Consider the following 56,193-nt stretch of genomic DNA (forward strand, 5'->3'; position numbering starts at 1 on the left):
GTGGACGAACCTCTGGTGTTCCGGTTGTCACGCCAGTGGCATTGCCGGGTAGCTATGTTCGGAATAGATAACCGCTGAAAGCATCTAAGCGGGAAACTAGCCTCAAGATGAGATCTCACTGGAACCTTGAGTTCCCTGAAGGGCCGTCGAAGACTACGACGTTGATAGGTTGGGTGTGTAAGCGCTGTGAGGCGTTGAGCTAACCAATACTAATTGCCCGTGAGGCTTGACCATATAACACCCAAGCAATTTGACTACTCTAACGAGCATCAGATTGCGGTGTGTGAAGACGAAAATGAACCGAAAGTTCGACGCTCACAAAACACCGAAAGCTGTCACATACCCAATTTGCTGAAGCGAGGCATAAGCCACGATTCAGTACCCGAATTTCTTGACGACCATAGAGCATTGGAACCACCTGATCCCATCCCGAACTCAGTAGTGAAACGATGCATCGCCGATGGTAGTGTGGGGTTTCCCCATGTGAGAGTAGGTCATCGTCAAGATTAAATTCCGAAACCCCATTTGCGAAAGCAGATGGGGTTTTGTTTTGGGCGGTCGAAAACGTTGGCACCGCAAATCCCCCGACAAATTTGCACAGTTATTTCTGAACCAGACCACTAGAATAGGCACCTAACCTTTTTTAGAGTCCGAGCCCTACTTATGCCCGATCCGGTTGATGCCCTTGAGGTATCAGATTTACCACTGGACGACCTGGTGGCATGCCATGAGTGCGACTTGCTGATGCGCAAACCAGTGCTCGCCCTCGGCGAAAAAGCCCAATGCCCGCGTTGCGGTTACGAGCTGTACGCTCACCGCCACAACGTCGTTGAGCGAAGCCTCGCCTTGGTGCTGGCGGCGTTGCTGTTGTACATTCCCGCGAACTTTTTGCCGATCATGCAGCTCAATCTACTTGGGCAGTCCTCTGAAGACACCGTGTGGAGTGGCGTCGTCGCTCTGTTTGATACCGGCATGCAAGGCGTCGCCGCTGTCGTCTTCTTGTGCAGCATGGGCATTCCCTTGCTCAAGCTACTTTGCCAATTGGCAGTCTTGCTTAGTATTCGCTGGAACATCGGCCGCAGTTATGGACTGTTGTTGTACCGCATTTACCATCATATGAAAGACTGGGGGATGTTGGAGGTCTATCTGATGGGCGTACTGGTAGCGATCGTTAAACTCGCCGACATGGCCGCCATCACTGTGGGCCTCGGTCTTGCCTGTTTTGTAAGCTTATTAATGGTTCAGGTGCTGCTTGAGGTGGTGATGTCGCCCCACCAGATCTGGCAGGCGTTGTCAGGGGAGGATGACCATGCGGGCGATTGATGCAGGCATTCTGATTTGTACCGAATGCCACGAGTTGAACAAACAAGATGCTGATAGCGACGAGCAACTCTGCACGCGCTGCGGTGCACTGATCCATGCGCGCCGCCCCAATAGCCTCACACGCACTTGGGCGTTGCTGATCACTGCGGCAATTTTGTACATCCCCGCTAATCTGCTTCCCATCATGACGATCAATTCCTTGGGGCAGGGGGATCCGAGTACCATCATGGCCGGCGTGATCCAACTGGTGCAGCACGGCATGTTCCCTATCGCTGCCGTGGTGTTTATCGCCAGTATCCTGGTGCCCACGTTCAAGCTGGTCGGCATAGGTCTGCTACTGTTCTCGGTGCAGCGTCACCAACCGCTCTCCGCGCGACAACGTATTGTGATGTACCGTTTTATCGAATTCATTGGCCGCTGGTCCATGCTGGATATCTTCGTGATCGCCATTCTGGTGGCGGTTGTAAACTTTGGGCGGCTTGCCAGTGTCGAGGCCAATCTCGGTGCTGCAGCGTTCGCCAGTGTGGTGATCTTGACGATGCTTGCCGCAGTAACTTTTGATCCCCGACTGATTTGGGATAACACGGAGTCGGACGACGACCATGAGTGATTTGCCTAAAGCTAAAACCCGCCCCGCCTCCAATTGGTCGGCTATTTGGGTACTGCCCCTGATTGCCCTCATCATCGGTGGATGGCTGGGATGGCGTGCCTATTCCCAACAGGGCATCGATATTCAGGTGCGCTTTGAAAGCGGCGAAGGCATCCAGGTCAACAAGACCGAAGTGGTCTACAAAGGCATGCCGGTGGGTAAGGTCAAGGCCCTGGCCTTGGACGACGAAGGCAACAATCGCGGGGTGATCGCCACCATCGAGATGAACAAGGACGTCGAACAATACCTCAAGACCAACACGCGCTTCTGGCTGGTCAAGCCGAGTGTCAGCCTCGCCGGTATCACCGGCCTGGAAACCCTGGTATCAGGTAACTACATCGCCGCCAGCCCAGGCGACGGTGAACCGACGCGCAAATTCAAGGCGCTCTCCGAAGAGCCGCCTTTATCCGACGCCAAACCGGGCCTGCATCTGACCGTCAAAGCCGACCGCCTTGGCTCGCTCAACCGTGGCAGTCCGGTGTTCTACAAACAGATCCAAGTTGGCCAAGTCAAAAGCTACCTGCTCTCTGAAGACCAGAGCACGGTCGAGATCAAGGTCTACATCGAACCGACCTATGCCAGCCTGGTGCGCAAACACACACGTTTCTGGAACGCCAGTGGCATCAGCATCGACGCCAACCTTTCCGGTGTAAAGGTGCGCAGCGAATCCCTTTCCAGCATCGTTGCTGGGGGCATCGCTTTCGCCACGCCGGAGAACCGCAAGGACAGCCCGCCGACTGATCCGAGCCTGCCCTTCCGTTTGTACGAAGATTTCGACGCCGCCGCAGCCGGCATCAGGGTCAAGGTCAAGCTCACCGACTTCGAAGGCCTTCAGGCGGGGCGCACCCCTGTCATGTACAAAGGCATCCAGGTCGGCAGCCTGAAAACCCTGAAGATCAACCCAGACCTTTCCAGTGCCAACGCGGAACTGACACTAGATCCCCTGGCCGAAGATTATCTGGTACAGGACACGCAATTCTGGGTCGTCAAGCCGTCTATTTCCCTGGCAGGAATCACTGGGCTTGAAGCCTTGGTCAAGGGTAACTACATCGCCATTCGCCCAGGAGATAAAGGGACCCCACCACAACGCGAGTACGTTGCCCGCGCCAAGGCACCGCCTTTGGACCTGCGTTCCCCTGGCCTGCACATGGTGCTGTTCACCGATAACCTCGGCTCCCTGGATGTCGGCAGCCCCATCCTCTACAAACAGGTCAAGGTCGGCTCGGTACAGAGCTACCAGTTCTCACGCAAGAACAAGCAATTGGTGATCGGCGTCCACATCGAGAAGGAATACGAAAACCTGGTCAACGGCTCGACGCGCTTTTGGAATGCCAGCGGCGTCACCCTGACCGGTGGCCTCACCGGTGGAATCCAGGTCAAGAGTGAATCCCTGGCCAGCCTGATGGCCGGTGGTATCGCCTTCGAAACCCCAGAGCAGAACGTGCCGCTGAAAAAACGCATCCCGCGTTTCCGTCTGTTTGCCGACCGTGAGGCCGCCAACCAGCACGGCACCCTGGTGACCATCAAGGTCGACCGCGCCGACGGTATGCGCCCTGGCACGCCTGTGCGTTTCAAAGGCCTGGACGTGGGCAAGATTGAAAGTGTCGATCTCAGCGCCGACATGCAGTCAGTACTGCTCAGCGCCCGTATCACCCAGGTGGCAGACCGCATTGCACGCGTTGGTAGCCAATTCTGGGTAGTCAAGCCTGAGCTGGGCCTGATGAAAACGTCCAACCTGGAAACCCTGGTCACCGGGCAATACATTGAAGTCCAACCCGCGACGAAAAATGCCGGCCCACAAAAGAGTTTCGTCGCGCTGGATCAACCGCCAGAAGCAGTGCATCAGGAAGCTGGCTTGAGCCTGACCCTCAGCGCCGCGCGCCGTGGTTCGCTGAAAGAAGGTGTACCGGTCACTTACCGTGAAGTCACCGTTGGCAAGGTGACCGGCTACGAATTGGGTCAGACCGCAGACCGCGTATTGATCCATATCCTGATCGAGCCTAAATATGCACCACTGGTGCGAGGCGGTAGCCGCTTCTGGAATACCAGTGGGTTTGGCCTCGACTTCGGTCTATTCAAAGGCGCTACTGTGCGTACTGAATCCCTGGAGACGTTGGTTGCCGGTGGCATCGCCTTCGCGACACCGGACGGCGAGCGCATGGGTAATGCCGCCAGGCCACAACAAACCTTCCCGCTGTTCGACAAGTTTGAAGATGAATGGCTGACCTGGGCGCCTAAAATCCCACTCGGCAAATAAACTGAGTTGCGGCTATCGCGGGCAAGCCCGGTTCCCACATTGGAATGCCTATCTCTGTGGGAGCCGGGCTTGCCCCCGATAGGGGCCTTAAAATCACTACACATTTCATGCGCAAAAAAAGGCCGCGATCTGGAAGATCGCGGCCTTTTGCATTTCAGCGAAACAAATCAGACCTCATCCAACTCCGGCTCATCCGCCTGCACATTCATCGTCGCTTTCACCACATCGTGGCGACGGATGTACTTCCAGTCCGCCTCATCGATATAGATCCCGTTCGGTCCGCTGCCACCTTCCAGGTCGATCGCCACCTGGGCTGACACCTGCGGCTTAACACTGGCCAGGATCGGCACAAAACCAAGCTGCAAGCTGGTCTCCAGCAAGGCTGCCTGGTTCTTCTCATCAATGTCCGCCGCCTCGTCGAGGTAGTACGGCAAGCGCACGCGTCCGGCCTGGTCGCGGTCCATCAAGTGCAGCAACAAGTACATGTTGGTCAGCGCCTTGATGGTCATGGTGGTGCCGTTGGACGCGGCACCATCGATGTCGGTATGGATCACCGGCTGGCCATGCACCTTGGTGATCTCGAACGCCAGTTCGAACAAGTCCTTAAGGCCCAACTGGTTATGGTTGGCAGCTACCAGGCGAGCCAGGTATTCCTTGGCTTCTTCGTTCTTGTTGTCCAGCTCGGCACTTTGGCTCAGATCGAACACCGACAGTGTCTCGCCTTCTTCATACTGGCCCGCACTGTGGATGATCTGGTCGATGTGCTTGAGCGCTTCCTTGTTCGGCGCCAGCACGATGCGGAAGCTTTGCAGGTTGGAGACCTGGCGTTTGTTGATCTCACGGTTGAACAACGCCAGTTGGTGTTCAAGGCTGTCATAGTCGCTACGGATATTGCGCAGGGTCCGCGCAATGTCGGTGACCGCCGCACGACGAGCCTTGCCCAGCGTCAGTGCTTCGTCGGTACGGTGCGCATAGGCGTTGATCAGCAGCTGCAGGCGACGCTCAACGTCATCCTCGCTGTCGAACTTGGCCACGCCCTTGAGGCGTACCTGGGCGTACAGCGCCTCGATCTGGCCATCGGCGCGCAACAGACCTTGCCAGCTGTCCTGATAGTCATTGAGCAGTGGCAGCAGATTGTCCATGGAGTCATCGACCGGGTCCATGAACGGCGTGCCGAACGGCAAGTCTGCCGGCAGCAACTGGCGACGGCGCAGCGCGTCATCCAGTGTGCGTTGCTTGGCTTCCATATCGCCGATCTGACGGCCCACCAGTTGCAGCTTGGCCGACAGTTGCTGAACGCGCTCGGTGAACGCATCGCTGGAGCGCTTCAGTTCATCCTGCGCCGCTTCCATCTGCGCCAGGTTTTCCAGCTTCTCGCCTTCTTCTGCGCTCAGGGTTTGCGCGCGGCGGAAATCTTCCAGGGCTTTTTGCGCATCCAGTACCTGCTGGTACAACGCTTCGGTCTGGGTTTTGCTCGCGGCGCGGTCAGAGGCTACGGCTTGTTGGGTTTTCAGTTGCTTGAGTTCTTTCTCCAGGCGTTCTTTCTGGTCGCGCAACGCCGCGCGGTCTGCCAAGGCTTGCAACGCCGGCGGTTCAATATGAGAGATGTCGATGGACAGCCCTGGCACTTCAAAGCGCTCGCCCTTGAAGCCATCGAGGATCTGCTCCAGGGATTTGACCCACTGGCCATCCTCGTCCAGGGTGATTCCGTGCTCGCCCAACGGCAGGCTGAACAACGAACTGTTGAACAGGCGCATCAGACGCTCGACGTCCTGCTGTGAGAATTCCTCCCGCAGCTTGGCGTAGCTGTTGTTGTCGGCGTGATCGAGCTGCTGCTTGACCGACTTCAGGCGCTTTTCCAGGTCGCGCAGACGCTCGTCCAGGTCTTCTGCGCTGAACTGTCGGGACTGCGCAAGGGCGCCCGCCAATTCATCGTGGGCATCCTTGGCCGCCAGCAACTGCTGCTCCAGCACTTTCACGTCATCCACCAGCGCAAAGCGATGCTTGAGCACCGACAGCTCGCCCAACCAACGCTGAATACCACTGATCTCACGCTCCAGGCGCATCAACTCCTGGGTGCCGCCGCGCTGGTCGTTCTGCAGCGCGTCCTGCTCATTACGGTAGTGCTCGGCCTGAATGGTCAGCTCTTCCTTGCGCGCACTGGCGTAGTCCGACCAGGTGCCAAGCAACGAATCGAGCAATGGCGACAGACGATGCAGTTTGCCGCGCAACACATCGCGCTGGCGAACGCCATTGGACAGGGCCTCGACTAATGGTCCTGCGGCCACCAGCGAGTTGTAATCCTGCTCCATGCGTCTTACATCGCGGAACGCTTCTTCGCACGCGGCGATGTAATCCACGCTGCCGGACCGCAGGCTATGTTCAAACGCATCGAGGAACAGCTGCTTGAGCTTGGCCGCGGTGATTTCGCGCATATGCAGCAGGTTGATAAACAGCGCGCGGAAGGTCTTCAGGCTTTGCTCACTGGTAGAGCGCAGGGGAATCAGCGTGAGGTCCAGCGGGATCGACGTGTGGCCGCCCACCAGCAAACGACGCAGTTCATCCGGCTTGAGTTCGTAGGCTTTCAGGCCTTCGCGCTCAAGGTTGGTGAACAGCTCTTTCTGACGCAGGCAGGTGTCGTTCTTCTGGTAGTGAGCCAAATCCAGCTTGCCTGCATAGGCAAAGAACTGGTGACCGAAACCACCGCCCGGACCGCGTCCGACCACGCCGATCACGTGCGGGCCGTGGGGCAGCGAGACTTCCACTAGGATGTAGCTGGTGTCGGTGGCAAAGTAGAAGCGCCGGGATTGTTCCAGGGTGTACTTGCCGAAACTCATGTCCGACATGCGCGCCAGGATCGGGAACTGCAAGGCGTTGATCGACGCGGATTTACCCAGGTTGTTCGCGCCATACACCGACAGCGGTTCTTCCAGCGGGAACAAACCCAGGCTGTAACCGGCAGTGTTCAATAGGGCGAAGCGGCGGATGCCGTAGCGTTCCTTACTCATGCGTCGGTCTCCTGTTCTTCGGCAATGGCGCGGGCCAGGGCGTCTTCTTCGCTTTCGTCCGCAAAGTCACTCAAGTCCAGCGGGTCATCGGTTTTCAGCAATTTCTCATCACTGTCTTCGTCGATGATCACCGGTGCCGGCAGCGGCAACACGCTGTGCACGCTGGCCGCGAGATCACGGTCTTGCTGCACCGACAGGCACACATCAAGGAAACGGTGCATGGGCGGCAGGAAGCGATAGATACCGTTGTCTTCGCTGGCAAAACCCAGCTGGGTCATGCGGCGCATGATTTTTTCTTCAAGTTCTTCCTGGGTTTGCACTTCGGCCTGGATAAACAGGTCGCGGTACTTCTCCAGCAGCGACGGCAGTTCATCACGGCCCAGGCTGCCACCATCAAGCACGGCAATCGGGTCGCGGCCCTGGTCGGCCAGGTGCTCGACGATGATGAAGGTAAACAAAGCCAGGCGCTGGGCGGTCTTGTTCACCTGCGCGGCGGCCACGGCGGTGTCCGGCACGAAGTAGTAGAAGCCACGGGTATCGCACACCAGTTCAAAGCCCAGGGCCTTGAACAGCGTGCGGTACTGGTCCTGGAAGTTCGACAGTTGCGCGTACAGCTCCGGGTCGCGGCGGCTGACGTGATAACCCTTGAACAGCTCGCGAAAGATCGGCGCCAGTTGGGACAGTTCGGATAGATCAAGATGCATGGGGTGTACTCGCAGAGTGCTCGGCGGCGTCGGATCCGGCCGGGAGCAGGGCGAAGGAGCGCAGGCTGACCTGGTGCTCGGTTGTGTGGTACTCGCGGCGTTCCAGGCGTTCGCGCTTGAAGCGTTTTTCGCGGGACAGGCGTGAGAACCAGTACAGCAATTCGTCGGTGGCGCCGTCCGGTTCCTGCTCCAGCAGCCAGGTCATCAGGTCCGGCATCGGCAGCGCGTCTTCGCAGCGCTCGAGCATCTCCTTGACCGTGCGCGGCGCGCGCTGGGCGTCGCCCTTGTGGGACTTGTGCGCCTTGGGGAACCGTGCCGGTTTCGGCTCGAAATTCGCCAGGGCATACACATACGCCTCGACCTGGCTGGCACTGCCGAGAAAGGTACTTTGCGGTCGGGTAAACATCGGCATCGCCGCTTGCGGCACCGCGTCCAGGCCCTTGCGGCGAATCGCCGACAACGCCAGCGCCGCGCCACGGGTCACGGCGTTGTGCCGGCGCGCTTCTTCACGCAGCGGCAGCAGCAGTTCCCTCGCATGACGTAGAGTCAGTTGGGCGCTGGTCTGCATTTCGAGGATGCGTGCGTGGGTACGCAGCAACATGTCATCGTCCACCAGGTGGCCGAGTCGTTGCTGCTCGGTGAGCATGCGCAGCAGCACATTTTCCACCTTGCGCACGCCTTGTTCGAAGGCGCCATCGGCGTTCACCAGTTGGATCATCGGTTCGACGTATTCGTCCCAGGTCGCCAGGACTTCGGCGTAACGCTGGCGCAACGGGATCTGCCGGTCGCTGGTCTTGGCCCGGTCGGCCACGGCGGCGAGGGCCTGTTCGTCATTGGCGAGCTTTTTCAGCACGTCCCGCACGCGCATGTCGAGCAGACGCAGTTGGCGGGCGAGGTCGTGGCCATCACGGATGTCGAAGGCGTCCTGGATATAGCCGGCCAGGCGCTCGAGGTGGCGCAGGTAGGCTTCGATTTCCAGGCACAGGCCAAGCCGGTGCTCCTTGCGAAGATAAGCCAGGAAGTCATGGATCTGTGCGTTGAGCTCGAAACGGTTCGGGCTCTTGGCGACAGGCACCAGGATGTCCAGGCGAATCCACACGTCCAACAGGCTGGTAATGTCCTGTGGTGTGCTGTCCAGTTGTTGGGCCGCCAATTGCGCGCGCAACTCGCCAAGGCTCAAGGTGCCTTGGTCGAAGTGTTCGCACAGTGGCTCAAGCAGGGCCCAGTGTTCGGCGAGGGCGCGCAAGACGCGCTTGGGTTCGATCATCGGAATGGCCGGCTGGTTGGCGATTAAAAGTCGCGATTGTACTGCATCGGACGCGGGATTTATCCACAGCCGGTCAGTGCGCAGTGGGCGATTGTTGCCGAACAGCGGTAGAATCCCCGCTCTTTAGTTATCCACAAGTGGCCGAGCTGTGCTTATCGAGTCCCGACGTCGCGCTTACTTGACCGCCATGCAGGTGGTCAACTGGCTGCCCCGCACCGAACTGCCGTTTGCCGCGCCCTCGCGGCCGGAGCTGTTGCAGGCGCTTGAGCCCTATGAGGCGTTCGAGTCGTCGGGCGAGGAGGCGGCCGCGCCGGTGGCGGTGGTCAAGCCTGCACCTGAAGCGCGCCCGGTCGTTGAGCGGGCGAAGGTGGAAGTACCGCGGCCGTCACCGGTGACCAAGGCAGCCAAGGTCGTGGAAGAGGTAGCCCCGGTGGTCAAGGCCCCGGTGGTGCCACCACCGCGTTTCGCCCTGCAATTGCTGCGGGCCGGACGCTGCCTGCTGCTGGTCGAGTTGCCTACCGGCGAACGCTTCCAGACCCGCGACCCCGCCTACATGCTGCTCAAGGACATGCTGCGCGCCGCCGGCTTGCCCGACAGCCCGCAAATCGTCGGGGACCCGGTGCGCTGGCCGCTGCTGGTGCGCGGCAACATGGACCAGGGTCCGGAAGCGGCTCGGGATTTTGTGCAAGGTTTTGTGTCGGCACGCCTGGAAGACGAACCCTGCGTGTGCCTGTGGCTGATCGGCCTGCCTGCGGTGCGCTTTGCCGGCGAAGCCAATGCCGAAGCCTGGTACCGCGAACTGCAGGTCGAAGGCCTGGGCTCGGTGTGGGCCCTGCCGGGCCTGGAATTATTAATGGAAGAGCCACAGCGTAAGGCTGATGTCTGGCAAGCCATGCGCCGGCTGATGGCGCGCTGGAAAACAACCGATGAGTGAGGCTTTATCCTTCCGCCCGATGACCGAGGCTGACCTCGACGCCGTGCTGAAAATCGAATACGCGGCGTTCAGCCACCCCTGGACCCGTGGGATCTTTCTCGACGGGCTGGGCAAATACCAGATCTGGTTGATGTTTGAAGGTGAACAGCAAGTAGGACATGGGGTGGTGCAGATCATCCTTGATGAGGCGCACCTGCTGAACATCACCGTCAAGCCGGAAAACCAGGGCCGAGGCCTTGGCCTGGCGCTGTTGGAACACCTGATGTCCCGCGCCTACGCCGCCAGTGCGCGTGAGTGCTTCCTGGAAGTGCGCGACAGCAATACCGGCGCGTTCCGCCTGTATGAGCGTTACGGCTTCAACGAAATAGGCCGCCGCCGCGACTATTACCCCGCCGTAGGTGGCCGCGAAGATGCGGTCGTCATGGCTTGCACGCTGGTCGACTAAACGACACGCTCTTGTAGGAGCCCGGCTTGCCGGCGATGGCGATCTTGAGAGCGCTATCGCCGGCACGCCGGGCTCCTACAGGTCGGGATTAATAGTCTGGGCGAAGGTGAATCAGGGTTTACCGTCTATCGGGTCGATATCCGCCAGTTCGGCCTCATCCAACCCAGCACCCCCGCCAATTTCATCTTCATCGACGATGCTCAGGTCGTAATCCGCCGGGTTATCCTCGCCTTCTTCCCGGGCATCACGCGCACCATCCTCACGGATCAACGTTTCCGGGCTTAAATCATCATCCGTCGGCTCGTGATCATCTGTGGACGCGCCGGTGAAACCTGCTTCACGCACCCGTTCGTCGGGCATTCGGTGTTCACGTTCGCGACGAGGGATCTCATCGCCGATCTCCGCCGTCGGTTCCTCTTCGTCAAAATCCAGTTCGCGCATCGAGCCCATGCGGTCCTCATTGTCATCTATGGGTTCAGGCTGCGTAGCGCCGTAGGGACGTCGTGATTCAGTCATGGCTAATCCTCATACTGTGGGGCTTATAGTGTGTGGACAGGCTGCGCGGCCCAAAGATTCAAGCTAATTCACGCTTGTTATTCACCGGCAGGGCGTGACCTGGACGTGGGGTTGTCAGTCACAAAACTGCGCATCATTCCTGAGGCTTTCCCTGATGAACGAACTACAAGACCTGCTTGATAACAACGAACGCTGGGCGGACGCGATCAAACAGGAAGATCCCGAATTCTTCGCCAAGCTCGCCCGCCAGCAAACCCCGGAATACCTGTGGATCGGCTGTTCCGACGCCCGCGTGCCGGCAAACGAGATCGTGGGCATGCTGCCGGGTGACCTGTTTGTGCACCGCAACGTGGCCAACGTGGTGCTGCACACCGACCTCAATTGCCTGTCGGTGATCCAGTACGCAGTGGACGTGCTCAAGGTCAAACACATCCTCGTTACCGGCCACTATGGCTGCGGTGGCGTGCGCGCCTCGATGCAGGACCGCCAATTCGGCCTGATCGACGGCTGGCTGCGCACCATTCGCGACCTCTATTACGAAAACCGTGACGTGCTGGCCCAGTTGCCGACCGAAGAAGAGCGCGTCGACCGTATGTGCGAGCTGAACGTTATCCAGCAAGTGGCCAACGTCGGCCACACCAGCATTGTGCAAAATGCCTGGCACCGTGGGCAGAGCCTGTCGATCCATGGCTGCATCTACGGCATCAAGGATGGGCGCTGGAAGAGCTTGAACACCACGATCAGTGGTTTCGAGCAGTTGCCGCCGCAGTATCGCCTGCGTCCGTTGGGTGACGCCTAAGGGCGTTTGCGCTCACGCCACTGGGCCATGAACGCCTGGCCCTCGGCGTTCAGCAGCTCGTCGTGACCGGTAATCCAGCCTCGGCAGTTCAGCTCTGCGCATTGGCATGCGAACTGCCGGAACAGCACGTCTTCGGTCATGGCGTAATCCATGGTCAGCAGCTCGCCTGGGTGGATTTCACACAGGGCCCAGACCTCCAGATAGTGCAGGTCGAGAAACACATTCGGTTTGCATGAATGTGAAAACAGGCCACTGAACCAACAGTCGTAGAGGTGGGTACGCGACGATAGCTGCAACGTGTGCAGGCGTCGCTCGCTCAGGGCGTAGCCGGAGACTTTGGCGATGCACACACGGCTGTCAAAGGCCGTGCGTGCCCTGATTCCGACCCCCACGCCTTCAATGTTCAGCACCACTTCGAATTTCTCGCTCGAAGGGTAGCCCTTACCGAGCGTGGGCTTGAACGGGTAGAGACAGTCGCTCACAGCAGCTTCAGCCTTATCCTTGGCCTGAGTTTTCATGACTCTCCTGGTTTAGGCTGCATCGACTTGCGGGTGGTGTCTGACTATCAGTCTTGCAGCTGATGGGCGCCGCTCAAGACTCGCTGAAGATGGGGCCGATTTCTACTGTCAATGTTGACAGTAGAAATCGGTCTTTTTGTACGAACTACAGCGCCGGGGCCGCAATGGTTGGGATGGGGGCGGCATTCTTGAGTTGTTTCAACTGCGTCTTGATGGCGGGCGTGGCGCATTTCGCGTTCGCATCCTCCGGGGACAAGTTGCGCACCGAGGTGTAGAACAATTCACAGGTCTGCTCCTTGCGTGTGACCTGCCACGTATTCATGCACGCCTTGAGCAACACGTTCGGATCACTCGCGGGTTTCTGACCCATTCCGGCCTGCCAGCAGGCGGCGCTCAGGTCTTGCCCCATCACCTTCAAGCCGGCCTCGTCGGCTTTCTGTTCATTACCGTCGTAGGTGTCGGGGCTTGCGGCATACCAGATGTAGCTTGGATGGTTGGCGCCCAGCACTGACACGCTCTTGCCTGCCGTCGGGCTGATCTGCGCCAGGCCCAGCACTCCCACGGTCTGGCCGTACTGCTGCTTGATCCAGTTTCTCACCGGTGCGCCAAACGCTACCATCGGCAATGCGCCTTTGGCGGGCAGGCTCAGTTCCTGGACCATGCGTGTCTGGTAGTCGGTGAAGTAGCTGTAGACGGTTTCCAGGTCCTTGCCCGCGTTGGAGGGCGCGGCGATGGGGGCGATATCGATGATGGTCTGGTAAGCCGGCGTTTCGGTGGCCGGGATGCCATTGTCCGTGAGCAGGGTGGCCCAGCGGTCGGTGGTGGCGGATTCCAGATAGTCCTGGGCCTGGGTCAGCGAGTAATCCGGCGGGAAGTGCAGCAGTTCGATGCTCTTGCGGTTTTCCAGGGCCATGCCTAATGGCAGGAACAAGTACCAGTTGTAGGCCCATTTGCCGTCAGTGTTGAGTTTGTTGGCGCCTTGGTAGGCCAGGTCGGCGGTATTGAGCAGCGTGGTCAGGGGGGGACCGTAACTGTCAGGCACACCGCTGAAGGTCGCTGAGACCTGCCCGTCATGGGTCTTGACGCTGACTTTAGCGCGGCTGTAGCCATCCCGTTGCAGGCTCTGGTTCAAATAATGTTCAGCCGTCTGCTCCAGCGTCCATGGCCGAAAGCAGATCACATTGCAATTGTTGGGGAAGGCGAACAGTTGGGTCACGCGTTGCGTACTCCCCAATGGCACCTCGATGTCGGCCTGTACGACCGCACTCGCCATCAGTGCGGCCAGGGTGAGGGACAACCTGGTCGGTTTAAACATTGTTGTTTCCTTGTCAGCGAAAGCCCGTCTGCGCGGGGTGAAAGCCCACCTCCACACAGTAGCGGTTGACCAGGAAAACCGCGTGTTAAATCGCCAGGCGTGTCGCTATTGGATAAGAAAACCTACAGGCTGAACTGTAACGCGTTGCTCAAGTCGCCCATGGGTTTCTGGCCACGGGCGGTCATCGCGTCGTCCCGCTGTTTGAGGCCGTCCAATGTCTCCAACTGGAATACGCGGGTGATCAAGCGCAGGATCGACACCGTGTCGTACACCGTATGGTCCACCGTGCCTTTGCGCGCGAATGGCGACACCACAATCGCCGGAACCCGCGAGCCAGGGCCCCAGCGGTCGCCCTTGGGCGGTGCCACGTGGTCCCACCAACCACCGTTTTCATCGACGGTGACCACCACCACCATGTTTTTCCACTGCGGGCTCTCTTGCAGCACCTTCAAGGCACGGGCGATATGGCGGTCGCCCGAGGCCACGTCGGCGTAGCCAGCATGCATATTCAGGTTGCCCTGAGGCTTGTAGAAGGTCACAGCGGGCAGTTTGCCGGCTTGGGCGTCGGCGAAGAACTTGTTGGTGCTGGACTCATCACCCAAACCGCCATCGCGCAGGCGCTTGTCACGCTCGGCGCGATTCTCCGGGCCTTGCTGCTTGAAGTAATTGAATGGCTGGTGGTGATACTGGAAGTTAGGAATCTTCGGGATACCGCCCGAATCCTTGAACTGCTCCAAGGTGGCTTGCCAAGCACCGGCATACCAGGCCCAGTCGACATTCTTTTTCGAGAGTTTGTCGCCGATGTGCTCGTGGGTTTGCGGCACCAGCACGTTGGGCAGGTCGGGTTTGGAGTAATCCGGATTTTCCGGGTCGCGGATCCAGGTCGGCCAGTAAGGCGGCGCCAGGGTGTTCACGCCGTAACCGTCCGGGGTTAACGCACTAGGGCCGAACTGTGGCGGGCCGGTCATCGCGCTGGCCGGGGACTTGTCCAACGGCTTGAGGCGCGGGTCGGTGGGGTCATCGCTTTGCAGCGTGGCGATCTGCGCCTTAGCCACCGATTGCGCGGCATTCGGGTAAAACGGCGCGGTGGCGCTGATCAGGTACTGATGGTTGAGGAACGAGCCACCAAATGCCCCCTGGAAGAAGTTGTCGCAGAGTACAAACTCCTTGGCCACGTCCCACAGGCGCAGGGAATAACGGCTCTGGGCGTAATGACCCATCACCAGGCCGCCCGAGTCGGCCCAGGCGACGAAGTTGTCGTTCTTGCCGCCGTTGATCTGCATCTGGTTCTGGTAGAACACGTGCCACAAGTCCCGGGTGACCAGGCTCAGGGGCAGGTCTTCCGCGTTCGGGCCCTTAAGCGCGAACGGCGCGTTGGGCAGGTTTTCCTGGAATTGCACTTCGCTGGGGTAGGTCACCCCGTCCACCGTTTGCGGCCCGACTTGCAGCACGCCACCCCAGGCCGGTGGCAGGGTGGTCAGCGGGCTGCCGTCGCGATCGCGTTGCTGTGTGTCGGCGGCGGACAGTGCTGACAGCGGTTTCTCCACCCCCGGGAAATCTGCAAACAGATTGTTGAAGCTGCGGTTCTCGGCATAGATCACCACCACGGTTTTCACCTGATCGTGCAGTGCCTTGTCTAACTCTTGCGACGTGAGCGGACGTGCAACCGGTTTGCCCGGCGCTTCGCTGGTGTTGCCGCAGGCACTTAACGTCGCGCCGACCCCCAACACCGCTGCGCCTCCCAGGAAGCGCCGGCGGCTGGTGTCGACCGGCGGCTGGGCTGCGGAATCGGGGGAAGGGCGGTCTTCGTGCTCGTCACTCATTGCGGGGGAGTCCTTGGCGAAATGTTGCAAGATATTTCGCAGGACGGTAGCAATGCAATGTGACGGAACGAAGACAGTGATTTCACAGCAGACGCAGTGCCAGTTGGCTGCCGGCGCGCAAGTACTCCACTTGGGCCGTCACCGCATCCTTGACGATGGCCTCGCCCGTGTCGGTCAGCTTGGCCTTCTTTGCATCGATGACACTGGTCTGCAACAGCTGCATCGCCACGTCGATCGATTTCTGGAACGCGGTGATGTTGTTATGCAGGCCGAACTCCTTGATCACGGCGGCCATGCGGCGGTCGGCGTCGTCGCGCAATGTTCGGTATTCAGGAACCGAAACCTTGTCGTCCTTGTAGATATCAGTGATCAGTTCTTCCAGCGATTTGGAGAGGGGCGTCATCGGATTTTCCTTGGTGTCAGGTGAGGAGAAAGCCGAGACAGGTTAATCAAAGGCATTGGCCGGAGGAGTCAGGAAGGGCCATCCATCTGAGTGAGATAAGACCACGCGTTTGGTCAGAGAGTTGGCTTCTATCTTGTCGATTGTATTCAGGGCCAGGTGTTTTATATGCATGTGTCTACCGGCGACCTGCACTGCTAGACGGATTAGATACTGGCTGCCATTGAGGTGAACCGTGAAACCTTCAACCGCCCTTGACCTACAGCGAGCCGCCGTCAGAGAGGTGGTAGGACGCTTTCGCATCTCAAACCCAAGAGTATTCGGGTCTGTGTTGCTGGGGACCGACCAAGAGGGCAGTGATCTGGATTTGTTGGTCGATGCTCCGCCGGGAACGACCCTTTTTGATCTTGGCGGGCTGCAGGTCGAGCTTGAGGATCTGCTTGGGGTCAATGTGGACTTGCTGACGCCTGCTGATTTGCCGTTGAAGTTTCGCGCGAAAGTGTTGGCAGAGGCGCGGCCAGTACCCGGATTTTGCGGCAGCTCACTCACAAGTGCCATGGCGTAGCATGCGCGGAATGCGCAACCGAATCGCCCACGGTTACTTCGATATTAACCTTGATGTGGTTTGGAACACGATCCAGAGCGCTTTACCTGATTTATTGGAGCGTCTTCCCGTCGCAGCTGTATGAAGCACCCGTTGCAACAACAGGTGTTTCATCCGTTGATCAAGGCATGACCGGCGGCAAATACTTCAACGTCGTTCCCAGCGCCCACAGCAAGAACAACACCAGCGGTGTGTGCACCAGCAACTGCACGAACGAAAACCCGATCAAATCCCGCGCCTTCAACCCCAGCACTCCCAGCAACGGCAGCATATAGAACGGGTTGATCAGGTTCGGCAGCGCTTCGGCGGCGTTGTAGATCTGCACCGCCCAGCCCAGGTGGTACTGCAGGTCATTGGCGACTTGCATCACGTAGGGCGCTTCGATAATCCACTTGCCGCCGCCCGACGGAATGAAGAAACCGAGCACCGCCGAGTAAACGCCCATCAGCAGCGCGTAGGTGTCGTGGGAGGCGATGGAAGTGAAGAAGGTCGAGATGTGATGTGCCAGAGTCTGGCCGTCACCGCCTTTGACGACGGTCATCAGCGCGGCAATCGAGCCGTACAGCGGGAACTGGATCAGCACGCCGGTGGTGGTCGGCACTGCACGGGCCACCGCATCGAGGAAGCTGCGCGGGCGCCAGTGCAGCAGGGCGCCGGCCATGATGAACAGGAAGTTGTAGGTGTTCAGCCCCGAGATTGCACTGATCGCCGGCTTGGTCGAAAACTCATGGAACAGCCAACCCGCCGCCAGCAATGCCAGGAGAATGGTCAGCAACGGGCTGTGCTCCAGCCACTCTCCGGGGCGAGTCGGTGCTTGTATCTTGGGCAAGTTGAACGCCGGGTCGACGCCGCAGGCCTTGGCATCACGCGCGCTGTTCGGGCCGGGGGCGGTGGCGTAGGCGATGATCAGCGAGACCACGATCAATGCCAGCAGCAGCACGCCGGATTGCCACAGGAAGATGGTGTCGGTGAACGGGATCACACCGGTGATCGACAGGATCGACGGCGGCAGGCTGGCCGGGTTGGCCTGCAACTGCGCGGCCGACGACGACAACCCCAACGCCCACACGGCGCCCAGCCCCAGATACGCCGCCGCACCGGCTGCGCGGTAATCCATCTTCAAATCCGTACGACGCGCCAGCGCCCGTACCAGCAAGCCGCCGAATACCAGGGACAGGCCCCAGTTCAGCAAGGAGGCGACCATCGAGATCAACGCCACCCAGGCCACGGCGGAGCGGCCGTTCTTGGGGATACGCGCCAGGCGGTCGATCAGTTTCACCGCGGGCGGCGAACTCGCCACCACATACCCCCCGATCACCACAAAGGCCATCTGCATGGTGAAGGGGATCAGGCTCCAGAACCCGTCACCGAACGCTTTGGCGGCTTCGGTTGGCGCGGCGCCCATGCCCAGGGTCGCCACGGCGACGATGATCACGGCAAGTGCCGCAAACACCCAGGAGTCGGGAAACCAGCGTTCGGCGAAGTTGGAGCAACGCAGGGCAAATCGGGCATAGCGGCTTTCTTCGATAGCGTCGGCCACGAGTCTTTCCTCTTATAGTTATTAGGGTGCAGGCAATTTTCCGGCATGTTCCGCTACAGCCATTGATATGGGAATGCAGTTATCTTCATCGATCAATGAGGAAAACAAATATATCTGCCGCGATTGCCATCATTGGGCTCAGCTCATAACCTGCACGCCATTTTGTTTGTCTGCCGAGCCTCTACATGACTGCCACCTTTCCTACACAGGCGCAGCGTTTTTCCCGCTCCGACTACAAAACCCTGGGCCTGGCCGCCTTGGGCGGTGCCCTGGAAATCTACGACTTCATCATCTTCGTGTTTTTCGCGCTGACCTTGAGCCAACTGTTCTTCCCGCCGGAAATGCCCGAGTGGCTGCGCCTGCTGCAAAGTTTCGGCATTTTCGTCACCGGATACCTAGCGCGCCCGCTGGGCGGCATCCTGATGGCGCACTTCGCCGATCACCTTGGACGCAAGCGCGTGTTCAGCCTGAGCATCCTGATGATGGCGCTGCCCTGCCTGCTGATCGGGATCATGCCAACCTACGCGCAAATCGGTTATTTCGCGCCCCTGATCCTGCTGGCGCTGCGCGTGCTGCAAGGCGCCGCCGTGGGCGGTGAAGTACCCAGCGCCTGGACCTTTGTCGCTGAACACGCGCCGACCCACCATCGTGGTTACGCCCTGGGCTTCCTGCAAGCTGGCCTGACCTTCGGCTACCTGCTCGGTGCACTGACGGCGACCCTGCTGGCGCAAGTCTTCACCCCGGCCGAAATCCTCGACTACGCCTGGCGCTTTCCCTTCCTGCTCGGTGGTGTGTTCGGCGTGATTGGCGTGTGGTTGCGTCGCTGGCTCAGCGAGACCCCGGTGTTCCTCGAAATGCAGGCCCGCCGCCAGGCCGCCGCCGAACTCCCCCTGCGCACCGTGTTGCGTGACCACCGCGCCGTGTTGTTACCGGCAATGATCCTCACCTGCGTGCTCACCTCCGCCGTGGTGGTGCTGGTGGTCATCACCCCGACCATGATGCAGAAAACCTTCGGCATGAGCCCTAGCCACACGTTCGCCTTGAGCGCCCTAGGTATCGTGTTCCTCAATATCGGTTGTGTGCTGGCGGGCTTGCTGGTCGACCGTATCGGCGCCTGGCGCGCGGTGCTGGTCTACAGCCTGTTGCTGCCGGTGGGGATTGCGGTCCTGTACGCCAGCCTGATCAGTGGCGGTATCTGGCTGGGTGCGGCGTATGCCGTGGCGGGCCTGAGTTGTGGCGTGGTGGGCGCGGTGCCGTCGGTGATGGTCGGCCTGTTTCCAGCGCAGGTGCGGGTGTCGGGGATTTCCTTCACCTACAACATTGCCTACGCGCTATGGGCGAGTACCACGCCGTTGTTGCTGATTGCGCTGATGCCGACCAGCCCGTGGATTTGCGTGGGGTATTGCGTGGTGATGGGGGCGGTAGGGGTGGGGAGTGTGGCGCTGTTTGGTAAGCGCCACAGCTTGGCTGCCTAGGTTTTAAGTCAAGAAGTGCCAGAGCAGTAGCGTTCCGACTAGACCAACGACTGAAACAATGGTCTGCAACACCGACCACACCCAGATCGTCTGTTTCAACTGCAAGCCAAAGTACTCACGCACCATCCAGAACCCGGCGTCGTTGACGTGGCAGAAGAACACCGAACCGGCGCCGATTGCCAGTGCTACCAGCGAACTCTGTGTCGCCGCCAGCCCCGCCATCATCGGTGCGAGGATGCCGGCGGTCGTCGTCGTGGCGACGGTGGCCGACCCGGTTGCCTGGCGCAAGGCCACGGCGATCAACCAAGCCAGCAGCAGGTAGGGCATGTGCGCGCCTTCGGCGACCTTGCTGATGGTCTGGCTCACGCCAGCATCCAACAGGGTTTGCTTGAGACCACCACCGGCGCCGATGGTCAGCAGCAACACGGCGATGGGCGCGAGCGCCTTGCGCAGGGTGTTGCCGACCTCGGCGCGCGGCATGCCGGCGGCCCAGCCCAGGCAGATCACGGCGGCGATCACGGCCAGGCCGAGGGCGATCAGCGGTTCGCCAAGGAATTTCAAGGTCAGGCCGACGGTGCTTTCAGCCGGCAGCGCGACCTTGGCCAAGGTGCTGCCCAGCATCAGAATCACAGGCAGCAGAATGATCAACAATGACACACCAAAGCTCGGCTGGCGCGGCGCCTTGGGCGGTGCGCTGAACAGCGCGCCGATGTCGGCAGGCTCATCTACATGCAGGCGCTTGGATAGCCAGTTGCCGTAGATCGGGCCCGCCAGGATCACTGCTGGCACCGCCAGGCAGAAGCCCAGCAACATGGTCAGGCCCAGGTCGGCGTGCAACGCGCCCACCGCAATCAGTGGCCCCGGATGCGGTGGCATCAGGGCGTGCAACGTGGTCATACCCGCCAGTGCCGGGATGGCGATTTTCAGCAACGGCTGGTTCGAACGTTTAGCCATCACAAAGATGATCGGTACCATCATCACCAGGCCCACTTCGAAAAACAGCGGCAGGCCGATCACCATGGCGACCAACGCCATCACCCAGGGCAATGACTTGCCCTTGCCCAACCCGAGCAAGGTAGTGGCGATGCGGTCGGCTGCACCGGATTCCGCCATCAGCGCGCCGAGCATCGAGCCCAGGGCGATGATGATCCCGGCTTCACCGAGGATGGCTCCGGCGCCTTTACTGAATGCCTTGGCCACTTCTTCCGGCGGCAGGCCGGCGCCGACACCGGCGATAAACGTGCCGATCAGGATCGACAGGAACGGCGGTAATTTGGTCGCACTGATCAGCACGATGATGCTGGCGATGGCCAGCAGTACACAGAGCATAAGGCGGGTGTCGTGGACCATCCACGCGGCAATCGATAACTCCAAAACAGGACTCCTTATCGAACAGGTTGGAAAAATTGTTTCTTTTTGTTTCCTGTTCGAAAAGCATACCTGATAGAACCGTTGCAGAGCGCTCGTGTACGATTTTGGTGCGCCAAAAATAACGGTGGGCTGGCGTGCAGATGACAACTTTGCAAGGCATGCCAATGTTTTTGCGCCAGGGCTCTATCTTTGTAGGAGCCGGCTTGCCGGCGATGGCGTCCGTAAGCTCGACGCCTACCGTCAACATCACTATCGCCGGCAAGCCGGCTCCTACAACAGATCAGGAGCACTCCGCATGAGCGCAGGACACAACCACGCCCAAGTACGCGCCGGCCACGAACGCAAGCTATGGATCGCCTTGGGCCTGACTGGCAGCTTCATGATTGCCGAAGTGATCGGGGCCTTCGTCACCGGCAGCCTGGCGCTGTTATCCGATGCCGCGCACATGATGACCGACGCACTGGCCCTGGCGATTTCCCTGGTGGCCATCCAGATTGCCAAGCGCCCGGCCGACCGCAAGCGTACCTTCGGCTATGCGCGGTTCGAGATCCTGGCCGCAGCGTTCAATGCATTGCTGTTGTTCGCCGTGGCGTTCTACATCCTGTATGAGGCGTACCAACGGTTACAGGCGCCCGCTGAAATCCAGTCCACCGGCATGCTGTTGATTGCGGTGCTGGGGCTGATCGTCAACCTGATCTCCATGCGCCTGCTCAGCGCGGCCAGCGGCGAGAGCCTCAACGTCAAGGGCGCTTACCTGGAAGTGTGGAGTGACATGCTCGGTTCCATCGGCGTGATTATTGCGGCGGTGTTGATCATGTTCACCGGCTGGGGCTGGGTCGACTCGTTGGTCGCGGCGGCCATCGGTTTCTGGGTGTTGCCACGCACCTGGACGTTGCTCAAGGAGAGCATGAACGTGCTGCTGCAAGGCGTGCCGGACGGCGTGGATATCGACCAGATCGAACAGAGCATTCGCAGCGTGCCGGGGGTCAAGGACGTGCATGACCTGCACATCTGGGCCCTGACCAGCGGCAAAAATGTGTTGAGTACTCACTTGGTCGCCGATGCGGCCCAGGGCTCCGAGCAACAGATTCTGCGACGAGTGACGGCATTACTGCATGAACAATTCGATATTTCCCACGCCACTATTCAGGTCGAAGGGGAGGGCTTCCAGCATGACGAGCATGACGAAGTGCATGCCTGATCCTGGCTAACGGATTTGTAATGTTCTGCCCACCGCCCTGATAAGTACCGAACGCTACATTGCCCCCGCTGGGAAACCTCAGCGACTTCATGGGCGTGGAACTTTCGTTATGGCACTTTCGGTTAGAACACTGTTGGGGGCGGCGGCATTGTGGGCTGCCGCATGCGCTGCCCAGGCACAAACCCTCACCCTCGACTCGGCCCTGCAAACTGCCTTCGCCAACAACCCGGACCTGGCGGCCGCGCAATGGGAGATCGACATTGCCCAGGGTGGTCGTCAGCAAGCGGGGTTGATTCCCAATCCGGTGGCCTCATGGGATGTGGAGGACACTCGCCGTGACTCCCGCACCACCAGCATCAAGATCAGCCAGGCCCTGGAGCTGGGCGGCAAACGGGGGGCGCGCATCGATGTGGCGTCCCGCGTCCAGGACGCCGCCGCGTTGACCTTGGAACAGCGTCGCAACACCCTGCGCGCCGAAGTCATCGACAACTACTACGGCGCTCTGCGTGCCCAGGAACGCCTCGACCTGGCGCAGCGTTCCATGGCCGTGGCCGAACGGGGCTTGGTCGTCGCCAACGGTCGGGTGACAGCAGGCAAAGCCTCGCCGGTGGAAGCCACAAGAGCCCAAGTGCAAGTTTCGGAGATTCGCCTGGAACTTGACCGCGCGCAAATTGGCCTTGCCGATGCCTACCGTCGCCTGGCCGCCAGCACGGGCAGCGCCGCGCCGAACTTCCAGGCTGTCGCCACACAAAACCTGTCCGCACCGACCGTGCCGTCAGCCACCCAGTTGCTGGCGCGCCTTGAGCAGACCGCCGAGTTGCGCCTGGCCGAACTGAGCATCCTGCAAAACGAAGCCAGCGTTGGCCTGGAAAAAGCCCAGCGCATTCCCGATCTCGACGTGTCCATCGGCAGCCAGTACGACGCCAGCGTGCGTGAGCGGGTGAACCTGGTGGGTGTGTCGATGCCAATCCCGTTGTTCAACCGCAATCAGGGCAACGTTCTCGCCGCCACTCGTCGTGCCGACCAGGCTCGCGATCTGCGTAACGCCACCGAGTTGCGCCTGCGTACCGAAACCCGCCAGGCCCTCGACCTGTGGCAGTCCGCGAATACCGAAGTGCGCGCGTTCAATCAGCAGATCCTGCCCGCCGCCCAAAGCGCGGTGGACAGCGCCACCCGCGGTTTTGAAATGGGCAAGTTCGGCTTTCTCGACGTGCTGGATGCCCAGCGCACCCTGATCGCGGCGCGCACGCAGTACCTCACCGCCACCGCCCAGGCCACTGACGCCTGGGTGCGTATCGAACGGATTTACGGCGACCTCGCCCGCTTTTGATTTCCTTTGGAGTCCTCTATGAACAACAGACACGGCGTGGCACTCGCCGTCGCCTTGAGCCTGATGCTGTCCGGTTTTGCGAAGGCCGATGAAGAAGGCGAACTCGAACTCACCGAACAGCAGATCCAGGCCGCCGGCATTAAAATCGCTGAGGCTCAACCGCGTTCGGTCAGCACCTTGCTGGTGCTGCCGGGCGAGGTACGTTTCGACGAGGACCGTACCTCCCACATCCTCCCGCGCACGGCGGGTGTGGTGGAGTCGGTGAAGGTCAACCTCGGTCAGTCGGTGAAGAAGGGCGAGCTGTTGGCGGTGATCGCCAGCCAGCAGATTTCCGATCAGCGCAGCGAGTTGGCGGCCAGCGAGCGGCGGGTCGAGCTGGCGCGCACCACCTTGCAGCGCGAACGCCAATTGTGGCAGGACAAAATCTCCGCCGAGCAGGATTACTTGCTGGCGCGCCAAACCCTGCAAGAAGCCGAAATCGCCCTGAACAATGCGCGACAAAAGATGACCGCCCTCAGTGGCAGTGCTGTGCTGGTCGGTGGCAATCGTTATGAATTGCGTGCGCCGTTCGCCGGCGTGGTGGTGGAAAAACACCTGGGTGTCGGTGAAGTCGTGAGTGAGACGACTAACGCCTTCATCCTCTCGGACCTGTCCCAGGTGTGGGTCACGTTCGGTGTGTTTCCCAAGGACTTGAACAAGGTCCGGGTCGGCAAACCGGTCAAGGTCAGCTCCACCGAAATGGGCACTGAAGTCCAGGGGACGGTGGCGTATGTCGGCAATTTGCTCGGTGAGCAAACCCGCACCGCGACGGTGCGCATCAGTGTGCCCAACCCTGACGACGCCTGGCGTCCTGGTCTGTTTGTCAGCGTGCAACTGGCCGCCGACACGTTCCAGGCCAAGGTCACCGTCCCTCAGGAGGCGATCCAGACCGTCGAGGACAAGCCCTCAGTGTTCGTGCGCACCGAGCACGGTTTTGTCACCCGTCACCTGGAGCTTGGCGCGAGTGAAAACGGCTACGTCGAAGTACGCCAGGGCCTCGACGCTGGCGCACAGGTGGCCACCGTTGGCAGCTTCATTCTCAAGTCCGAACTGGGCAAAGGCTCGGCCGAACACGCCCATTGATTCCGCGAGTGATTTCCCATGTTTGAGCGCCTTATCCAATTTGCCATCGAGCAGCGCATCATCGTGCTGTTGGCGGTGCTGTTGATGGCCGGTGTCGGCATCGCCAGCTATCAGAAACTGCCCATCGACGCGGTGCCCGACATCACCAACGTGCAGGTGCAGATCAACTCGGCGGCGGCCGGGTATTCACCGTTGGAGACCGAGCAGCGCATCACCTTTCCCATTGAAACCGCCATGGCGGGCTTGCCCGGTTTGCAGCAGACCCGTTCGCTGTCGCGGTCCGGTTTGTCCCAGGTCACGGTGATCTTCAAGGATGGCACGGACCTGTTCTTCGCCCGCCAATTGGTCAATGAGCGCCTGCAAGTCGCCCGTGAGCAATTGCCCCTAGGCATCGAGACGGCGATGGGGCCGATTTCCACCGGGTTGGGGGAAATATTCCTATGGACTGTCGAGTCCAAGGACGGCGCGCTCAAGGACGACGGCACGCCTTACACCCCAACGGATTTGCGGGTGATCCAGGACTGGATCATCAAACCGCAACTGCGCAACGTGCCCGGCGTGGCCGAGATCAACACCATCGGCGGCTTCGCCAAGGAATACCAGATTGCGCCCGATCCCAAGCGCCTGGCCGCCTACAACCTGACCTTGAATGACCTGGTCACGGCGCTGGAACGCAATAACGCCAACGTCGGCGCCGGCTATATCGAGCGCAGCGGCGAGCAACTGCTGATCCGTGCGCCGGGGCAATTGGCGTCCATCGACGACATCGCCAATATCGTCATCACCAGCTCGGACGGCACGCCGATTCGCGTGCGCAACGTGGCCCAGGTCGAGATCGGCCGTGAGCTGCGTACCGGCGCCGCCACCGAAAATGGCCGCGAAGTGGTGCTGGGCACGGTGTTTATGTTGATCGGCGAAAACAGCCGCAGCGTGTCCCAGGCCGTGGCGAAAAAACTCGAAGAGATCAACCGTTCGCTGCCCGAAGGCGTGGTCGCCGTCACCGTCTACGACCGCACCAACCTCGTCGAAAAGGCCATCGCCACCGTAAAGAAAAACCTCTTCGAAGGTGCGCTGCTGGTGGTGGCAGTGCTGTTCCTGTTCCTCGGTAACATCCGTGCCGCGCTGATCACCGCGATGGTGATTCCCCTGGCGATGCTGTTCACCTTCACCGGCATGTTCACCAACAAAGTCAGCGCCAACCTGATGAGTCTCGGCGCGCTGGACTTCGGCATCATCGTCGACGGTGCGGTGGTGATCGTCGAGAACGCCATTCGCCGCTTGGCTCACGCACAGCAGCGTCACGGGCGACTGTTGACGCGCAGCGAGCGCCTGCACGAAGTGTTCGCCGCCGCCAAGGAAGCAAGGCGAGCGCTGATCTTCGGGCAACTGATCATCATGGTGGTGTACCTGCCGATCTTCGCCCTCACCGGCGTGGCCGGGAAGATGTTCCACCCCATGGCGTTTACCGTGGTGATTGCCTTGTTGGGTGCGATGATTCTGTCGGTGACCTTTGTACCGGCGGCGATTGCGCTGTTCGTCACCGGCAAGGTCAAGGAAGAAGAAAATATCGTCATGCGCAGCGCGCGTCGGATCTATGCGCCAGTGCTGGATTGGGTGATGGCGCGTCGGCCGCTGGTGTTCGGCTTGGCCGTGCTGACCATCGTCGCTTCGGGTGTAGTCGCTAGCCGCATGGGCAGCGAATTTATCCCCAGCCTCAGCGAAGGCGACTTTGCCCAGCAGGCCCTGCGCGTGCCCGGCACCAGCCTGACGCAATCGGTGCAGATGCAGCAGCAGTTGGAAAAAATCTTGATGGCCCAGGTGCCGGAAATCGAGCGGGTATTCGCGCGCACCGGCACTGCGGAAATTGCTTCGGATCCGATGCCACCGAACATTTCCGACAGCTACGTGATGCTCAAACCCAAGGACGAATGGCCGGATCCCAAGAAGTCCCGCGAAACCCTGATCGCTGATATCCAGCGCGCCAGTGCGATTGTGCCGGGCAGTGCGTACGAGTTGTCGCAGCCGATCCAGTTGCGTTTCAACGAGCTGATTTCCGGCGTGCGCAGCGATGTGGCGGTGAAGGTGTTTGGCGATGACATGGAAGTGCTCAACAAGACCGCCGGGGAAATTGCCGAGACGCTGAAAAAGCTCAATGGCGCCTCGGAAGTCAAGGTTGAGCAAACCTCCGGCCTGCCGGTGCTGACCATCAATATCGACCGCGACAAGGCCGCGCGATTTGGCCTGAACGTGGGGGATGTGCAGGACACCATCGCCGTCGCCGTCGGAGGGCGTCAGGCCGGTACGTTGTACGAAGGCGACCGGCGTTTCGACATGGTCGTGCGTTTGTCCGACGCGCTGCGTACCGATATCGATGGGCTGTCGCGGCTGTTGATTCCGGTGCCGGGTAATGCGTCTGGCCAGTTGGGTTTCATTGCGTTATCTCAGGTGGCGAGCCTGGACCTGGTGCTCGGCCCGAACCAGATCAGCCGAGAGAACGGCAAGCGCCTGGTGATCGTCAGCGCCAACGTGCGTGGGCGGGATATCGGCTCGTTCGTGGAAGAGGCTGAGGCGGCGATTCTCGCCCAGGTGAAGGTCCCGGCGGGCTACTGGACCACCTGGGGCGGCCAGTTCGAACAGTTGAAGGAAGCGTCCGAGCGCTTGCGCATTGTGGTGCCGGTGGCGCTGCTGCTGGTGTTCGGGCTGTTGTTCATGATGTTCAACAACCTCAAGGACGGCCTGCTGGTGTTCACCGGCATTCCGTTCGCCTTGACCGGTGGGATCATGGCGCTATGGCTGCGGGATATTCCGCTGTCGATCTCGGCGGGTGTGGGCTTTATTGCCTTGTCCGGCGTGGCGGTGTTGAACGGCCTGGTGATGATCGCGTTCATCCGCAACCTGCGCGAGGAAGGGCGCTCGCTGTCAATGGCGATCAATGAGGGCGCGCTGACCCGGCTGCGCCCGGTGTTGATGACGGCGTTGGTGGCGTCCCTCGGATTTATCCCCATGGCGCTCGCCACCGGCACCGGCGCCGAAGTGCAGCGGCCCCTGGCGACGGTGGTGATCGGCGGGATTATTTCCTCTACGTTGCTGACCTTGCTGGTGCTGCCGGCGTTGTATCAGTGGGCGCATCGCAAGGAAGAGGAAACACCAGGCTGAACCGTGTAAACCGGCCCGGCTGGCTGCTGACGTCGGCGTGCCCCTGATGCAGGCGCATGATCGACTGCACAATTGCCAGCCCAAGGCCGGTGCCGCCTTCAGCACGGGCGCGGCTGTTGTCGGCGCGGTAGAAACGTTCGAACAGGTGAGGCAGGTGATGAGCTTCGATACCACGCCCCGGGTTGCCCACCGACAGCGACACGCTCTGGTCGTAGCTTTCCACCAGCAGCAAAACACTGGAAGCCTCGGGGGTATGGCGAATGGCATTGGACAGCAGGTTGGAAATGGCGCGCTGGATCATCAGGCGATCCCCCATCACCCAGGCGTCGCCGCGCAGGCTCAGGGTAATGTGTTTGTCCTCGGCGCTAAGGGCGAACAGCTCCATCACCCGCTGTGCTTCCTGTGCCAGTGACACCGGGGCAAACCCGACGCGCGCGGCGGGGTGGCTGACCTGGGCGAGGAACAGCATGTCCGAGACAATCCGCGACAGGCGCTCCATTTCCTCGGTGCAGGATTCCAGGCCGGCTTTGTATTCCTCCGAAGGCCGCTCGCGGGACAAGGTCACCTGGGCCTTGCCCATCAGGTTGGTCAAGGGCGCGCGCAGTTCGTGGGCCAGGTCGTCGGAGAACTGCGACAGTTGCTGCACCCCGGCGTCGAGGCGATGCAGCATAACGTTGATGCCCTCGGCCAACTCGCCTAGCTCCTTGGGCAGGTTGTCCAGGGACAGGCGATGGGTCAGGTCCTGGGTCGTGACCTTGGCCGCCACGCGGCTGAACTGTTGCAACGGCGCGAGCCCGCGCTGCACCAGCCACCAGGCGCCCATGCCGATCAGGATCAGCAACATCGGCAGGGCGATCACCGTGGAGCGCAGGTAGGCACTGAGCAACGCCTCATCATCGGAACGGTCCAGCGACAGCAGCACGCGTACATATTCGCCGCCTTGCAAGGGCATCAGGCGCGTCGCACTGAGGATGCGATTGCCCTGGCCGTCGACCCAGTTCAAGTAGGCCAGGTTTTTGCCGGTGGGCACGTCGAGCAGCAGCGGTTGCTGGGGCTTGGCGCCGACGCTGAGCAGTACTGGCGCATCGGGCCGTGCGCCGAGGATGGTCAGGTAGATGTTGTCGTGGCCCATCACCAGGTCCAGCAGTGAATGAGGGCGGTTAGTGATGCGGTGTTCATCGAGGCCCTGGTTGAGGGTATGGGCCAGTTGTTCCATTTTGTTTTCCAGGCCCTTGCGTGCCAGCTTGTCCAGTTCATGGGTCAGGGCCAGGTACGCCAGGCTCGCCAGCAGCACCACCAACCCCGCGCCCATCAGGCTCACCGTCAGCCCCAGGCGCATCGACAGGCTGCTGGTCTTCATGGGCGCGCCTCCAGCACATAGCCCACGCCGCGAATGGTATGGATCAACTTCACCTCGCTCTGGTCATCGACCTTGCCGCGCAGACGGCTGATGGAGACTTCCACCACATTGGTGTCGCAGTCGAAGTTCATGTCCCAGACCAGCGAGATGATCTGCGTGCGGGTCATCACCTCACCGGCCTGGCGCATCAGTACGTGCAGCAGGGCGAATTCCTTGGTGGTCAGGTCAATCCGACGATTGCCGCGATAGGCGCGGTGTCGGCGGGGGTCCAGTTCCAGATCCGAGACGCGCAGCACGTCTGGCAACGGGATGTGCTCGCTGCGCCGCAACAAAGTGCGCACGCGGGCCAGCAGTTCGGGAAATTCGAAGGGCTTGACCAGGTAATCATCGGCGCCCATGTCCAGGCCCTTGATCTTGTCGGCCAGCCGCCCGCGCGCGGTGAGCATCATCACGCGCTGGTTGCCGTCGCGGCGCAGTTGCTCAAGCACTTCCCAACCGTCGGTGTTGGGCAAGTTGACATCGAGGATCACCAATTCATAACTGTGTTGCCTGGCCAGGTGCAGGCCATCAATGCCGCTGGCGGCGCAATCGACGACATAGCCACTTTCGGTCAGGCCTTGCTGCAGGTAGTCAGCGGTTTTCTGTTCGTCCTCAACCACAAGGATACGCATGGGGGGTTACCTTCAAAGAAAACGAAAAGGGGCATGGCCTCATGGCGAGGCTGAGTAATCTGTAGGAAAACTCTGAAGCGTGAAGTAGCTTTAGGGTCAAGCCGCGTCAGACGAGTGCGACGATTCGTCACTGACTCTGCGCACAAAAAAAACGCCCCAAGCGGGGCGCAAAAAGTTCATCTCTGTTCCAAAGGAGCTACACAAAAGCCGCAGAGATGAGTTGTGTTCGATGTGCAGTGTAAAAAGTGCAACTTAACGAGAAGGTGAGGCCAATATTACAGTTCTGACAGACTTCAACTTGTAAACAGATGTAGGCCATCGGCAAGTGAATGTAATGGACATCCCTTAAAGCACTGCAATGGGATACTCGACAATCAACCGAACTTCTTCCAGGTCCGACTCAAATGCACTAGAGCGCACTGTCGCCTGGCGCAGTCGCAGCGATAAGTCTTTCAAGCTGCCTTCCTGCACCACGTATTTGGCTTCGATGTCCCGCTCCCAGCGGCGTTGGTCGGTGAGCGGGTTGCCAGCCGCATCGCGACGCATGTACACCGCGTTGGCGTTGCTGTAGTCAGCGCCGCTGCCTTTGCCGTAGCGGGTCATGAACGACAGGCCGGGAATGCCGAACGCCTGCATGTCCAGGTCGTAGCGCACCATCCACGAACGCTCCTTGGGCGAGTTGAAGTCGCTGTACTGGATCGAGTTGTTGAGGAAGATCGAGTCCGACTGGCGCAGGTAGTCGAAGTCGTCATCGCCATTGTTGCGTTGGTGCGAGACGGCCAGGCTGTGGGCGCCGACCTTCACCCCGAGCCTGGCGCTCCAGATGTCGTTGTCGAACTCGCCCAGCAGCTTCTTACCTTCGTCCACTGCCTTGTAGTAGTTGAAGTCACCGAACAGCGAGACGTCATCATTGAGTGGATAACTGGCGGTGCTGCCGACGTAGTACTGGTTCCAGGCGTCTTTCAGGCGGCTGCTGTAGAGGCTGAAACCAAGGTTTTTGTTGACGGTGTAGTCGCCGCCGAAATAGCCGATCCAGGGCGAGTCGACCGGGCCCGCGTAGAAGGTGGCAAACCCCTTGTCCATGCCGCTTTGCATCGGCTGGCTCATGCCGCTCAAGTGTCCGCCCTGCAAGCTAAGGCCCTCAAGACTGGTGTTTTGTGCGGTGACGCCGCGAAAGCTTTCCGGCAAAACGCGTGAGTCACCGTATGCCACGACCGGGGTCAGCGGGAATACATCGCCGGCTTTAATAACGGTGTCCAGCACACGCAATTTCGCGGCGCCACCGACTTTGCTGTAGTTGTCTTCCGGACGGTTGTTACTGTCCACCGGTAATACGCCGAACGAGCCTTTGCCACCGCTGCGGCCGGTGCCCGAGTCCAGCTTCACGCCGACCATGGCGAATGCGTCCAGGCCAAACCCCACGGTGCCCTGGGTAAAACCGGATTCGAAGCGCCCAATCAATCCCTGCGCCCAGGCTTCTGAGTAGCCGTTGCCGGTGGGGCTGGACTGGCCCTTGCGATCATCGCGGTTGAAGTAAAAATTACGTGCCAGCACGTTAAGGCTGCTGCCTTCGATAAACCCCTCGGGTTTTTCTTGCGCAGCCACGGCGGCCAAGGGCAAGGCGGCGCACAGTGAAAGGGGAAGGCTGTAGTGACGGATACGCATGGTTCGCTCCTGGATACTGGCAGTGTTCAGCTTCTTATGGGAGTGGGCGTTCTTATTGATCTGGCCCGGGCTGATAGTTGCAAACTGTGGATAACGAAGAAGTGGCGTGAACATTACAATTCTGGAAGCTCACCGTTATCTAACAAATAAGTAATGTTCTGGTGAAGATTGCGTCAGGGTCAGTTGGTTAGTCTCGGCACTGAACATTTCAACCGAGGAACTAACCATGAACTTTTATACCGTCGCGCTGGGCGTGTTAACTGCAGTTTTGTCTTTCGGTGTATTGGCCGAGGGCGGGGGCGATCGTACGTTCGCGCTGATGATGGAGCGCAATGAGAAAGCCATGGCCGACTATGCCGCCAAAAAGGGTAAGCCGGCGCCCGAGGTCCAGGTGTATCGCTATGGCCTGGAGCTGGACATTGCCAAGGTGGTCAACGTCACGCCGCCGATCCGTTCGTGCAACGCGGTGCCGTCGCGCATGACCTATGAAGACTCCAGCGGCAAGCTCAATACCCTTGAATATAAAGTGATGGGCGTGTGCCGAAACAACGGCAGCTAATGGATCCAAAAATATTGTTGGACCTGAGGTTAAAGCCCTCTTCAGAAAACGCAGGCAGCGCCGATGCAGGTCAGATCACTCTCCCCACTTGACCATCGGTGCCCCATGTTCAACACCCGTTTGAAGCAGGAGCTGTCGGCTCTTCGCGAAGAATTGTCCAGCTTGAATCAGGTCAAGGAGAGCCTGGAAAGCGAAATGCTGTGCCTGACGCTGGACGCCGAAGGTCGGGTGGAATGGGCCAACGCCAACTTCCTGCAGGAGTTGGCCTATCAGAGCGGCCAACTGCTGGGACGGAAGATCGAAGACCTGGAGCCCGTCCATGTGCGTCGGGATGAGTTCCAGCAGCGCTTCAAGAACGCGCTGGTGCGCGGTGAACACTTCGCCGGCACCGTGCGCCTGATGCGTGGCAATGGCCAGGAAGCCTGGCTGCGCTCGATTGTGCAGCCGGTGCGCAGTTCCGATGGGCGCATCAAGCATTTTTCGATTTATTCCAGCGATCTAACCCGCACGATCGAGGCCTCCCGCGAGCATGAAAACCTCATGAACGCCCTGGTGCGCTCGACGGCCGTGATCGAGTTCGATCTCGGTGGCCACGTGCTCACCGCCAATGATCGGTTCCTCGGCGGCATGGGTTACAGTCTGGCGCAGATCCAGGGCAAGCATCACCGGATGTTCTGCGAGCCGGAGGAATACAACAGCACCGAATACCAGGACTTCTGGAAGCGTTTGAACGCCGGTGAGTTTGTCGCGGCGCGCTTCAAGCGGGTCGACAGCCATGGCCGTGTGGTGTGGCTGGAAGCGACCTACAACCCGGTGCTGGACGCCAATGACCGGCTGTACAAAGTGGTCAAGTTCGCCACAGTGATCACCGACCAGGTCAACCAGGAACAGGCGGTCGCCGAAGCAGCGAACATTGCCTACAGCACCTCGCTGCAAACTGACAACAGCGCCCAGCGCGGTACCACCGTGGTGACCCAGGCCGTGGATGTGATGCGCGACCTGGCCAAGCACATGCAGCAGGCCGGCGACGGCATCGAGGCGCTGAACGCTCAGTCCCAGGTCATCGGCACCATCGTCAAGACCATCAGCGGTATTGCCGAGCAGACCAATCTGCTGGCGCTCAACGCTGCCATCGAAGCGGCGCGCGCGGGTGAGCAGGGCCGTGGTTTTGCCGTAGTGGCCGATGAAGTTCGGCAGTTGGCATCACGGACCAGCAAGGCGACCGAAGAGATCGTCGGCGTGGTGCGCCAGAACCAGGACATGGCGCGCGATGCTGTGAGCCTGATGACTGAAGGTCGCCTGCAAGCCGAGCAAGGCCTGGCCCTGGCGGCCGAAGCGGGCACGGTGATCGTGGAGATCCAGGACGGCGCGCAGAAGGTCGTCAGCGCGGTGGGGCAGTTCGCCAACCAACTGTCGAGTTGAGCCTGGGGCTTCAGGTATCGTAGGCGCTTTCTTGCATGAAGAGCCGACCGTCCATGAGCCCTACCCACCGTCGCCCCGTTCCGCTGTCCAAGGCCTACCGCTTGCTCAACCACGGACCGACCGTACTGGTGAGTGCCGCGCACAATGGCCAGCGCAATATCATGGCCGCTGCCTGGGCCATGCCGCTGGATTTCGAACCGCCGAAAGTCGCCGTGGTGCTGGACAAGGCAACATGGACCCGCCAACTGCTCGAGGGCGCCGGCACCTTTGTGCTCCAGGTGCCTTGCGCGGCCCAGGCCGACCTTGTGCAAACCGTGGGTAACATCACCGGCGCCGACACTGACAAATTTGCCGCCTACGGCTTGCAGACGTTCAAGGGTGAACACACCGAAGCGCCGTTGCTAGAAGGTTGCGTTGCCTGGCTGGAGTGCCGTCTGTTGCCCGAGCCCCATAACCAGCAGACCTATGATCTGTTCCTCGGTGAAGTAGTGGCGGCTTATGCCGATGAGCGCGTATTCAGCGACGGTCGTTGGCACTTCGAAGGCCATGATGAACTGCGCACCTTGCACCATGTGGCGGGCGGGCATTTCTTGACCATCGGCCAGCCGATCACCGGCAAGACCCTTGCCTGACGCCCCCTGTAGGAGCCGGCTTGCCGGCGATAACCGTCTTGAGGAGTACGTCTATTCCACAGGCCGCATCGCCGGCAAGCCGGCTCCTACAGGGTTACCATTTTGCCTGGCTGAGGGCTTCGGCAAACGCCATCAGCTTCGGTGAGTACTGCCGGGACGGCGGGTAGACCAGCGAGATCGCCCGACTGCGCCCGGCGACGTGTTCCAGTACCGGAACCAGGCGCCCGGCCGCGAGGTCGTCGCGCACGGCAAAATCCATCACCTGGGCGATGCCAAAACCGCCCACGGCGCCGTCAACCAGGGCATCGCCGATGTCAAAGATCAGCCGCCCTTCGACGCTTACATCCTGCACCTTGCCGTCGATCATGAACTGCCAGTCCACCAGACGGCCGCTGCGCAAGTTACGTACGGTGAGGCAGTTGTGGTGCTTGAGGTCATCGACGCAGTGCGGGGTGCCGAAACGTGCGAGATAACCGGGTGCGGCCACCGTGACCCAACGCAGTGGCGGCAGTGCGCGGGCGATCAGGCGTTGGTCCTGGATCTCGCCGGTACGCAGCAACGCATCGAAGCCTTCATCGACGATATCCACCAGGCGGTCGGTCATCACCGCCTCGATGCGCAACTCGGGGTAACGCAAGGTCAATTCGCCTATCACTGGCATCACCACTTTGCGCCCGAACAGTGACGGCGTGCTGATCTTCAACAGACCGGACGGGTTGCTGCGCCGGTCGAGCAGCAGTTTTTCGGCTTCGGCCAATTCCGCCAGCAACGGTGCACTGCGCTCGTACAACATCTGCCCATCGGGGGTGAGGCTGACGCTGCGCGTGTTGCGTTGCAGCAGGCGAACCCCCAGCTCGCTTTCCAGGCGCGAAATGGCGCGGGACAGACCGGACTGGGTCAGCCCCAGGTCACCGGCGGCACGGGTGAAACTGCGGGTTTCAGCCACGCGGACCAGCAGGCGAACAGCGTTCAGATCCATGATTAAAGTCATTACTGAAAGAGTGATAGCGCTATTTATCATCGATCAGGCATGAAAGAAACTGATGCCCTCTCATTTTCGGACAGGACGCTGTGATGTCTCCTTCTCGACCCTCAGGCTGGATGTTGACGTTGCTGGCCACCGCGCAATTGATCATCGCGCTGGATGCCACCATCGTGTTTGTCGCCTTGCCGCAGATCGGTGCTCACCTGGATTTTTCTGCCCAGCAATTGCAGTGGGTGGTCAGCGCCTACAGCGTGGCATTTGGCGGGTTCCTGCTGCTGGGTGGCAGGGCCACGGATTTGCTCGGCAAGCGCCGTTTGTACCGGGTGGGGCAGTCGCTCTACGCCCTGGCCTCCCTGGCGGCGGTGCTGGGTGGCAGCGCGATATTGCTGGTACTGGCGCGGGCGGTGCAGGGCGTGGGCGGTGCGATGCTGTTCCCGGCCACGCTCGCGCTGATCAACACTCACTACGCCGAAGGGCCGGCGCGCAACCGTGCGTTTGCCGTGTGGAGTGCGGCGTCGGCGGCGGGGCTGGCGTTGGGCGCGTTGCTTGGCGGCGTGCTGACCCAGGTGTGGGGTTGGGAAGCGGTATTTCTGGTGAACGTGCCTCTGGCGGGCGGCTGTGCGTGGGCGGCGCGGTACTGGATCCCCGCTGACCCTGCGCCCGCGCGCGGGCGTAACTTTGATATCAGTGGCGCGCTGACCGTGACCGTCGGCGGTACCTTGCTGGTGTTCTCGTTGGTACAAGGCCCGGAATGGGGCTGGACGGCCCCGTCCACCCTCGGCTGCCTCGCCTTGGCGCTGGCGCTGCTCGGGCTGTTCGCCTGGATCGAACACCGAGGCCGCGACCCGCTGATGCCGCTGCGCCTGTTTGCCTACCGTGAGCTGCGCATGGCCATGGTGCTGACGGCAGTGTTCATGAGCAGCTTTGGCGTGCAGTACTACTTCCTTGCGCTGTATTACCAGCAAGTTTACGGCTACAGCGTATTGCAGGCGGGGTTGGCGTTCTTGCCGGCGACCTTGGTGTGCACGTTCGGCATCTGGCTGGCGGAGCGCTCGCTGGTGCGGCTGGGGTTGCGCAACACCCTCGTCAGTGGGCAACTGGCTGGCGCGCTGGGCATTGCGCTGGTGGTATGGGCGTTGCCGACCGGCGTGGGGTTCTGGTCGCTGCTGCCGGGGATTTTCATCCTGAGCATCGGCCAGGGCATGACCTGGACCGCGATGTGGGTGGCGGCGGGCCTGGGCATTCGTCCGGGCGAGCAGGGCGTGGCGGCTGGGATGGCCTCCACCAGCCAGCAGATCGGCGGGGCCCTGGGGCTGGCGGTGCTGGTGTCGGTGGCGAGCGCGGGGGGCATCGAACGGGCGTTGTGGTGGAGCGCAGCGATTGCCCTGGCTGGCGCGATATTGGCGCTGCGTCTCAAGCAACCGGCCGGGTTATCTGCCTTGGAAGCGGTCTGACATTTTTACCCAGCGCGACGGCGGCATGCCGTAGGTGCTGCGAAATTGCCGGGTCATGTGACTCTGGTCGGTAAACCCTGCGGTCATTGCCGCGTCGACCAGCGATTGGCCCTGGGCCAGCAGGCTGCGCACCAGGTCCAGCCGGCGCATGGTCAGGTAGCGGTAGGGGCTGGTGCCGAACAGCAAGCGAAAATCCCGCGACAAGGCCCAACGGTCACGGCCGGCATGGTCGGCCATTTCATCCAGGGTGATGCTGCGGCCCAGGGCGCTGTGGATAAATTCCCGCGCGCGCTCTGCGGCTACATAGTCGAAGGTCTTGCGGCTGACGATCCCGCCCGAGACGTTGCTCAAGGCGTGGGCCAGGTCAAACAGGGCGTCCTGTTCCTGCAACGGGTCGATGGGGTTATCCAGATTCTGCAGCAGTACTTCGCTGGCGCGAAACAGCCGTGGGTCGGTGGATAAACCGTTGGGGATAAACGGCAACGGTTTGCCGCCGAGGATCTGCTGGATCAGCGATGGTTCGACGTAAATCATCCGGTACTTGAAGCCTTCATCGCTGCCGGCGTGACCGTCGTGGGTCTCGTCGGGGTGAAGCACCATGGTGGTGCCGGGCAGGCTGTGCACCATGTCGCCGCGATAGTGAAAACTCTGCACGCCCGTCAACGTCCGCCCGATGGCGTAGGTGTCATGGCGATGAGGGTCGAAGGCGAAGCCGGCAAAATACGCCTCGATACGGTCCAGGCCACTGGCATGCGGGGCGCGGTGCAGCCAGTCGAGGGTGGCGGTGGGTTTGCCCATGGTGGCGCGTCACAAAGAAGGAGAGATAAGTACGTTAACCCAGTCTGGCTCGGGTTGTCTGCCGGGGTCTTGTACGATTGTGCAGGGCGTGGGCGAGGCCTATGATCGCTGTTCGTGCCTTGCGCTGATGGAGCTGCCTCCCATGGATTTTTTCAACCCCGCCTACCTGGCGCCCCTGGTTTCGCTGGCCCTGCTGTGGACGGTGGCAGTGGTGACGCCCGGCCCCAACTTTTTCAATACGGCGCAATTGGCCGCCAGTTGTTCGCGTCGCCATGGCGTGGTGGCATCGGCCGGTGTGGCGACGGGGACCATCCTGTGGGGACTGGCCGGCGGCCTGGGCATCAAGTCGTTGTTTACCGCCGCGCCGATGCTTTACCTGGCGTTCAAGGTCTTGGGTGGCTGCTACTTGATCTACCTCGGCTTGAAGTTGTTCAAGCGCTCGGCACCGGCCATGAGCCAGAGCATGCTGCCGGACGAGGCTCGGCGCTCGCTGTTTTCCGCCTGGCGGCTGGGGTTGCTGGGTAACTTGTCGAACCCCAAGGCGGCGCTGTTTGTGGCCACCATCTTCGCGTCCACCATGCCGCCGTCTCCCTCACCGCTGCTGCTGACTCTGGCGGTCATCACCATGGCCACCTTGTCGTTCAGCTGGTATTCCTGCGTGGCCTTGGTGTTTTCCAGCGAGCGCATGGCCGATCTCTACAGTCGCTCGCGCAAGTGGCTCGACCGCTTTGCCGGGGGCTGCTACCTGCTGTTCGGTGCACATCTGGTAGCGAATCGCTGACCGCCCGTGGTAAGAAGCCTTACTTTCAACAGTGAGGCCGGGTCATGAGCAAGGTGCGGGTAGGTATTATTTTTGGTGGCAGGTCGGCCGAGCACGAAGTCTCGTTGCAATCGGCGCGTAACATTGTTGACGCGCTGGACCGCTCCCGTTTCGAGCCGGTGTTGATCGGTATCGACAAGGCTGGCCACTGGCACCTCAACGACACATCGAACTTCCTGCTCAACCAGGAAAACCCGTCCCTGATCGCACTCAACCAGTCCAACCGCGAACTGGCGGTGGTGCCCGGCAAGGCCAACCAGCAGCTGGTGGAGACCTCGGGCACGGGCTTGCTGGAACATGTCGATGTGATTTTCCCCATCGTCCACGGCACTCTCGGCGAAGACGGTTGCCTGCAAGGTCTGTTGCGCATGGCGGACCTGCCTTTTGTCGGTTCCGACGTACTCGGCTCGGCGGTGTGCATGGACAAGGACATCAGCAAACGCCTGCTGCGCGATGCTGGTATCGCCGTTACCCCGTTCATCACCCTGACCCGCGGCAACGCGGCGCGTACTTCGTTTGAGGCTGCGGTGAACAAACTCGGCGTGCCGATGTTCGTCAAACCTGCCAACCAAGGTTCCTCCGTGGGCGTGAGTAAAGTCGGCGACAAAGCCGAATACCACGCGGCTGTCGAATTGGCCCTGGGTTTTGATGAAAAGGTGTTGGTTGAATCCGCCGTAAAAGGCCGTGAAATCGAGTGTGCCGTGCTCGGCAACGAAAACCCCATCGCCAGTGGTTGTGGCGAAATCGTGGTGAGCAGCGGTTTCTACTCCTACGACAGCAAATACATCGACGACCAGGCCGCCCAGGTGGTGGTGCCGGCCGACATCAGCCAGGAAGCCAGCGAGCGTATACGCGGGCTGGCCATCGAGGCGTTCGAGGTGCTGGGTTGCTCCGGTTTGGCACGGGTCGACGTGTTCCTCACCGACGACGGTGAAGTGCTGATCAACGAAATCAACTCACTGCCCGGCTTCACCCGCATCAGCATGTACCCCAAGCTGTGGCAGGCGGCGGGGATGAGCTACAGCGAACTGGTGAGCCGGCTGATCGAGCTGGCGTTGGAGCGGCACGCGGGGCGCAAGGGGTTGAAGATCAGTCGGTGATGCGAGCAATCCACGAATAAATCAGCGTCTTCACTTCCTCTGGATGATGCGTCCTTCGGCGGTAGCTGGCAAAGGTGGGGGAGGTGCAGTAAGTGCACACCTCACTCACCTCGATCTGCTCCCGCCGGATGCCGGCGGCTTGCAGCAACATCACCCCATAACCACTCAAATCAAACCACGCACTTCCCTCTTGCCGGGCGTAGGGTGGTGTGATCTCAGGCGGCAGCAACGGCGCTGGTTGAGCGGTGCTCCACGGCGCCTGCCCGGTTGACCACACGTGCCCTTGGTCAGCCTGAAACTGCGCCACAAACCCTCCGCTTACCTCATAGCAGCACGGTTTGATCGACGGCCCGATCGCCACCCGCAACTGGTCGACCGCAATCCCTTCATCGGTAAAGCGCTTGATGGCATTGGCGATGATCCCGCTTTGCAGGCCCTTCCATCCTCCATGCACCGCAGCGACCTTTTCGCCGCCCTGCGAGGCAATGAGAAGGGGCAGGCAGTCGGCGGTAATCACCGCAATGGGATGATGCTCACCCGTGCACACCCCGTCCGCTTCAACGGTATTGGGCACCTGGTCGGCTTGCCACTCGATCACCGAAGGGCTATGCACCTGCTTGCAGATGAACACCTCTGCCGGGCGCAGCGGATCATTGATCGAACAAAAACCGTGGTCTACGCCAGGGATGGCGCCGAGATTATCTGCCTGCTGCACGAGCGCGTTCTCCGTTGATTGAATAGTCAGTCGCCAACCGCTACGCCTTCGCGCCGAGGGTCGGCGCCGCCGCTCAGCGACACTTTGCCCTGGGCATCCCGCGTGCGGACGATGGCCTGGATGCCGCTGGTCATATCGATCTCGCTCAGCGCATGGCCCTTGTCCTTGAGGACCTGTTTCAGCGCGGGGCTGAACAGACCGGTTTCCAGCTCGGTTGCGCCATTGCGGCTGCCAAAGTTAGGTAGGCTGATGGCGGCTTGCGGGTCGAGTTTCCAGTCGAGCATGGCCACCAGGGACTTGCTCACGTACTCGATGATTTGCGAGCCACCGGGTGAACCCACCGTGGCCAGTAATTCGCCGCTTTTGCGGTCGAACACTAGGGTCGGCGCCATGGCCGAACGCGGGCGTTTGCCGGGCTCGACGCGGTTGGCGACTGGCTGGCCGTTTTCCTCGGGAATAAACGAGAAGTCGGTCATCTGGTTGTTGAGCAAGAAGCCCTGCACCATCACATGTGAGCCGAATGCCGCTTCCACCGTGGTGGTCATCGACACAGCGCCGCCCTGGTCATCCACCGCCACCACTTGTGATGTGGAAATGCGCAGCGGCGAGCGATCCGGCGCGTAGGCCACCTGGATACCTGCAGGTACACCCGGCTTGGCGATGCCCATACTGCGTTCGCCGATCAAGGCCGCACGCTTGGCCAGGTAGTTCGGTGCGACCAGACCCGCCACGGGCACTGGAACGAAGTCCGCGTCGGCGACATAGAGCGCGCGATCGGCAAACGCCAGGCGCCCGGCTTCGGCCAGCAGGTGCACGGCTTCGGGCGCGGGCTCAAGGCCAGCAGGCGACGAGCTTTTCACCGGTTGCATGGCTGCGATGGCCAGGGCGGGATCGCGTGCTTCCAGCGCCTGCAAGGTGCCGAGGATTTGCGCGATGGCGACTCCGCCCGATGACGGCGGTGGCATACCGCAGACTTTCCACTGTTTGTAATCGGTGCACAGCGGCTTGCGCTCTTTGGCGGCGTAGCCCTTGAGGTCCGCCAGGGACAGGCTGCCTGCGTTGCGATGGCCCTGCACCTTGCGTGCGATCTCATCGGCAATCGGCCCTTGGTACAGTGCATCCGGCCCTTCCTTGGCGATGCGTTTGAATACGTTGGCCAGTGCGGGGTTTTTCAACAGCGTACCGGTGGCTTTTGGTGAGCCATCGGCGTTCAGGAAGTACGCTGCCATGTCCGGCGATTGCGCGATGTAGCGGTCGGCTGCGATCAGGCTGTGCAGGCGTGGAGAAATGGCGAAGCCCTGTTCCGCCAACCGGATCGCCGGCTCGAACAGCTCGGCCCATTGCAGGTGACCGGTCTTCTTGTGTGCCATCTCAAGAGCACGCAATACCCCAGGCGTGCCGACCGACCGTCCGCCAATCTGCGCGTCTGGAAACGCCATCGGCTTACCATCGGTCTTCAGGAATAACCGCTCCGTCGCCCCGGCTGGCGCTGTTTCGCGGCCGTCATAGGCGTGCACGGTGTTTGCGTCCCACAGCATGATGAACGCGCCACCGCCGATGCCGGATGACTGCGGCTCCACCAGGGTCAACACCGCCTGCATCGCAATCGCCGCATCGATAGCCGAACCGCCTTTGCGCAGCATCTCTCGCCCGGCCTCGGCCGCGAGCGGGTTGGCGGCGGCCGCCATATGACGCTCAGCCTGTTGGGTGGTGAGGTCGGTGCGATAGCCTGAGCCCAGCTCTGGCGCCGGTGGCTGTTCGTTGACAGAGGTATTGCATGCAGCCAGTGCAAGGGCTGCGGCAATCACTGACAGTTGGCGGCGGGAAATCGAAAACACGCGCTGAACTCCGTTCATTTTGAGAATGATCTGTTGTCCTTGGGGTACTGCTTCTTACAGATAAATCGTGCCTTCCAGGTAGGGCACGGCATGCGTGCAAGGGTGGAGCCGGACACTAACAGTGGGGCGGGCGAGCGTCAAAATACAGATGGGCGGTTTTTTCCTGCGAATGCAGTCGCCGTTGTGAAAAAGCCTGATGGCCAGCAGTTTCGCCTGGCTGGCCAGCGACTGTTTCGCTTTGAACCTCTCTCACTTTCCTGGGGGCCCGATGCGGATAATCGAGCCTTTAGCCGCCTAGGCCTGAGCCATGAAGGGCAACTGTTGAAGACACCTTCGAGTTTCGAAGACAGAGACGCACGCCAGCAATTGCACAGTGTGCCCTTGAGTGACGCAAACGACCTTCGCCCGCAGTGGAACCTCAGCGACGTGTTGGTCAAGGGCATTGAATCTTGAATATGGGCTTGACCCCGATAAGCCATTGCGGATGAACCTGAACGACACACTGGGTAGTCTGCCGAGCCCTGATCTGACGATTGACCTGGGAGACCTGCGCGTGAGGATGCAAGGCCGTTCAGCGAGTTGAAGTTGTTGCTGCTCGTCCCGGGATGGGTCAGCGCTGCTTTGACATCAGCATATCGGCTGGCCTCACGGAGTGTACTCCACCCTTCGATGGTGTCTGAGTGCTCGTGGGGGGGGCGAGCGTTTCGACCGCATCGATGAGATCAAAGAAGAACAGTGCCCCGAACGAATCCCGTCGCAACGGCAGATACTCGGCCAGCGTGATTGCCGTTCCTGTGTCCCGCATCTTTACCAGCAGGCTGGGTCGTTCAGGCGGCGCGGCTGTATTCCTGCGATGCGGATCATGCTCGGAAGTAAATGTTCTTGGGTGTCAGGTATTTCGGAGGGGACATGGGAAACCCCGCACAACTGAAGGGGAAACGGTGTTTCAGCGCTCGCGGTTAACCCCATTGCAGTCGGGTCATGAGCGTATCTGGGTTGATGTTTGGGGGAGGGCATTCAGGAGGCAGCGCTGTCAGCGCTAGGGTCTTTTGAAACGGTAGAAACAAGAAAGCCCGCACTAGGCGGGCTTCTTGAGGTGATTCATAGACTGCTGTAGACATCTATGGATCGGTACTTGGTGGCTACACAGGGACTTGAACCCCGGACCCCAGCATTATGAATGCTATGCTCTAACCAACTGAGCTATGTAGCCAAGTGGCGCGCATTATTCGCGTAGAACGGGAATGCGTCAAGTATTTATTTTGAATTTTTATCTACGCTTTCAACTGTTTAAGCGAAATCAGCGGATCTGGCGACGAGTGGATCACTCTTCGCCCTGCCGAATGCCCCGCAAAACTTGATCGCGTTGAGCAGATATCCCTGCCGCTCAACGCGTGCAATGACGCTAGGGATGTTTCGGGTTGTGCGTGGCCCGCTTAAGCTGTTCGCGTGCTCGTGACAGGCGTGAACGCACGGTGCCGATAGGAATGTCCAGCGCGTCGGCTGTGTCCTGATAGCTGCCGTCGGTTTCCAGTGAGGCGTACAGCGTCTTGCGCATTTCCATTGGCAGATGGTCGATAGCGCTCAGGGTTTTTTCCAGGCGACGGTTTACCTCGAACTCCCAATCCAGATTGTGGTTGTCTTCCTGGCCATGCCAGAGCGACTCATCAAACTCGCAATGCACGGGCTTGGCGTACAAGCGCCTGAAGTGATTGCGGATCAGGTTTTGCGCGATACCACACATCCACGTGCTGAGCGTGGCATTGCCGCTGAAACGCTCTCGGTTGCGCCAGGCTTCCAGATACGTCAACTGCAGAAGATCATCTGCATCCTCCGGGTTGAGTACGCGCTTGTGAATGAAGCGCCGAAGTTTTTTTTGCTGGTCGTCTGTCAGGTGAAGCATGAATTGAGGCGAGCTGCCCACGAGGTGCGCTAAAGCTTCAATAGGGATATTCATGATTGTTTCCTTGGTGTAGACGCAGTCGAAAAGGTGTCGACGGGAACCCCTTTTGCACTGGCTATGCCAAGACAGTTTTTTATGTAACCAGCTGATTTATAAAGATAAATATCTTGAAATGGTGTGATTTTGCGCAGGACCTTGCATAGAGCCGTTGAGGTGCGTGCAAGTCTTTTCAAATTTTTCGTGACATTCGACTTGATGGAACCGTTTGAGCTGGCCTTGCCACACAGGGAAACACTCTTCCTGTTCAGGTCTGTCCATGAAAGTCGAATCTTCCCCGGATGTGCAAACGGTCCAGCAGTTGGATAAACCTGCTGTCAGCCAGACATCCACGTCGGCGCCAGTTCCTGGCTTGGATGAGCTCGCTCACCTGTTCAGCCTGGAAGTACAGAACAACAGCCAGCCCTTGAGTCAGCGGAAGATGAGCGTGCGCGTGCCTCCGGCCGAACAGCTTGCGCAGATTTATGATCAGTTGGGGCACCCTGCCCAGGCGACCCTTGCGAGCCTTTCGCGCCGCATCCGCTTGCAATTGCTGCAGCATCCCCATGTCGACAAATTGCTGGAGCTGGCTGGCGGGGACCCCGCGCGTGCATTCGTGGTACTCAAATATGTGGCAACCCAGGCAGACGCTGAAGTGCGCCCATCGGAAGCAGCGTTGGCCCGTGATGCCATCGCCAAGTTGGAGGTCCGCTTCAAAGGGCAGATCCAGGCAGGCCTGAACATTGCCTTGGCGCTGCAGGCGGGCAGTGCCGATCCACAGGAGCGCCAGGCGTTGCGTGCGCTCTACTACGCCAGTGTGGTCACACGCCAATCGTTGGCGACGATGATGCAGGCGCTGTTGGGGGTGTATGGCGGCGAACGGCTTGCCGACGGGCTCAATATGATGCGCAAGGCTCTGGTGGATGACATCGCGGCCAAGGTGTCCTCACTCCCTACGCCGCTGTTGCGTTCCCTCTTGCAAGGCCTGCAAAGCTGCGGACAGTTGAGCGGCGTGTTGTCCGGTTGCAATGCCCTGCTCCAACGCCTGGGTATCGATCATGATGCAGTGAGCCTGTTGCAACGCCTGCTGGGTTACGCAGGCGCAGGTATCGCTGCTGCTGAAATCTTGCGGCTTGGAAGCGACTTGTCAGGTAGTTCGAACGTCCAGCAATTGCTGGCCCTCAATGCGCTTTATCCCCTGGTCCAGCAATTGCCTCTGGCGATATGGCTCGACGGTCGAGTACGCGAAGAAACCCTGCGTGGCTTCCTGACGGTGATGGGGGAGCTGGATCGGATGACGCGTGGCCTAGCGCGTTCTCCGGGTAAGCTGGGGATCATGGCGTGACTGCACTTTCGGCCATCAACGGCTTTTTGCTTAAGGTCGCGCAACGCGCAGAAGTACTGGGCGCCGTGGTGGTGATGGCCATCGTCTTCATCTTTATCGTGCCGCTGCCCACCTGGCTGGTGGACATCCTGATCGCGCTCAACATCTGCATCTCATGCCTGTTGATCGTGCTGGCGCTATACCTTCCGGGCCCCCTGGCGTTTTCATCGTTTCCGTCAATTCTTCTGCTGACCACCATGTTCCGCCTGTCTCTGTCGATTGCCACGACGCGCTTGATTTTGCTGGAGCAGGACGCCGGTCATATCGTCGAGGCCTTTGGTAATTTTGTGGTTGGCGGTAACCTCGCCGTGGGGATGGTGATCTTCCTGATCCTGACCCTGGTCAACTTTCTGGTGATCACCAAGGGTTCGGAGCGGGTGGCCGAAGTGGCGGCGCGTTTCAGCCTGGACGCGATGCCCGGCAAGCAGATGTCCATCGACAGCGACTTGCGGGCCGGCTTGATTGACGGCATGCAAGCGCGGGACAAACGGGAGCAGTTGTCCCGTGAGAGCCAGTTGTTCGGCGCCATGGATGGCGCGATGAAGTTCGTCAAAGGTGATGCGGTCGCGGGCTTGATCATTGTTGTGGTGAACTTGCTAGGTGGTTTTTCCACCGGCATGTTTCAGCACGGCTTGAGCGCTTCCGAGTCCATTACGTTGTACTCGGTATTGACCATCGGCGACGGCCTGATCGCACAGATCCCGGCGCTGCTGATCTCCCTCACCGCCGGCATGATCATCACCCGTGTGGCGCCGGACGGACGCAAGGGCGCCAGCAACATGGGCGCCGAAATTGCCCGGCAAATGACCAGCGAACCCAAGAGTTGGATGATCGCCTCGGTGGGAATGCTCGCCTTTGCGGCGGTGCCCGGCATGCCCACGTTGGTGTTTATCCTGATCGCACTGGTAACCGGCAGCCTGGGGTACTACCTGATGCGCCAGCGTCAACGGCTGGAGCAACCCGAAGCTGAAACCGCTGAAGCGGTGCGCCCCGAAGAGAACGGCCGTGAGGACTTGCGTGGGTTTGATCCGTCGAGACCCTACCTGTTGCAATTCTCCCCGGTGTTACGGGGCACGCCTGAGGTGGCTGATCTTGTTCACTCGATTCGCCAGGCCCGAAATGCAATGGTCGCCAATATCGGCCTGACGCTGCCTCCTTTCGAAGTGGAGCTCGATGATTCGCTCGCCGACGACGAAATGCGCTTCTGTGTCCACGAAGTACCGATGGTCAAGGCATCGGTTGTCAGCCATGTGGCGGTTGAGCGTAAAGCGCTGACGGTCGAGCCTGCGCACGCCATTCCGGGGCTGGCAGAGCGCGATGAACAGGATTGGCTCTGGTTGGCGCCGGATGATCCGCTGCTGGATGATCCGCAGTTGGAGCGCTTCACCTCAGCGAGCCTGATCGTCGAGCGGATGAAGCAGGCAATGATGCTCAGCGGGCCGCAGTTCCTGGGGATCCAGGAGAGCAAGTCGATCCTCAGTTGGCTGGAGCACAACCAACCGGAACTGGTCCAGGAGCTGCAGCGGATCATGCCGCTGTCGCGGTTTTCGGCGGTACTGCAACGCCTGGCCAGCGAGGGGGTGCCGTTGCGCGCCGTACGGCTGATCGTCGAGTCGCTGATCGAGTACGGCCAGCATGAACGTGAGCCAGACGCGCTGGCCGACTACGCGCGCATTGCGCTCAAGGCGCAGATTTACCACCAGTGCAGCGAAGCCGACGGCCTGCATGCCTGGCTGCTGTCGCCTCAGACTGAAAACATCCTGCGTGAGGCGCTGCGCCAGACCCAGACCGGGGTGTTCTTCGCCCTTGATGACGAACACAGCGCAGCGTTGGTTAGCCTGCTCAATCAAGCCTTTCCCGTACGGCCCAAACTCAAGAGCGTGATGCTGGTCGCACAGGACTTGCGCAGCCCGCTGCGCGCGCTGTTGCTGGAAGAATTCAACCACGTGCCGGTGCTGTCTTTCGCTGAGCTGGGTAGCGCCTCAAAGGTCAAGGTGCTGGGGCGCTTCGACTTGGGCCAGGACGAATTGATGCGCGGTACGGCGGCATGAAGACTTGGCTATGTCCATCCCGGAGGGCTCGCTGATGTTCGAATTGCGAGTGCTTGATGGGCGACATCAGGGGGCTGCGCTGCCCTTGTTCGGGGAGCAGTGGAGCATCGGTGCCCACGCCGATGCTGACTTGGTGCTGAACGATCCTGGCATCGCTGAACAGCATGCCCGGCTGCGGCTCATGGACTCGAACTGGTCGGTGCAGGCTGAGGCCGGGTTATTGCAGGATGCTGATGGTCAGGTGCTGGCACAGATTGCGCACCTGGCGCTGAACGTCACGTTTTCGGTGGCGAACGTGCGGCTGTGCGTCACCTTGGCCGATGAACCTTGGCCCCAGTCTCCAGCCCCCGCACCGGCCGTGTCGACACGGGCCAGTGAGCCGGTGCCGGTGCCGGTGCCCGTGCCGGTGCTCAAGCTATCGGCGATCTCGCACGCTCAGCAGAAGCGTCTGATCACGCTGGTGCTGGTGGTGACGGTGATCTTCATTGTGGTGGGCATGGCGTCCACCGGGAAGCCTGAAGCCCAGGCATCCCTGATGCTGCCTGTGGTGAAAAAGCACGAGTTGGCCTCGCCGTTCGAGGTCCGCCAGCAGCTGTTGAAGATGCTCGGCGAACGTGAATTGAGCCAGCGCGTCAGTTTGCAGGTGATCAATGGGCAGGTCGCGCTCAGTGGGGATGTCTCGCAGGATGAGGTTGAATTGGTCGCGCGCATGCTCAGCCGTTTTGGCGAGCAGTTCGATAGCGCGGTACCGGTAATCAGCCGCGTGCGCGCGCGCGATGGAGTGTTGCCATTCAAGATCGTGCAGATCGTGGGCGGGCCCAATGGCCACGTGGTCCTGGAGGAGGGCAGCCGACTGTTTATCGGGGATGAAGTGGATGGCCTGCGCCTGGTGCTGATTGATAACAGCAAGGTGATATTCGATGGCGTACAGCGCTATGAGGTGCGCTGGTGAGTGAGCAATTGCAAGCACGCCTGGAGGCCTGGCAGCAGCGTCAAGTCCAGTCGCTGGCCACCTTCGCGCCGGTGACGATGCGGGGGCGCATCCAGCGCGTCAATGGCATGTTACTGCAGTGTCGGCTGCCCCAAGCGCGTATCGGTGACTTGTGCCGGGTCGAGAAAAAGCCGGGCGACTACATGCTGGCCGAGATCATCGGTTTTGATCAGCAGGACGCGGTGCTAAGCGCCTTGGGCAACCTGGAAGGTGTGCAGGTGGGCGCGGGCGTCGAGCGCCTTGGCGTCTCGCATCGGGTGCAGGTCAGCGAGGCATTATTGGGTCAAGTGCTGGATGGTTTTGGGCGGCCGATCACGGGAGAAGGCCCCGGTGCGTTTGTCGAGGCTGATTTGTCGGACACCAGTGCGGTGTTGTGCGAGGCACCGCTGCCCACTGAGCGCCCGCGCATCAACCGTGCGCTGGCCACCGGCGTGCGGTCGATCGACGGCCTGCTGACGCTGGGTGAAGGTCAGCGCGTGGGCCTGTTCGCCGGAGCAGGTTGCGGCAAGACCACCCTGTTGGCCGAGATCGCCCGTAACGTGGAGTGCGATGTCATCGTGTTCGGCCTGATCGGCGAGCGGGGCAGGGAATTGCGCGAGTTCCTTGATCATGAGCTCGATGAGCAACTGCGTTCCAAGGCCGTACTGGTGTGCGCCACATCCGACCGATCCAGCATGGAGCGAGCCCGAGCGGCCTTCACGGCGACGGCGCTGGCTGAAGGTTATCGGCGCAAGGGGCTGCGCGTGTTGCTGCTGATTGACTCCCTGACTCGGTTCGCCAGGGCCCAGCGCGAAATCGGCCTTGCCGCCGGCGAACCCCTTGGCCGCGGCGGTCTGCCGCCTTCGGTATATAGCCTGCTACCGCGTCTTGTGGAGCGCGCCGGGTTGACCCGTGAAGGTGTGATCACGGCGATCTACACCGTGCTGATCGAGCAGGACTCCATGAACGATCCGGTGGCTGATGAAGTCCGCTCGCTACTCGACGGTCACATCGTACTGTCTCGTAAGTTGGCTGAGCGTGGTCACTATCCCGCAGTGGATGTGTTGGCGAGTCTGTCGCGGATTTTGAGCAACGTCGCCGAGCCTGCGGACATCCGGGCGGGTACGGCGTTGCGACGCTTGTTGTCGGCGTATCAGCAGATCGAACTGATGCTCAAGCTGGGGGAGTACCAGCCCGGTAGCGATGCCTTGACCGATCTGGCCGTGGACAGTCGCCAGGCTGTGGACAATTTCTTGCGCCAGGACTTGCGTGAGCCTGCGCCGATGGCTGTGACGCTGGAACAACTCAAGGAGCTGACCGCCTATGTCCCATTCTGAAGGGCTGCTTGGCGAAGTCGAGACGCTGCGACGCCTGCGACGGCACCGGGCAGACCGGGCCGAGCGTGCCTTGCGTGAGGCTAAGCGGGCCCAGCAGGCCCTGCTTGCCAATATCCGTCAGGCTGAGGATGCGCTTGAGCAGACCCGATGCGAGGAAGCCGAGCGAAGCGCCCAGTTGCTCAGCCAACACCAGGGGCAGGTATTGAACATGCAGGCGCTGAAGTCCTGGAGCGCACAGGAGCGCTCGTTGTCTGCCACGACTCGCCGGGGCATGGGGCAATTGGAAGCCTTGCAGGGCCAGCAAGAAGAAAAACAGATCAGCGTCGGCAGAGCCCAGAAGCAGGTCACCGCCTGCCTGCGTCAGGTGGAAAAACTTCAGGAGTTATCTCTTTTACTGGCGCAGGAGCCGACATGACCCAGGTTTCAGATAAACCCGCCGAGCGTCCCCGACCGCGTGACGCGCGAGAAGAGCGAGAACCGGGAATGGCAGGTGTTGTACCCACGGAGCTGACGCGATTGTTTTCCCAGTTGTGGGCTGATGACGGTGACGGTTCTGGTGCCGGGACTCGGCTGTCGGGAACCAAGGCGTTGGGCGGTGCTGCGATGATCGAGGCGCTGGCCGAGCAATTGGCACCTCGTATGCAGGCCGCTTTGCAGTGGCCGCTTCAGGCGGTGCTGTACCTGCCTCGCCTGGGGCGCATCAACGCCAGTGTGCGCCGTGAACAGAGCGCCTGGAGCATCGAGCTTGAAGCGCAAGAGGATGAGACGGCGCGCTGGCTCAATGGCGTGAGGCAACAGGTTGAGGGTCGATTAACGCAAACGTTGGGGCAGACGGTCAGCCTGCGGCTTCCCACTGTCGGGTCGGGGTGATGATTCCAGCGGTGCCGTTACCTCGGGTCAGTGGCGATGTGGTTGCTGCGCGTCGTCGTCTCGGACGCGGCTTGCGCCTGCCGTTCGACGTCGCGGGGCAGCGTGGAGAGCTGTCGCTCGAACCGGGTCGTGCACCTACCGGGGGCCAATCATTGAGCTTCGAAACGGCACGCGGAGTGCTGGCATTGGCCGAGGCGGGCCCCCTGCTCAGTCTGCTGGGCGAATGTCCGGTGACCTTGGCCAAGGCGGGCAACGATCCTGACTCCTGGTTCTGGGCGTTGTTCCAGCACCACCTAAGCCCGCAGGTACAAGCGCTGCTGGGTTATGTGCGACTGCTGGAGGTCGATCGCCCCAAGGGGTTTGGTTGCCGACTCAGCGTGACGCTGGGGGCATCCCGGGCGATGGGCTACCTGTGGCTGACGGCAGTGAACTTCCTCGCGTTGTGTGACGCCGGAGCGTGGCGCAGCAATGCCGCGCCGTTGCCAGCGTCGTTTCAACTGGCAATTGCCGTGATCCTTGGGCACCTGCAATTGCCGATTGCACAAGCGCGCAGCCTGCGCGTTGGTGATGTGCTGATATTGGAACAAAGTTTTTTCCAGGCCCAGGGCGCTGGCCATGTACAGGTTGGCAGGCAGCGGCTGCATGGGCGCATTGACGATGACACAGGCGTGTTGCGTCTGACACTGACTTCAATTGAGGGCACATCCGTGGATGAAGAATTTACCCCTCCCCACTACTCGGGGTATGACGAAGATGAGCCGGTATTGGACGTATTCGGCAATGAGCCCTTTGATGAGTTGAGCATGGCACTGAACATACGCTGCGGAACGCTGAACCTCACTCTGGGCGAGTTGCGCAGCCTCGCGCCCGGCGCCGTATTGGGCGTCTCCGGTTACGCTCCCGGTATGGCTGGCCTCTATTACGGTGACCGGCCGATCGGCCTGGGGCAGTTGGTAGAGATCGACGGGCGCCTGGGCTTGCAGCTGTCCCGTGTGATGTTCGGCGGATGATACTTCAAGGGCTGGACCCCTTAGTTCTCGCGGTGTTTCTTGCGGCATTGTCATTGATGCCCATGCTGTTGATCGTCTGCACAGCGTTCTTGAAAATTGTGATTGTGTTGATGATCACCCGTAACGCCATAGGCGTGCAGCAGGTGCCGCCCAGCATGGCCATCAATGGCATCGCGTTGGCTGCCACGCTGTTTATCATGGCGCCGGTAGGATATGAAATCGCGGAGAGTATCAAGGTTTCACCCCTTGACTTGAGCAGCGTGCAAACGCTTCTGCAGACGGGAAATGAGGCCATCAAACCCCTACGTGCCTTCATGCTCCGCAACATTGACCCGGATGTACTGACACACCTGTTGGAGAATTCCAAGCGCTTATGGCCTGCGCAGATGGCTCAGGAGGTACAGCGCGAAGACCTCATCCTGCTGATTCCGGCGTTCGTTTTATCGCAGTTGCAGGCGGGGTTTGAGATCGGCTTTCTGATTTACATTCCCTTCATCGTCATCGACTTGATTGTCTCCAACTTGTTGTTGGCGCTGGGCATGCAAATGGTTTCGCCGATGACCATTTCCCTGCCGCTCAAGCTGTTGTTGTTCGTGATGGTGTCTGGTTGGTCGCGGTTGCTCGACAGTCTTTTCCTCTCCTATCTCTGAGTGCCCTATGGAACCTATCGTGCTGTTCAAGCAGGGCATGCTGCTGGTGGTGCTGCTGACGGCGCCGCCGTTGATCGTGGCAGTAGTGGTGGGGGTGCTGACGTCCCTGGTGCAAGCGTTGATGCAGATACAGGACCAGACACTGCCCTTTGGTATCAAGTTGGTGGCGGTGGGCGTCACGCTGATCATGACGGGCCGTTGGATTGGTGTGGAGTTGATCCAATTGATCAACCTGACCTTTGAAATGATCGGCCGCTCGGCCCTGAACTGAGGTCCTGCTCATGTTGGTCTATCTCGAATACCTACCCAGCCTGGTGATCGGCATGGCACGCATCTACCCCTGCGGCATCCTGGTGGCGGCGTTCTGCTTTCAACACATACGCGGTATGCCGCGGCACACGCTGGTGATGGTCATGGCGTTGATGCCCGCGCCGGGTATTCATGCCGCATTGGCGGGCTTGGATTACTCCGCGCTAATGCTGGCTGCGTTGGTACTCAAGGAGGTGGCACTGGGTATCTTGCTGGGGGGGCTTCTGGCAATGCCGTTCTGGATGTTCGAGTCAGTGGGGGCACTGTTGGACAACCAGCGCGGTGCCTTGGCGGGCGGGCAACTCAACCCTTCACTGGGGCCGGATGCGACACCAATCGGGCACTTGTTCAAGCAATTGGCGATTTTCCTGCTGATAACCAGTCTCGGGTTGGGTACGTTGACCCAAGTGATCTGGGACAGTTACCTGATCTGGCCGCCCACCCTGTGGTTTCCGCTCCCTGCGGCGAATGGCAGCGATGTGTTCGTCGACCTGCTTGGCGATACCTTCACCCACATGCTGCTCTATGCCGCGCCCTTTATTGCGGTGTTGCTGTTGCTGGAGTTCGGCATCGCACTGTTGGGGGTCTACAGCCAGCAGTTACAAGTGAGTACCCTGGCGCCACCGGTCAAGAGCCTGGCGGGCATTGGCATTCTGCTGTTGTACTTTGCGCTGTTGGAGGATCTGATCGTTGGGCGCATGAGCCTGCTGGGCGATCTTAAACATTCATTGGGCGTTTTGTTCAAGGTCGCGGTGCCATGAGTGATTCCGGCGAAAAAAAGCACCCGGCGTCCGCCAAGAAACTGCGGGACCAACGCAAGAAAGGCCAGGTCGCCCAGAGCCAGGATGTCGCAAAACTGCTGGCGTTGACGGCGATCAGTGAAATCGCCTTGTTCACCGCCGAAACCAGTCTGCAACGCTTTCAGCAATTGATGCTGTTGCCGATGTCACGTCTGAATCAGCCTTTCACGCGCGCACTGGAAGAGGTGCTGTTCGACGGGCTGGGGGTGTTCTTCTCCTTCGCCCTGTTGATGGTCGGGGTTGCGATTACTACCAAGCTGATCAGCAGTTGGATGCAGTTCGGGCTGCTGTTTGCGCCGGAAGCCCTGAAGATGGATTTCAATCGTCTCAACCCCGTGAGCCAGGTCAAGCAGATGTTTTCTGCGCAGCAGTTGATGAACCTGTTGATGAGCGTGGCGAAAGCATTCCTTATCGGTTTGATTCTGTATGTGGTGATTTGGCCCTCGATCAGCACGCTGATCAACCTGGCCACCAGTGACCTGCAAAGCTACATCGTGGCGTTGATCGCGCTGTTCCGTCATCTGTTGCATGTGTGCCTTGGCGTGCTGCTAGTGCTTGCGCTTGTCGACTTGATCCTGTCCAGGCACTTTTTTGCCAAGCGCATGCGCATGACTCAAGTGGAGGTCGTCAAAGAGTACAAGGACATGGAGGGTGACCCTCATGTGAAGGGGCAGCGCCGTTCGTTGGCGTACCAGTTGGCCCAGGAGGAACCGAAGGTCAAGCTGCCCAAGCTGGAGGAGTCCGACATGTTGGTGGTCAATCCAACGCACTTTGCTGTCGCGCTGTATTACCGACCGGGTAAGACACCGCTGCCGATGTTAGTGAGCAAAGGCACGGACGATGAAGCCCGCACATTGATCCGCCGTGCCAAGGCGGCCGACGTACCGGTGATCCAGTGTGTATGGCTGGCGCGCACGCTTTACACGAAAAAACTGGGCGCCAGCATCCCTCGTGAAACCTTGCAGGCCGTGGCGCTGATTTACCGGACCTTGCGCGAGCTCGACGATGAGGCCAAGCGCGAAACCCTGGAACTGCCCGAGCTTGAGCGGCGTTGATCACCTGTCCAAGGCTTGCAGCGTGGCCAGCGACAGCATTCGGCTGAGGATCCTGTCGAGCGTGCTGGCGGCTGCCGGCAGTGCATGCCAGATCACCAGCGCGTTCTGGGCGTCGAGGTAAATAAAGCAGCCATCGAACGCCAACGCTTGCTCAATGCGTCGCTCCAGCACGCGCTGCAATTGCCCGGCCTGCAACGCTTCGCGAGCGACGTGCAGGGCAAGTCCCGGGCAATTTCCAGCGTTCAATGCGCCTACCTTGATACCGGGCGCGAGGGACAGGTGAGCGGCAGTGCCGCTCACCAGGTCGTCCAGGAATGCCTGGCGTCGATCGTCGGGCATACCTGGAAGCTTCACCGTTCCAGCGACACTGTCTGGTAATCCGCCCGCTCGCCGGCGGGCCCAGGTTCGACGCGCATCTGCGGCGGCCACCAGATCACCATCTTGTCCTGGGTAGATTGTGGGCGTGAGCATGAATCACCTTTGCAGGTGGGTGTACAACCGGCGAGGTGCAGGACTGCGAAAATCAGGGTGACGTACAACAAGCTGTGTTTCATGGCGTGGCCTTCCGGGCTGGAGTGATCAAGGAGGGGCGGGGCACACTGAGGTGTTCGTCCTTCACCACCGGACGCATGGCGATAAACACCTCGGCTTCTTCGCCTGGCTTGAGCCAGGCGCGCGGCCACACGGTGACCGCCAGGGTCTGCGAGTTGCTGCACTCTTTTTCGTCGATACGTACGTTGCGCTTGAACTGGTTGCGCAACACCACGACCGCCACGTTGTAATGCGGGCCTGCGTACCACTGGCTGCGGTCGGTATTGAGCGCCAGCAAGTCACGGGCGCTGCACACGCTGTTCAGTCCCAGAGGCATCGGCGCCGAGTTGAACGCTTTGGGCACTTCCCCGCTGACCATACGTGCCAGGGTGCTGATGATGTCACTGCGCTTGATCACCGGTTCGTGCGGTGAAATCCGCCTGGCCAGCGGTGTGAGGGCGGCTTGCAACTCGGCCTGGTCGGCCTGCGGCAAATAGCGAGACGGGTCGTCCTGGTCGCCGATAACGCGGGGTGTGAGGATAAACAGGCGTTCACGTCGATTGTTCTGGCGCTCCGTCGAGGAAAACAGCGCCTTGCCCAGCAGCGGAATATCTCCCAGCAGGGGAATCTTTCTTTGTTTGTCTGTGCTTTCGGTGACATGGAAACCGCCGACCACCAGCGAGCGCTTTTCCGCCATCACGGCTTGTGTACTGACCTTGCCCCGGCGTACATCAAGGTGGTTGGGGTCAGGGTTGGTCGCGTCGAAATTGCCATCTTCAATGTCCACTGCCAAATGGATCTGGTGATCGCCGCGGCTGGTGGTGACCCTGGGCACGACTTGAAAGCTGGTGCCCACGGTGACGGGTAAAATGGTTGCGTTTTCGCTGCCGGGAGTGAGGTATTGGGTGCGGTTGAAATCGATCACCGCCGGTTGGTTTTCCAGGGTCAGCACCGATGGGTTCGACACCATGGTTGCCAGTCCCTTCTCTTCCAGCGCGCGGATATCGGCGTAGAAACGATCGCGGTTTTCAATCGACAACTGCGACGATGTGCCGGGTGCCATGTTGACGCCGCCCCGGAAGCGGCTGTTCTGGAAACCCCAGTTCACCCCGAATTCGCGCAATTGCGTACGCTCTATATCGAGAATGATCGCGTCGATTTCGATCAACTTTCGCGCAACGTCGAGTTGGGTGATCAGCTCGCGGTACATCGCCTGGCGTTCCGGCAGGTCATAGATGAGCACGGCGTTATTGCGCACATCGGCTTCGACGCGGATCCGGCTGGCGGGTACCGGTGCTCGCGGCGTCAATGCGGGTGCTGCGTCCACTGGCCCGGTGTTGCCCTGTGTACCGAACATTTGGCCCAGCAGCGGGTTGCCCAGTCGCGGCACATTGGGCGTGAGAGGCGCGGGTTGGGATGATGGGCGTGGGTTCAGCCCCGTGAGCGTAGAGGCAGAGCGTGGTTCCAGCAGCCCGCGTAAAATGCTGGCGACACCGGGAATGTTGAGTTTT

At 60.4% G+C, this 56,193-nt stretch carries 51 protein-coding genes, 1 tRNA gene, 2 rRNA genes and 2 pseudogenes (2 of these 56 running past the window's edge); 34 read left to right on the forward strand and 22 right to left on the reverse strand.

What is annotated here, in order from left to right; all coding sequences use genetic code 11:
* The 5 genes from RB216_RS03240 to RB216_RS03260 form a co-directional block, all read left to right on the forward strand.
* Nucleotides 1-234: ribosomal RNA gene (locus tag RB216_RS03240) — 23S ribosomal RNA — on the forward strand (it extends 2,658 nt beyond the left edge of the window).
* 156 nt (nt 235-390) lie between these two features.
* Nucleotides 391-506, forward strand: a 5S ribosomal RNA gene (gene rrf, locus RB216_RS03245).
* A gap of 157 nt (nt 507-663) precedes the next feature.
* Nucleotides 664-1,323, forward strand: coding sequence for a paraquat-inducible protein A (locus RB216_RS03250; protein ID WP_028618679.1), 660 nt, complete (start codon nt 664-666; stop codon nt 1,321-1,323).
* On the forward strand, nt 1,310-1,933 hold the full coding sequence (locus tag RB216_RS03255) for a paraquat-inducible protein A (RefSeq protein WP_028618680.1): 624 nt from the start codon (nt 1,310-1,312) through the stop codon (nt 1,931-1,933). The genes RB216_RS03250 and RB216_RS03255 overlap by 14 nt, the downstream gene beginning before the upstream one ends.
* Nucleotides 1,926-4,229: a PqiB family protein gene (locus tag RB216_RS03260; protein ID WP_028618681.1), complete on the forward strand. Its 2,304-nt coding sequence runs from the start codon at nt 1,926-1,928 to the stop codon at nt 4,227-4,229. Before RB216_RS03255 ends, RB216_RS03260 begins: the two co-directional genes overlap by 8 nt.
* A gap of 167 nt (nt 4,230-4,396) precedes the next feature.
* Here RB216_RS03260 and mksF read toward each other — a convergent pair whose 3' ends face one another.
* The 3 genes from mksF to mksB are packed head-to-tail and all read right to left on the reverse strand — an operon-like array spanning nt 4,397 to nt 9,208.
* Nucleotides 4,397-7,237, reverse strand: a complete 2,841-nt coding sequence (mksF, locus tag RB216_RS03265; protein WP_068932629.1) for an Mks condensin complex protein MksF — start codon at nt 7,235-7,237, stop codon at nt 4,397-4,399.
* Nucleotides 7,234-7,941 carry an Mks condensin complex protein MksE gene (gene mksE, locus RB216_RS03270; protein WP_016974932.1) on the reverse strand — a complete coding sequence of 236 codons (708 nt, stop codon included), beginning with the start codon at nt 7,939-7,941 and terminating at the stop codon, nt 7,234-7,236. The genes mksF and mksE overlap by 4 nt, the downstream gene beginning before the upstream one ends.
* A complete protein-coding gene (gene mksB, locus RB216_RS03275) occupies nt 7,931-9,208 on the reverse strand; it encodes an Mks condensin complex protein MksB (RefSeq protein WP_028618683.1) in 1,278 nt (425 codons plus the stop codon). The genes mksE and mksB overlap by 11 nt, the downstream gene beginning before the upstream one ends.
* Before the next feature lie 187 nt (nt 9,209-9,395).
* Between mksB and RB216_RS03280 the strand changes: the two genes are divergently transcribed.
* On the forward strand, nt 9,396-10,142 hold the full coding sequence (locus RB216_RS03280) for an energy transducer TonB (protein ID WP_308908869.1): 747 nt from the start codon (nt 9,396-9,398) through the stop codon (nt 10,140-10,142).
* A complete protein-coding gene (gene rimI / locus RB216_RS03285) occupies nt 10,135-10,587 on the forward strand; it encodes a ribosomal protein S18-alanine N-acetyltransferase (protein WP_005784514.1) in 453 nt (150 codons plus the stop codon). The genes RB216_RS03280 and rimI overlap by 8 nt, the downstream gene beginning before the upstream one ends.
* A 111-nt stretch (nt 10,588-10,698) precedes the next feature.
* Here rimI and RB216_RS03290 read toward each other — a convergent pair whose 3' ends face one another.
* Entirely contained in the window at nt 10,699-11,103 is a 405-nt protein-coding gene (locus RB216_RS03290) for a serine kinase/phosphatase (RefSeq protein ID WP_308908310.1), read from the reverse strand.
* Nucleotides 11,104-11,257: 154 nt separating this feature from the next.
* Here RB216_RS03290 and can point away from each other — a divergent pair, with 154 nt between their 5' ends.
* Complete coding sequence (gene can, locus RB216_RS03295; protein WP_028618686.1) at nt 11,258-11,902, forward strand: carbonate dehydratase; 645 nt, start codon at nt 11,258-11,260, stop codon at nt 11,900-11,902.
* Here the strand turns inward: can and RB216_RS03300 are convergent.
* From RB216_RS03300 to RB216_RS03315, 4 genes are all read right to left on the reverse strand, one after another.
* Nucleotides 11,899-12,420 carry an SET domain-containing protein-lysine N-methyltransferase gene (locus RB216_RS03300; RefSeq protein WP_308908311.1) on the reverse strand — a complete coding sequence of 174 codons (522 nt, stop codon included), beginning with the start codon at nt 12,418-12,420 and terminating at the stop codon, nt 11,899-11,901. The two genes, can and RB216_RS03300, sit on opposite strands and share 4 nt — an antisense overlap.
* A 145-nt stretch (nt 12,421-12,565) precedes the next feature.
* A complete protein-coding gene (locus RB216_RS03305; RefSeq protein WP_308908312.1) occupies nt 12,566-13,735 on the reverse strand; it encodes a hypothetical protein in 1,170 nt (389 codons plus the stop codon).
* Between the two features lie 122 nt (nt 13,736-13,857).
* Nucleotides 13,858-15,558, reverse strand: a complete 1,701-nt coding sequence (locus RB216_RS03310) for an acid phosphatase (RefSeq protein WP_308908313.1) — start codon at nt 15,556-15,558, stop codon at nt 13,858-13,860.
* 82 nt (nt 15,559-15,640) lie between these two features.
* The gene (locus RB216_RS03315) at nt 15,641-15,961 is read right to left on the reverse strand and encodes a hypothetical protein (protein ID WP_028618690.1); all 321 of its coding nucleotides are present in this window, start codon (nt 15,959-15,961) and stop codon (nt 15,641-15,643) included.
* 232 nt (nt 15,962-16,193) lie between these two features.
* On the opposite strand from RB216_RS03315, the gene RB216_RS03320 reads away from it, so the two are divergent.
* Entirely contained in the window at nt 16,194-16,523 is a 330-nt protein-coding gene (locus RB216_RS03320) for a nucleotidyltransferase family protein (RefSeq protein ID WP_068932638.1), read from the forward strand.
* 10 nt (nt 16,524-16,533) lie between these two features.
* On the forward strand, nt 16,534-16,647 hold the full coding sequence (locus RB216_RS03325) for a HepT-like ribonuclease domain-containing protein (protein WP_439653659.1): 114 nt from the start codon (nt 16,534-16,536) through the stop codon (nt 16,645-16,647).
* A 36-nt stretch (nt 16,648-16,683) separates the two neighbouring features.
* On the opposite strand, the gene RB216_RS03330 is transcribed toward RB216_RS03325, so the two are convergent.
* The gene (locus RB216_RS03330; RefSeq protein ID WP_095014582.1) at nt 16,684-18,102 is read right to left on the reverse strand and encodes a short-chain fatty acid transporter; all 1,419 of its coding nucleotides are present in this window, start codon (nt 18,100-18,102) and stop codon (nt 16,684-16,686) included.
* 185 nt (nt 18,103-18,287) lie between these two features.
* On the opposite strand from RB216_RS03330, the gene RB216_RS03335 reads away from it, so the two are divergent.
* Nucleotides 18,288-19,577, forward strand: a complete 1,290-nt coding sequence (locus RB216_RS03335) for an MFS transporter (RefSeq protein ID WP_068932640.1) — start codon at nt 18,288-18,290, stop codon at nt 19,575-19,577.
* Between the two features lie 3 nt (nt 19,578-19,580).
* On the opposite strand, the gene RB216_RS03340 is transcribed toward RB216_RS03335, so the two are convergent.
* On the reverse strand, nt 19,581-20,951 hold the full coding sequence (locus RB216_RS03340) for a GntT/GntP/DsdX family permease (protein WP_308908314.1): 1,371 nt from the start codon (nt 20,949-20,951) through the stop codon (nt 19,581-19,583).
* Nucleotides 20,952-21,243: 292 nt separating this feature from the next.
* On the opposite strand from RB216_RS03340, the gene RB216_RS03345 reads away from it, so the two are divergent.
* From RB216_RS03345 to RB216_RS03360, 4 genes are all read left to right on the forward strand, one after another.
* Nucleotides 21,244-22,149, forward strand: a complete 906-nt coding sequence (locus RB216_RS03345) for a cation diffusion facilitator family transporter (protein ID WP_122685957.1) — start codon at nt 21,244-21,246, stop codon at nt 22,147-22,149.
* A 109-nt stretch (nt 22,150-22,258) separates the two neighbouring features.
* On the forward strand, nt 22,259-23,479 hold the full coding sequence (locus RB216_RS03350; RefSeq protein WP_068932644.1) for a TolC family protein: 1,221 nt from the start codon (nt 22,259-22,261) through the stop codon (nt 23,477-23,479).
* Between the two features lie 18 nt (nt 23,480-23,497).
* Nucleotides 23,498-24,601 carry an efflux RND transporter periplasmic adaptor subunit gene (locus tag RB216_RS03355; protein ID WP_122685959.1) on the forward strand — a complete coding sequence of 368 codons (1,104 nt, stop codon included), beginning with the start codon at nt 23,498-23,500 and terminating at the stop codon, nt 24,599-24,601.
* An 18-nt stretch (nt 24,602-24,619) separates the two neighbouring features.
* A complete protein-coding gene (locus RB216_RS03360; protein ID WP_308908315.1) occupies nt 24,620-27,757 on the forward strand; it encodes a CusA/CzcA family heavy metal efflux RND transporter in 3,138 nt (1,045 codons plus the stop codon).
* Here the strand turns inward: RB216_RS03360 and RB216_RS03365 are convergent.
* The 3 genes from RB216_RS03365 to RB216_RS03375 all read right to left on the reverse strand — a co-directional run bounded on the left by RB216_RS03365 (nt 27,681) and on the right by RB216_RS03375 (nt 31,453).
* The gene (locus RB216_RS03365) at nt 27,681-29,117 is read right to left on the reverse strand and encodes a heavy metal sensor histidine kinase (protein ID WP_308908316.1); all 1,437 of its coding nucleotides are present in this window, start codon (nt 29,115-29,117) and stop codon (nt 27,681-27,683) included. The genes RB216_RS03360 and RB216_RS03365 overlap by 77 nt on opposite strands.
* Nucleotides 29,114-29,788: a heavy metal response regulator transcription factor gene (locus RB216_RS03370; protein ID WP_028618699.1), complete on the reverse strand. Its 675-nt coding sequence runs from the start codon at nt 29,786-29,788 to the stop codon at nt 29,114-29,116. Before RB216_RS03370 ends, RB216_RS03365 begins: the two co-directional genes overlap by 4 nt.
* Before the next feature lie 345 nt (nt 29,789-30,133).
* Complete coding sequence (locus tag RB216_RS03375; protein WP_236320585.1) at nt 30,134-31,453, reverse strand: OprD family porin; 1,320 nt, start codon at nt 31,451-31,453, stop codon at nt 30,134-30,136.
* A 226-nt stretch (nt 31,454-31,679) separates the two neighbouring features.
* Here RB216_RS03375 and RB216_RS03380 point away from each other — a divergent pair, with 226 nt between their 5' ends.
* The 4 genes and pseudogenes from RB216_RS03380 to RB216_RS03390 all read left to right on the forward strand — a co-directional run bounded on the left by RB216_RS03380 (nt 31,680) and on the right by RB216_RS03390 (nt 34,066).
* Nucleotides 31,680-32,012: a DUF2790 domain-containing protein gene (locus RB216_RS03380; protein WP_028618701.1), complete on the forward strand. Its 333-nt coding sequence runs from the start codon at nt 31,680-31,682 to the stop codon at nt 32,010-32,012.
* Nucleotides 32,013-32,207: 195 nt separating this feature from the next.
* A pseudogene (locus tag RB216_RS29765) lies at nt 32,208-32,894 on the forward strand (PAS domain-containing protein); the annotation flags it as partial.
* Between the two features lie 108 nt (nt 32,895-33,002).
* A pseudogene (locus RB216_RS29770) lies at nt 33,003-33,434 on the forward strand (methyl-accepting chemotaxis protein); the annotation flags it as partial.
* 53 nt (nt 33,435-33,487) lie between these two features.
* Nucleotides 33,488-34,066 (forward strand): flavin reductase family protein, encoded by a 579-nt coding sequence (locus RB216_RS03390; protein ID WP_122685965.1) that lies wholly within the window; start codon nt 33,488-33,490, stop codon nt 34,064-34,066.
* 94 nt (nt 34,067-34,160) lie between these two features.
* Here RB216_RS03390 and RB216_RS03395 read toward each other — a convergent pair whose 3' ends face one another.
* Nucleotides 34,161-35,045 carry a LysR family transcriptional regulator gene (locus tag RB216_RS03395; protein WP_126570479.1) on the reverse strand — a complete coding sequence of 295 codons (885 nt, stop codon included), beginning with the start codon at nt 35,043-35,045 and terminating at the stop codon, nt 34,161-34,163.
* A 122-nt stretch (nt 35,046-35,167) separates the two neighbouring features.
* On the opposite strand from RB216_RS03395, the gene RB216_RS03400 reads away from it, so the two are divergent.
* Entirely contained in the window at nt 35,168-36,505 is a 1,338-nt protein-coding gene (locus RB216_RS03400) for an MFS transporter (RefSeq protein WP_308908870.1), read from the forward strand.
* Here the strand turns inward: RB216_RS03400 and RB216_RS03405 are convergent.
* Nucleotides 36,482-37,303, reverse strand: a complete 822-nt coding sequence (locus tag RB216_RS03405; protein ID WP_028618706.1) for an AraC family transcriptional regulator — start codon at nt 37,301-37,303, stop codon at nt 36,482-36,484. The genes RB216_RS03400 and RB216_RS03405 overlap by 24 nt on opposite strands.
* Nucleotides 37,304-37,445: 142 nt before the next feature.
* Between RB216_RS03405 and RB216_RS03410 the strand changes: the two genes are divergently transcribed.
* Both RB216_RS03410 and ddlA read left to right on the forward strand, forming a co-directional pair.
* Nucleotides 37,446-38,084: a LysE family translocator gene (locus RB216_RS03410; protein WP_028618707.1), complete on the forward strand. Its 639-nt coding sequence runs from the start codon at nt 37,446-37,448 to the stop codon at nt 38,082-38,084.
* A 44-nt stretch (nt 38,085-38,128) separates the two neighbouring features.
* On the forward strand, nt 38,129-39,223 hold the full coding sequence (gene ddlA, locus RB216_RS03415; RefSeq protein WP_028618708.1) for a D-alanine--D-alanine ligase: 1,095 nt from the start codon (nt 38,129-38,131) through the stop codon (nt 39,221-39,223).
* Here ddlA and pgeF read toward each other — a convergent pair.
* Both pgeF and ggt read right to left on the reverse strand, forming a co-directional pair.
* Nucleotides 39,213-39,938, reverse strand: a complete 726-nt coding sequence (gene pgeF, locus RB216_RS03420; protein WP_308908317.1) for a peptidoglycan editing factor PgeF — start codon at nt 39,936-39,938, stop codon at nt 39,213-39,215. The genes ddlA and pgeF overlap by 11 nt on opposite strands.
* A gap of 26 nt (nt 39,939-39,964) precedes the next feature.
* Nucleotides 39,965-41,794 carry a gamma-glutamyltransferase gene (ggt, locus tag RB216_RS03425; RefSeq protein WP_308908318.1) on the reverse strand — a complete coding sequence of 610 codons (1,830 nt, stop codon included), beginning with the start codon at nt 41,792-41,794 and terminating at the stop codon, nt 39,965-39,967.
* Between the two features lie 72 nt (nt 41,795-41,866).
* On the opposite strand from ggt, the gene RB216_RS03430 reads away from it, so the two are divergent.
* Nucleotides 41,867-42,229, forward strand: a complete 363-nt coding sequence (locus tag RB216_RS03430; protein ID WP_308908319.1) for a hypothetical protein — start codon at nt 41,867-41,869, stop codon at nt 42,227-42,229.
* Between the two features lie 683 nt (nt 42,230-42,912).
* Here RB216_RS03430 and RB216_RS03435 read toward each other — a convergent pair.
* Together RB216_RS03435 and RB216_RS03440 are read right to left on the reverse strand one after the other, a co-directional pair.
* Nucleotides 42,913-42,989 (reverse strand) — tRNA-Met (locus RB216_RS03435).
* A gap of 192 nt (nt 42,990-43,181) precedes the next feature.
* Nucleotides 43,182-43,733, reverse strand: coding sequence for an RNA polymerase sigma factor (locus tag RB216_RS03440; RefSeq protein WP_028618724.1), 552 nt, complete (start codon nt 43,731-43,733; stop codon nt 43,182-43,184).
* A gap of 262 nt (nt 43,734-43,995) precedes the next feature.
* Here RB216_RS03440 and sctW point away from each other — a divergent pair, with 262 nt between their 5' ends.
* The 11 genes from sctW to sctU are packed head-to-tail and all read left to right on the forward strand — an operon-like array spanning nt 43,996 to nt 54,151.
* Nucleotides 43,996-45,060, forward strand: coding sequence for a type III secretion system gatekeeper subunit SctW (gene sctW, locus RB216_RS03445; RefSeq protein ID WP_308908320.1), 1,065 nt, complete (start codon nt 43,996-43,998; stop codon nt 45,058-45,060).
* Nucleotides 45,057-47,150, forward strand: a complete 2,094-nt coding sequence (sctV, locus tag RB216_RS03450) for a type III secretion system export apparatus subunit SctV (protein ID WP_028618726.1) — start codon at nt 45,057-45,059, stop codon at nt 47,148-47,150. Before sctW ends, sctV begins: the two co-directional genes overlap by 4 nt.
* Nucleotides 47,151-47,184: 34 nt before the next feature.
* A complete protein-coding gene (locus RB216_RS03455; protein ID WP_308908871.1) occupies nt 47,185-48,102 on the forward strand; it encodes an FHA domain-containing protein in 918 nt (305 codons plus the stop codon).
* Nucleotides 48,099-49,457, forward strand: coding sequence for a FliI/YscN family ATPase (locus tag RB216_RS03460; protein ID WP_028618728.1), 1,359 nt, complete (start codon nt 48,099-48,101; stop codon nt 49,455-49,457). The genes RB216_RS03455 and RB216_RS03460 overlap by 4 nt, the downstream gene beginning before the upstream one ends.
* Complete coding sequence (gene sctO, locus RB216_RS03465) at nt 49,444-49,872, forward strand: type III secretion system stalk subunit SctO (RefSeq protein ID WP_308908322.1); 429 nt, start codon at nt 49,444-49,446, stop codon at nt 49,870-49,872. The genes RB216_RS03460 and sctO overlap by 14 nt, the downstream gene beginning before the upstream one ends.
* Nucleotides 49,869-50,327 carry a type III secretion system HrpP C-terminal domain-containing protein gene (locus RB216_RS03470; RefSeq protein WP_236318231.1) on the forward strand — a complete coding sequence of 153 codons (459 nt, stop codon included), beginning with the start codon at nt 49,869-49,871 and terminating at the stop codon, nt 50,325-50,327. Before sctO ends, RB216_RS03470 begins: the two co-directional genes overlap by 4 nt.
* Nucleotides 50,327-51,337 (forward strand): FliM/FliN family flagellar motor switch protein, encoded by a 1,011-nt coding sequence (locus RB216_RS03475; protein ID WP_372514753.1) that lies wholly within the window; start codon nt 50,327-50,329, stop codon nt 51,335-51,337. Before RB216_RS03470 ends, RB216_RS03475 begins: the two co-directional genes overlap by 1 nt.
* A complete protein-coding gene (gene sctR / locus RB216_RS03480) occupies nt 51,334-51,987 on the forward strand; it encodes a type III secretion system export apparatus subunit SctR (protein ID WP_028618732.1) in 654 nt (217 codons plus the stop codon). The genes RB216_RS03475 and sctR overlap by 4 nt, the downstream gene beginning before the upstream one ends.
* 7 nt (nt 51,988-51,994) lie before the next feature.
* On the forward strand, nt 51,995-52,258 hold the full coding sequence (gene sctS, locus RB216_RS03485) for a type III secretion system export apparatus subunit SctS (RefSeq protein WP_028618733.1): 264 nt from the start codon (nt 51,995-51,997) through the stop codon (nt 52,256-52,258).
* Between the two features lie 10 nt (nt 52,259-52,268).
* Nucleotides 52,269-53,057, forward strand: a complete 789-nt coding sequence (gene sctT, locus RB216_RS03490) for a type III secretion system export apparatus subunit SctT (protein WP_308908323.1) — start codon at nt 52,269-52,271, stop codon at nt 53,055-53,057.
* Nucleotides 53,054-54,151 (forward strand): type III secretion system export apparatus subunit SctU, encoded by a 1,098-nt coding sequence (gene sctU, locus RB216_RS03495; protein WP_028618735.1) that lies wholly within the window; start codon nt 53,054-53,056, stop codon nt 54,149-54,151. The genes sctT and sctU overlap by 4 nt, the downstream gene beginning before the upstream one ends.
* Here sctU and RB216_RS03500 read toward each other — a convergent pair whose 3' ends face one another.
* The 3 genes in view from RB216_RS03500 to sctC are tightly spaced (at most 11 nt apart) and all read right to left on the reverse strand, a layout consistent with a single transcriptional unit that may run on beyond the window.
* Complete coding sequence (locus RB216_RS03500; RefSeq protein ID WP_308908324.1) at nt 54,152-54,490, reverse strand: transcriptional regulator; 339 nt, start codon at nt 54,488-54,490, stop codon at nt 54,152-54,154. It lies immediately after the preceding gene.
* A gap of 11 nt (nt 54,491-54,501) precedes the next feature.
* A complete protein-coding gene (hrpT, locus tag RB216_RS03505) occupies nt 54,502-54,705 on the reverse strand; it encodes an HrpT family type III secretion system protein (protein WP_122685993.1) in 204 nt (67 codons plus the stop codon).
* Nucleotides 54,702-56,193, reverse strand: the 3' portion of a protein-coding gene (gene sctC, locus RB216_RS03510; protein WP_372514794.1) for a type III secretion system outer membrane ring subunit SctC. 614 nt of this gene lie beyond the right edge of the window; 1,492 of the gene's 2,106 nt are visible here — the last part of the coding sequence; its start codon lies beyond the right edge, outside the window; the stop codon is at nt 54,702-54,704. Before sctC ends, hrpT begins: the two co-directional genes overlap by 4 nt.

The sequence above is a fragment of the Pseudomonas canadensis genome (assembly GCF_030980095.1).
Lineage (GTDB): Bacteria > Pseudomonadota > Gammaproteobacteria > Pseudomonadales > Pseudomonadaceae > Aquipseudomonas > Aquipseudomonas canadensis.

What these genes read in the sequence shown, in the direction of transcription:
- RB216_RS03255 (WP_028618680.1), top strand. Translation starts at nt 1,310, where the DNA reads ATGCGGGCGATTGATGCAGGCATTCTGATTTGTACCGAATGCCACGAG.
- rimI (WP_005784514.1), top strand. Translation starts at nt 10,135, where the DNA reads ATGAGTGAGGCTTTATCCTTCCGCCCGATGACCGAGGCTGACCTCGAC.
- RB216_RS03380 (WP_028618701.1), top strand. Translation starts at nt 31,680, where the DNA reads ATGAACTTTTATACCGTCGCGCTGGGCGTGTTAACTGCAGTTTTGTCT.
- sctW (WP_308908320.1), top strand. Translation starts at nt 43,996, where the DNA reads ATGAAAGTCGAATCTTCCCCGGATGTGCAAACGGTCCAGCAGTTGGAT.
- RB216_RS03250 (WP_028618679.1), top strand. Translation starts at nt 664, where the DNA reads ATGCCCGATCCGGTTGATGCCCTTGAGGTATCAGATTTACCACTGGAC.
- RB216_RS03260 (WP_028618681.1), top strand. Translation starts at nt 1,926, where the DNA reads ATGAGTGATTTGCCTAAAGCTAAAACCCGCCCCGCCTCCAATTGGTCG.
- sctS (WP_028618733.1), top strand. Translation starts at nt 51,995, where the DNA reads ATGGAACCTATCGTGCTGTTCAAGCAGGGCATGCTGCTGGTGGTGCTG.
- sctO (WP_308908322.1), top strand. Translation starts at nt 49,444, where the DNA reads ATGTCCCATTCTGAAGGGCTGCTTGGCGAAGTCGAGACGCTGCGACGC.
- mksB (WP_028618683.1), bottom strand. Translation starts at nt 9,208, where the DNA reads ATGATCGAACCCAAGCGCGTCTTGCGCGCCCTCGCCGAACACTGGGCC.
- RB216_RS03410 (WP_028618707.1), top strand. Translation starts at nt 37,446, where the DNA reads ATGGATTTTTTCAACCCCGCCTACCTGGCGCCCCTGGTTTCGCTGGCC.
- sctR (WP_028618732.1), top strand. Translation starts at nt 51,334, where the DNA reads ATGATACTTCAAGGGCTGGACCCCTTAGTTCTCGCGGTGTTTCTTGCG.
- RB216_RS03310 (WP_308908313.1), bottom strand. Translation starts at nt 15,558, where the DNA reads ATGAGTGACGAGCACGAAGACCGCCCTTCCCCCGATTCCGCAGCCCAG.
- RB216_RS03390 (WP_122685965.1), top strand. Translation starts at nt 33,488, where the DNA reads ATGAGCCCTACCCACCGTCGCCCCGTTCCGCTGTCCAAGGCCTACCGC.
- RB216_RS03335 (WP_068932640.1), top strand. Translation starts at nt 18,288, where the DNA reads ATGACTGCCACCTTTCCTACACAGGCGCAGCGTTTTTCCCGCTCCGAC.
- RB216_RS03395 (WP_126570479.1), bottom strand. Translation starts at nt 35,045, where the DNA reads ATGGATCTGAACGCTGTTCGCCTGCTGGTCCGCGTGGCTGAAACCCGC.
- RB216_RS03315 (WP_028618690.1), bottom strand. Translation starts at nt 15,961, where the DNA reads ATGACGCCCCTCTCCAAATCGCTGGAAGAACTGATCACTGATATCTAC.
- RB216_RS03365 (WP_308908316.1), bottom strand. Translation starts at nt 29,117, where the DNA reads ATGAAGACCAGCAGCCTGTCGATGCGCCTGGGGCTGACGGTGAGCCTG.
- RB216_RS03305 (WP_308908312.1), bottom strand. Translation starts at nt 13,735, where the DNA reads ATGTTTAAACCGACCAGGTTGTCCCTCACCCTGGCCGCACTGATGGCG.
- mksE (WP_016974932.1), bottom strand. Translation starts at nt 7,941, where the DNA reads ATGCATCTTGATCTATCCGAACTGTCCCAACTGGCGCCGATCTTTCGC.
- RB216_RS03405 (WP_028618706.1), bottom strand. Translation starts at nt 37,303, where the DNA reads ATGGGCAAACCCACCGCCACCCTCGACTGGCTGCACCGCGCCCCGCAT.
- ddlA (WP_028618708.1), top strand. Translation starts at nt 38,129, where the DNA reads ATGAGCAAGGTGCGGGTAGGTATTATTTTTGGTGGCAGGTCGGCCGAG.
- RB216_RS03300 (WP_308908311.1), bottom strand. Translation starts at nt 12,420, where the DNA reads ATGAAAACTCAGGCCAAGGATAAGGCTGAAGCTGCTGTGAGCGACTGT.
- sctU (WP_028618735.1), top strand. Translation starts at nt 53,054, where the DNA reads ATGAGTGATTCCGGCGAAAAAAAGCACCCGGCGTCCGCCAAGAAACTG.
- RB216_RS03455 (WP_308908871.1), top strand. Translation starts at nt 47,185, where the DNA reads ATGTTCGAATTGCGAGTGCTTGATGGGCGACATCAGGGGGCTGCGCTG.
- RB216_RS03345 (WP_122685957.1), top strand. Translation starts at nt 21,244, where the DNA reads ATGAGCGCAGGACACAACCACGCCCAAGTACGCGCCGGCCACGAACGC.
- RB216_RS03430 (WP_308908319.1), top strand. Translation starts at nt 41,867, where the DNA reads ATGCGTGCAAGGGTGGAGCCGGACACTAACAGTGGGGCGGGCGAGCGT.
- RB216_RS03400 (WP_308908870.1), top strand. Translation starts at nt 35,168, where the DNA reads ATGTTGACGTTGCTGGCCACCGCGCAATTGATCATCGCGCTGGATGCC.
- mksF (WP_068932629.1), bottom strand. Translation starts at nt 7,237, where the DNA reads ATGAGTAAGGAACGCTACGGCATCCGCCGCTTCGCCCTATTGAACACT.
- RB216_RS03440 (WP_028618724.1), bottom strand. Translation starts at nt 43,733, where the DNA reads ATGAATATCCCTATTGAAGCTTTAGCGCACCTCGTGGGCAGCTCGCCT.
- RB216_RS03350 (WP_068932644.1), top strand. Translation starts at nt 22,259, where the DNA reads ATGGCACTTTCGGTTAGAACACTGTTGGGGGCGGCGGCATTGTGGGCT.
- RB216_RS03290 (WP_308908310.1), bottom strand. Translation starts at nt 11,103, where the DNA reads ATGACTGAATCACGACGTCCCTACGGCGCTACGCAGCCTGAACCCATA.
- ggt (WP_308908318.1), bottom strand. Translation starts at nt 41,794, where the DNA reads ATGAACGGAGTTCAGCGCGTGTTTTCGATTTCCCGCCGCCAACTGTCA.
- RB216_RS03370 (WP_028618699.1), bottom strand. Translation starts at nt 29,788, where the DNA reads ATGCGTATCCTTGTGGTTGAGGACGAACAGAAAACCGCTGACTACCTG.
- RB216_RS03470 (WP_236318231.1), top strand. Translation starts at nt 49,869, where the DNA reads ATGACCCAGGTTTCAGATAAACCCGCCGAGCGTCCCCGACCGCGTGAC.
- sctT (WP_308908323.1), top strand. Translation starts at nt 52,269, where the DNA reads ATGTTGGTCTATCTCGAATACCTACCCAGCCTGGTGATCGGCATGGCA.
- RB216_RS03475 (WP_372514753.1), top strand. Translation starts at nt 50,327, where the DNA reads ATGATTCCAGCGGTGCCGTTACCTCGGGTCAGTGGCGATGTGGTTGCT.
- can (WP_028618686.1), top strand. Translation starts at nt 11,258, where the DNA reads ATGAACGAACTACAAGACCTGCTTGATAACAACGAACGCTGGGCGGAC.
- hrpT (WP_122685993.1), bottom strand. Translation starts at nt 54,705, where the DNA reads ATGAAACACAGCTTGTTGTACGTCACCCTGATTTTCGCAGTCCTGCAC.
- RB216_RS03325 (WP_439653659.1), top strand. Translation starts at nt 16,534, where the DNA reads ATGCGCAACCGAATCGCCCACGGTTACTTCGATATTAACCTTGATGTG.
- RB216_RS03360 (WP_308908315.1), top strand. Translation starts at nt 24,620, where the DNA reads ATGTTTGAGCGCCTTATCCAATTTGCCATCGAGCAGCGCATCATCGTG.
- RB216_RS03375 (WP_236320585.1), bottom strand. Translation starts at nt 31,453, where the DNA reads ATGCGTATCCGTCACTACAGCCTTCCCCTTTCACTGTGCGCCGCCTTG.
- RB216_RS03500 (WP_308908324.1), bottom strand. Translation starts at nt 54,490, where the DNA reads ATGCCCGACGATCGACGCCAGGCATTCCTGGACGACCTGGTGAGCGGC.
- RB216_RS03280 (WP_308908869.1), top strand. Translation starts at nt 9,396, where the DNA reads ATGCAGGTGGTCAACTGGCTGCCCCGCACCGAACTGCCGTTTGCCGCG.
- RB216_RS03355 (WP_122685959.1), top strand. Translation starts at nt 23,498, where the DNA reads ATGAACAACAGACACGGCGTGGCACTCGCCGTCGCCTTGAGCCTGATG.